The following is a 57,422-nucleotide window of genomic DNA, read 5'->3' as shown; positions in this document are numbered from 1 at the left end:
ATGCCGACCGGTGACGGCGGCGCGGTCGCCACCCTGCGCGACCGTACGGAACTGGAGCTGCTCGGCCGGGAGCTGGACAGCACCCACGGGCTGCTGGACGCGCTGCGCGCCCAGGACCACGAACACGCCAACCGGCTGCACACCCTGCTGGGCCTGCTGGAACTGGGCCTGCACGACGAGGCGGTGGAATTCGTCGTGGAGGTCGCCGACACCCACCGGTCGTCCGCGGAGCAGATCGCCGAGCAGGTGCGGGACCCGCTGCTGGCCGCCCTACTGGTCGGCAAGGCGGCCATCGCCGCCGAACGCGGGGTCGCCCTGCGGATCTCCGCCGCGACCGGGCTGCCCGACCGGGTGGTCGATCCCCGCGATCTGGTGACCGTGCTGGGCAACCTCATCGACAACGCCCTGGACGCGGCGTCCGCGCACCGCACCGCCGACTCCTTCGTTGAGGTCGAGCTGCGGACCGAGGAGGACACCACCGCTGTCCTGCGGGTCTCCGACACCGGCCCCGGGGTGCCGCCCGAGGCCCGCGACCTCATCTTCACCGAAGGCTGGTCCACGAAGGAGCGGCCCGCGCACCGCGGCCGGGGGCTGGGCCTGGCGCTGGTCAGGCGGCTCGCCGAGCGGTACGGCGGCATCGCCCGGGTCACCGCCCGTGCGGGCGGCGGCGCGGTCTTCACCGTGGTGCTGCCGGAGGCTCTCGTCGCGGAGGACGTCAGCGGCCGCCTGACCGGCCACCCCACCGAACGCGATCAGCTCGCCGCGCTCACGGAGCTCACCGGCGCAAGGGAGACACGATGATCGAGGTACTGGTCGTGGACGACGACTTCCGCGTCGCCGAGATCAACGCGGCCTACGTGGCGAAGGTCCCCGGCTTCCGGGTGGCCGGCCGCGCCCACACCGCCGCCCACGCGCTGGCGACCCTGGAGCGCACCCGGATCGACCTGATCCTGCTCGACCACTATCTGCCGGACGAGACGGGCCTGACGCTGATCCGCCGGCTGCGGCAGCTCGGCCACCACGCCGACGTGATCATGGTGACCGCCGCCCGCGATGTCGCGACCGTCCAGGCCGCGATGCGGTACGGCGCGCTGCAGTACCTGGTCAAGCCGTTCACGTTCGCCGGGCTGCGGGCCAAGCTCGACGGGTACGCGGCGCTGCGCCGCACCCTGGACGGGGTCGGCGGGGGCGGCGAGGCCGGTCAGGAGCAGGTCGACCGGATCTTCGGTGCGCTGCGGACGGCGGGAGCGGCCTCGGCCGAACTGCCCAAGGGCCACTCGGCGCCGACCGCGGAACTGATACGGCGGGTGCTGCGGGAGGCCGGGCATCCGCTGTCCGCCCATGAGGTCGCCGAGCTGGCCGGGTTGAGCCGCTCCACGGCGCAGCGCTATCTGAAGTACCTGGAGCAGGCCGGGCGGATCGGCCTGACCCTCAAGTACGGCGACACCGGCCGCCCCGAGCACCGCTACGCCTGGGCGGCGGCGGACTGACCCCGGTGCACGGGCCGTTCCGCAGCCGCGTCACACCGCTCCGGCGCCGGTGAGGGAACGAACCTCCGTCTCCGCGAACTTGGCCTCGTCCCCGGGTTCCGGGAAGAGCACGGTGCCCAGCCAGCCCGCCAGGAAGCCCAGCGGGATGGAGACCAGTCCCGGGTTCTCCAGCGGGAAGAGATGGAAGTCCACACCGGGGAAGAGGGCGTCGGGCCGTCCGGAGACGACGGGCGACAGCACGACGAGGAGCAGTGCGGGGATCAGCCCGCCGTAGATCGCGCAGACCGTTCCCCGGGTGGTGAAACGGGGCCAGAACAGGGAGAACAGCAGCGCGGGCAGGTTCGCCGAGGCAGCCACCGCGAAGGCGAGGCCCACGAGGAACGCGATGTTCTGCCCCTGCGCGAACAGGCTCAGCGCGATCGCCACCGCGCCGATCCCGACCGCGGCGAAGCGCGCCACCCGCACCTCGTCGTTCCCGGACGCGGGGCCCGCGTGCTTCCCGCTGCGGCGCAGCGTGGCGTACAGGTCATGCGCTACCGAGGCGGACGAGGCCAGGGTGATCCCGGCGACCACCGCCAGGATCGTCGCGAAGGCCACCGCGCCGACGACGGCGAACAGAACCGTTCCGCCTGTGGAACCGGCTCCCCCGCCCAGATCCTGGGCCAGCAGCGGTACGGCGGTGTTGCCGGCCGCGTTGGAGGTGCGTACGGCGTCCGAGCCCACGACCGCCGCGGCGCCGAAGCCGAGGACGATCGTCATCAGGTAGAAGGAGCCGATCAGCCCGATCGCCCAGACCACCGACCGGCGGGCGGAACGGGCGGTGGGCACCGTGTAGAAGCGCGACAGGATGTGCGGCAGCCCGGCCGTGCCGAGCACCAGGGCGATCCCGAGGCTGATGAAGTCCAGCTTCGAGGTCCAGCTCCCGCCGTACTTGAGGCCGGGCGCCAGGAAGGCGCTGCCGTGTCCGCTGCCGGCCGCCGCGGAACGCAGCAGGCCGTTCAGATCGCCGTGGAAGCGGATCAGCACCAGCACGACGAGCGTGATGGTGCCGCCCATCAGCAGCACGGTCTTGACGATCTGGATCCACGTCGTCGCGCGCATGCCGCCGAACGAGACGTAGACGACCATCAGGCCGCCGACCCCGATCACCGTCCAGGTCCGGGACGCGCCGCCCTGCCCGCCGAGCAGCAGCGCCACCAGGCTGCTCGCGCCGACCATCTGCGCGACCAGGTAGAGCACCGAGACGATGACCGAGGAGGTGCCGGCCGCGATCCGGACGGGCCGCTGCCGCATCCGGGCGGAGAGCACATCGGCGAGGGTGTAGCGGCCGCAGTTGCGGACAAGTTCCGCGACGAGCATGAGGACGACGAGCCAGGCGACCAGGAAGCCGACCGAGTACAGCAGGCCGTCGTAGCCGAAGAGCGCGATGAGACCGGAGATGCCGAGGAACGACGCCGCCGACATGTAGTCGCCCGCGATGGCGAAACCGTTCTCCATGGGGGAGAAGAGCCGGCCCCCGGCGAAGAACTCGACCGACGAGCTGCGTCGCCGGCCCGCCCAGGCGGTGATGGCCAGGGTGACGGACACGAAGATCGTGAACAGGACGAGAGCGAGCCCCTGGTGCTCGTTCGCCGGATCTGCCAGGTACCGGACCATCAGCGCATCCGCTCCTGGGTGTCCCAGCGCAGGTCGAGCGCCGCCCGGTCCCTGCGCAGCCGCGCATGCCGCGAGTAGGCCCAGGTCAGCAGGAACGTCGTGGCGAACTGCGCCAGTCCCGCGACCATCGCCACATTGAGCTCACCGGCCACCGGGCGGCTCATCAGACCCGGCGCCACCGTGGCCGCCACCACGTAGAGCAGATACCAGGCGAGGAAGGCCGCGACCGCCGGAAAGGCGAACCGGCGGTACTGGCCGCGCACTTCCTGGAACGCGGCGCTTTGCTGCACCTCCAGGTAGACCGCGGCCCGGTCCTGCTCCGCCCCCGCGACGGGCGCCGCAGACGGCGCCGGCACGGGTGACGGTGCCGGCGTCGTCGGGTCCGGAACCCAGAGACCGGCGGCCAGGGCGTCGTACCAGGGGTCGTCCACCCGCAGCGCGCCCGGGTCGCCCCCGTCGTGCTTGTCCACCGAACTCTCCTCGCTTCACAAGCCAATTGGCCGTGCGCCCAAGCATGGACAGAGTGGGAAGATCCGGTGCCATCAAGCTGAAACGTTCACCCCATCAGGTGATGCCGTGCCGGTAGGCATATCCGACGACCTGTGAAAGCAGCGGTGCTCCCCCACCCTGGGGGGTGGGGGAGCACCGGTCGGCCTGCGGGTGCGGCTACGCGTCGATGCGGGACCGGTCGAGCGTCGCCGCCGAGTTGGTGATGAACTCCTTGCGCGGTGCGACCTCGTTGCCCATGAGCAGGTCGAACGCCTGCTCCGCGGCCTCGAGGTCGCTGATGTTGATCCGGCGCAGGGTGCGGTGGCGCGGGTCCATCGTGGTCTCCGCGAGCTGGTTGGCGTCCATCTCACCCAGCCCCTTGTAGCGCTGGATGCCGTCCTTGTAGCGGACGTTCCGGCGCTGCAGGTCGAGCAGCGTCTGCCGCAGCTCGCTGTCCGAGTAGGTGTAGATGTACTTGTCCTGCCCCTTCTTGGGCTGGACGAGCTCGACGCGGTGCAGCGGCGGCACGGCGGAGAAGACCCTGCCCTGCTCGACCATCGGACGCATGTAGCGCTGGAACAGCGTGAGCAGCAGGCACCGGATGTGCGCGCCGTCGACGTCGGCGTCCGCGAGGAAGATCACCTTGCCGTAGCGCGCCTGGTCGATGTCGAAGGTCCGGCCCGACCCGGCTCCTATCACTTGGATGATCGCGCCGCACTCGGCGTTCTTCAGCATGTCCGAGACCGACGACTTCTGGACATTCAGAATCTTGCCGCGGATCGGCAGCAGCGCCTGGAACTCCGAGTTCCGGGCCACCTTGGCCGTGCCGAGTGCCGAGTCGCCCTCGACGATGAACAGCTCGGTGCGGTCCACGTCGTCGCTGCGGCAGTCCGCCAGCTTCGCCGGCAGCGAGGAGGTCTCCAGCGCCGTCTTCCGGCGCTGCGCGTCCTTGTGCTGGCGGGCCGCGATGCGGGTGCGCGCGGCGGCGACGGTCTTCTCCAGCACCGCCCGCGCCTGGAGCTTCGTGTCGCGCTTGGCGGAGGTCAGGAACTCCTTGAGCTCCTTGGCCACGACGTTGGCCACGATCCGGTTGGCGGCCGAGGTGCCGAGCACCTCCTTGGTCTGGCCCTCGAACTGCGGCTCGGCCAGCCGTACGGTGACGACCGCCGTCAGACCCTCCATGGCGTCGTCCTTGACGACGTCGTCCTCGGCGACGCGCAGCAGCTTCGCGGAGCGCAGCACCTCGTTGACGGTCTTGGTGATGGCCCGCTCGAAGCCCGTGACGTGCGTGCCGCCCTTGGGGGTGGCGATGATGTTCACGAACGACCGCGACACGGTGTCGTACCCCGTGCCCCAGCGCATCGCGATGTCGACGCCCAGCTCACGGGTGACCTCGGTCGCCGTCATGTGGCCGCGGTCGTCCAGGACCGGGACGGTCTCCTTGAAGCTGCCGCTGCCGGTCAGCCGCAGGACGTCGCAGATCGGCTTGTCCTGAGAGAGGTACTCGCAGAACTCGCTGATGCCGCCGTCGTAGTGGAAGACGTCCTCGACGGCCTTGCCGTCACCTTCCAGGTCGCGCTCGTCGCGGACGACGATGGTCAGCCCCGGCACCAGGAAGGCCGTCTGGCGGGCGCGCTGGTGGAGGTTCTCCAGCGAGATCTTGGCGTCCTTGAGGAAGATCTGGCGGTCCGCCCAGTACCGGACGCGGGTGCCGGTCCTGGCCCTGGGGACCTTCTTCGACTTGTTCAGGCCACTCGCCGCGTCGAAGGAGGAGTCGGGACCCGCTCCGGAGAAGGAGCCGGGGACACCGCGCCGGAAGCTGATGGCGTGCGTGTGACCGCTCCGGTCGACCTCGACGTCGAGGCGGGCGGACAGCGCGTTGACGACCGAGGCGCCGACGCCGTGCAGGCCACCGGAGGCCGCGTAGGAGCCACCGCCGAACTTGCCGCCGGCGTGCAGCTTGGTCATCACGACCTCGACGCCCGACAGCCCGGTCTTGGGCTCCACGTCGACCGGGATGCCACGGCCGTTGTCACGGACCTCGACCGAGGAGTCGCTGTGCAGGAAGACCTCGATGCGGTCGCAGTGACCGCCGAGGGCCTCGTCGACGGAGTTGTCGATGATCTCCCACACGCAGTGCATGAGGCCACGGCTGTCGGTCGACCCGATGTACATGCCGGGGCGCTTGCGGACCGCCTCCAGCCCCTCGAGGACAAGAAGATGCCGCGCGGTGTAGTTGGAACCGTCGCGATCTGCGCCCGTCAGCAGCGCGGAGGACGGCACGGATGTTTCGGCGGTCACGCGGGCAGCTCCTCGATAAAGTTCTTCGGCTGTGTCGGTGAGAGGGTACCGAGACCTGGTACGCCGGTTGTGCCGCGACCCGGTATCCGGGCCCCAGAGTAGCCCCGTATCGATCGTACGTTCGATACCTCATTTGAGTGATACACATGTCACGTTCCCATTGAGGCATGAACCATTTAGGCTCCGGGCACGTCCTCACCAACAACCGGCAACCCAGTCGGTGGACACAACCGGACAAGCGCCCCAAAAGCGACAACTAACGCATCAGAGGCCAATCAGCTACCAACAGGTAGCATCCAGTCACTTCGAAGTCAGATTTCGAGGAAAAGCCACGAGCGGGAACGTTTTCGGCCTGGTTGGATGTTGACCCTGGTACGACAGCTCGTCGAGCTAGAGAAGAGGCGACGTGACTACAGTTCTGACCCCCGCGAGCCCGCTGACGGCGGCGGACCGCTGCGACCGTTGCGGCGCCCAGGCATACCTGCGCGTCGTCCTCATCAGTGGCGGCGAACTGCTCTTCTGCGCGCACCACGGGCGCAAGTTCGAGCCCGAACTCAAGAAGATCGCTGCGGAAATACAGGACGAAACCGGCCGACTCACCGACACCCCGGCGCAAACGGTCGAGGACGAGCACTGACACATCGCACCTGCGACGAGCTCGGACCGACGGGCGGCCGGACCCCACCAGGGGCCGGGCCGCCCGTCGGCTCTTCCGGGCCCGTCAACGGTGCCGGGTGCCCATGGCGCTCGTGACCAGTGCGCGGACCGCGGAGATCCGGGTGTAGACCCCGGGATGCCCGGCCTCGGCGCATCCGGTGCCCCAGGAGACCAGGCCGACCAGCTTGCCGCCGACGACCAGCGGCCCGCCGCTGTCGCCCTGGCAGGCGTCCTTGCCGCCCTGTGGCTCCCCGGCGCACAGCATGGTCCTGCTGAGGTAGGTGCCGTCCGCGTTGCCCGGGTAGGAGCGCTGACAGACCGCGTCGTCGAGCAGCACCACCTCCGCGGACCGCAGGACCGGTGAGTACGCCCCGGCGCCTGTGGTGTCCCCCCAGCCGGACACGAGGGCCTTCGAGCCCGCCAGGTAGTCCTGCGGGTCGCCCGCCCCCGCCATCGCGATGGCCGAACCTGCGGGCAGCGGCTTCTCAAGTGTGATGACCGCCACATCGCCGGCGTGGGTCACCGGGTCGTATCCCGGGTTGATCCGGACCTGTCGCAGCCGTATTTCCTGGCCGTTCACGCCCCTGAGGTCGAGCCGGCCGGCGATGACGCGCAGATCCCGGGCGTTCCGCCAGTCCCCGCCGAGCACATCGCGGCCGAAGCAGTGCGCCGCGGTGATCACGGTCGAGGCGGAGACCACCGCCCCGCCGCAGAACTGGCCGGATCTCGTCGGTCCGAAACGGTCACGGCTGGCCAGCGCCACCACCCAGGGTTGCTGCCCGGCGACGACCTGGTCGCCGCCTATGACCACCGCCTCGGCCTTCGGCCCGGCGCCGGCGACCCCGAGCGGCACGATCAACGTGGCCAGCGCCACCGCCGATCCGCTGAGCAGCATCCGGAACGTGGAACGCATACGGCCTCCTGACCCTGTGGATCCCTCTGGAAACCCAGAGTGATCCATAGGACCGGAGGCCGCATCCGCTGGATTCGGAAGGATCAGTCCAGATAGTCCCGCAGCACCTGCGAGCGCGACGGGTGCCGAAGCTTCGACATCGTCTTCGACTCGATCTGGCGGATCCGCTCGCGCGTGACCCCGTAGACCTTGCCGATCTCGTCGAGCGTCTTCGGCTGTCCGTCCGTGAGGCCGAAGCGCATGGAGACCACGCCCGCCTCCCGCTCGGACAGGGTGTCGAGCACCGAGTGCAGCTGCTCCTGCAGGAGCGTGAAGCTGACCGCGTCGGCCGGCACGACCGCCTCGGAGTCCTCGATGAGGTCTCCGAACTCGCTGTCGCCGTCCTCACCCAGCGGGGTGTGGAGGGAGATCGGCTCACGGCCGTACTTCTGGACCTCGATGACCTTTTCGGGGGTCATGTCGAGTTCCTTGGCCAGCTCCTCCGGGGTGGGTTCGCGGCCCAGGTCCTGGAGCATCTGGCGCTGCACACGGGCGAGCTTGTTGATGACCTCGACCATGTGCACCGGGATACGGATGGTGCGGGCCTGGTCGGCCATCGCGCGGGTGATCGCCTGGCGGATCCACCACGTGGCGTACGTGGAGAACTTGAAACCCTTCGTGTAGTCGAACTTCTCGACCGCACGGATCAGGCCCAGGTTGCCCTCCTGGATCAGGTCCAGGAAGAGCATGCCGCGGCCGGTGTAACGCTTGGCCAGCGAGACCACGAGGCGGAGGTTGGCCTCCAGCAGGTGGTTCTTGGCCCAGCGGCCGTCCTCGGCGATGATCTCCAGCTCGCGCTTGAGCTTGGGAGCGAGCTTGTCAGCCGCCGCCAGCTTGTCCTCCGCGAACAGGCCGGCCTCGATGCGCTTGGCGAGCTCGACCTCCTGCTCCGCGTTGAGCAGCGGAACCTTGCCGATCTGCTTCAGGTAGTCCTTGACCGGGTCGGCGGTGGCCCCGGCCACCGCGACCTGCTGGGCGGGAGCATCGTCCTCGTCGTCGTCGGAGAGCACGAAGCTCTCGGACTCGGGCTTGTCCGACTCCTCGTCACCCTTGCCGGGCGTGGTCGTCTCGTCGGCTTCTTCACCGTCGGCGGCCTCGTCGTCGCCCGAGGTCTTCTTGGCGGCGGTCTTCTTGACCGCCGTCTTCTTGGCGGCGGTCTTCTTGACCGCCGTCTTCTTGGCCGCCGGCTTCGCGGCGGGTGCGTCGGATTCGTCGACCGAATCCACCGTCTCGGCCTCCACAGCCCCCGCGGGAGCGGTGGCGGCCTTGGCGGCGACGGTCTTCTTGGCGACGGTGGCCTTGGTGACGACCGTCTTGGTGGCGGTGCGCTTCGCCGGGCTCTTGGCTGCGACGCTCTTCCGAGTGCGCTTGGGCTCCTCAGCGGCACTGACCATCAGCGTCACACCTTCCTCATCGAGGACCTGGTTGAGGCTGCGCAGAACGTTCTTCCACTGGGTTGCCGGAATCTGGTCCGCTTCGAAGGCCCGACGCACGTCATCGCCGGCGATCTGCCCCTGAGCCTTACCCCGCTCGATGAGCGCCATCAGAGACTCGGACTCGGCGATCTCCGGCGGGAGCGTACGGGATGTGCTGGCCGACACGAAGAACCTCTCGGAACGATGGGAACGACTCGGTGGAACCGCTCAGGAACACAGCGTCAGAACTGTCGCTGCTATTCCTTGTGCGGCCATCACCTCTTAAGTCATCGCGCTGCCTCGCCAAGCGTTACGCCCGGCCCACGTGGCCCGAGTCACACCCCATACCAACGGTAACGGTCGGATAACAGGACACTCTTCGCGCATCGGCTGCCGCCGGCCCCGGACCGTGGGTCCGGGGCCGGCTGCGGTTCGGCCGTACGGTCAGTGCTCGCGCGGAGCCGGGACGACGTGATCGGTGGCGGCGACCTCGGTGTGCACGGCGAGGAGCTGGCGCATGGTGGCCTCGGCGCCGACCCCGTCGCCCGACGCGAGCGCGTCGACGATCCGCCGGTGCAGGGTCACGGCGGGCTCTCCGGGCCGCTCGCAGCCGGTGACCGGGCCGCCCGACACGTGCAGGGCGGAGGAGACGATGCCGGCCAGGTGCTCGAGCATCCGGTTCCCGGCCACCTGCAGGAGCAGGGAGTGGAACTCCGCGTCCGCCCGGGAGAACGTCAGGGAGTCGCCCTGGGCGGCGGCGTGCCCCATGATCTCCACCATGTCGGCGAGGCGCTGCTGGACGTCCTCGCGGCCGTGTCCGGCGGCGAGCCGTGCGGCGAGCGGCTCGATGGTCCAGCGCAGCTCGAACAGTTCGCGGCGCTGGTCGTCACGCTGCGGGCCGAAGGCCCGCCATTCGATGATGTCGGGGTCCAGCAGATTCCAGTCGGCGACCGGGCGGACCCGGGTGCCGACGTTCGGCCTGGCGCTGACGAGGCCCTTGGCCTCGAGGACGCGCAGGGACTCGCGCACCACGGTGCGGGAGACCTCGAAACGCTGGCCGATCTCCTCCGGGACGAGCGGCCGGTCGGCGCCCAGGTCGCCGGAGACGATCATCTGTCCGAGCTGCTGGACGAGTTGGCCGTGCAGCCCGCGGCCACGGCTGCCGCGGGCCCGGCGGCCGACGCGGCCCATGTCCGAGTCGGCGCCGTCCCAGGAGGGAAGGCCGGGGCGGTCGACACCTGAGGCGTCGGCATACGAGTAGCGGTCGAGCTCGGCCGGGCCGACGATGCTGGAGTCGGCGGAACGAGCCGTGGTCATCAGGGTGTGCGCAAGGGTACTCACGCATCCTTTGTCGGCGATGCCACGGCGGGCCTTGAGGGCTTTGCTGAAAAGCACACGAAAGGGTGAGCACTCATCACCTGATAATTGACGCTTTATCGGAACGAAACGCCCTGCATGACAGGCCAGAGAGACAGTTCCGTTTATCCGACCGCGAGTTGGGCGGCGTCAACGTCGGCGACCCCGCAACACCGTTGCGAGGTGGGCGCAGAGCAGCACGGTGAGCGACAACACGAAGGCACAGCCGACCGGTTGGACGGCCCTCCCGGTGACGCCGGCCGCGGTGCTGCCGACGCCTCCGGGCCAGCCGCCGACGACGCTGAGCAGCGCCCCTGCCGCGTCGATCAGATGGCTTCCCGCGCGGCTGCGGACCGCCAGTCCCACCGCGGGTGCCACGACGAGCGGGACCGCCAGCACCGCCGTCACACCCAGCGCGGTGGTGCGGAAGAGTCCGGCGGCCAGCAGCCCGGCCCAGGCGCAGCCCACGGCCAGCGCGGCCCAGCCGGCCGCCTGCGTGGGCCGGTCGGTGGGCAGCGGAACCGCGCCGGGACCGAGGATCGCGCGGAGCACGACGGTGTCGAGCACCGCGGCCGCGGCCGCGATCAGCAGTGCGGCCGCACCGCTCACCAGCATTTTGGCGACGAGCAGCCGCAGCCGCCGGGGCACCGGTACCTGGGCGGGCGCCAGTGCCGGAAAGCGGAACTCCTGCCCGTAGGCGAGCGCGCCCAGCAGACCGGCGCCCATCGCGGCGGGGGGCAGCGGAAGTTGACGCACCCAGCCGGACATCATCGACAGCGCCGAGGCCTCCCCGGTGCGCGAGAGGACCAGGGCGCCGGCCACCGAGGCGAGCAGGGACAGCGCGGCGATCCACCACGGGGTGCGGATTCCGCCGAGCCGGCGCAGTTCGTACCGGAGCGGCTGAGCGGGGGTGGCCGGCGCGACGGCCGCTCTGGGCCGAGCGGGGATCCGGGCGGGGGTGGCGGGCTCGGCGGGTTTCCCCGGGGGCGGCGCGGCCGGGTCCGCCGGGGAGGCCGCGGCGGGCTCGCGGCCGTCGGCGCGGCTCAGCGGGGCGACCGGGCCGAGGTCGGCGACCTCGTCGGCCAGCCGGTGGAGCAGGATTCCGTTCCGGTAGGCGATCTCCCCGATGTGCGCGGAGGTGGTGCCGTAGATCACCAGACGGCTGCCGGTCGCCGCGGCGATCTCGGCGCCGCCGTCGGTCAGTACCCCGGCGAGCCGCTGGGCGTGCGGGGAGTGGACGGCCACATGCGGGCGCAGCCGGGTGCGGGTGAACTCCTCGGCGGACTGGTCCGCCACCAGGCGGCCGCCGTCGATCGTGACGACCCGGTCGGACGTCCTGGCCATCGCCTTGGCATCGCGCCCGGTGACCAGGACGGCTCCGCCGTCGGCCGCGTAGGCCCGCAGCAGCGCATGCACCCAGGCGGCTTCACGGGGCGTCAGACCGAACGACGGTTCGTCCAGGAAGAGGGTCCGCGGTTCGGCGAGGAGCGCCGCGCCGAGGCCGAGCCGCCGGTCCATGCCGAGCGAGTAGGTGCTCAGCCGCTGGTCCGCGAGGCCGGTGAGGCCGACGACGTCGAGGACTTCGTCGGCCCGCTCCGCCGGCACGCCGAGGGCGGCGGTGAGCATACGGAGATGGTTCCGCGCGGTGCGGCCGGGGTGCCCCGGCACATCGCCGAGGAGGATGCCGACCTCGCGGCTCGGGTGCCGGACTCCGTGCAGGGGGGTGCCGTTGAAGAGGGTGACGCCGCGGCCCGCCTCGAGTTCGAGCATCAGGCGCAGCGTGGTCGATTTCCCCGCGCCCGGCGCGCCGAGCAGGCCGGTGACCTGCCCGGGGCGGACCTCGAAGGTGAGGTCGTCGACCGCGGGCGGACCGTTACGGCGGGGCATGCTGGTCAATCCGATGGCCTGGATCACCCTTGCACCATAACGCCCGAAATCAGACCTCTGGTCGCAACATGGGCGGATTGAGCAGAGCAGCCCCTCCGGCCTGGAACAGCTGGGCGGGGCGGCCGCCCTGACGGGTCGTCGTACCGCCGGTCGGTACGAGGAATCCGACGGTGCCCGTCACCTTGCGGTGGAAGTTGCGGGGATCGAGGGCCACACCCCACACCGCCTCGTACACCCGCCGCAGCTCACCGACGGTGAACTCGGGCGGACAGAAGGCGGTTGCCAGGGAGGAGTACTCGATCTTCGACCTGGCACGCTCGACCCCGTCGGCCAGGATCCGCGCATGGTCGAAGGCCAGCGGAGCGGCCTCGCCCGCCGTGTCGAAGCCGTCCTGCTCCAGCAGCGAGCCGACCGGGGCCCAGCGGGCGCTGCGCGCGTCGCCGCCCGCGCGGGGGGCGGGCAGATCGGGCGCCAGGACGAGATGGGCGACGCTGACGACCCGCATCCGGGGGTCGCGGTGCGGGTCGCCGTACGTGGCCAGCTGTTCGAGATGAGCGCCGCTCTGGGCGCGCAGGCCGGTCTCCTCGGCGAGTTCGCGTGCCGCGGCCTGGGACAGGTCCTCGTCCGCTCTGACGAACCCGCCGGGCAGCGCCCAGCGCCCTTGGTAGGGCGGCTCGCCCCGGCGGACAGCGAGCGCGCACAGGGCGTGGTGCCGCACCGTGAGCACGACCAGGTCGACGGTGACGGCGAAGGGTGGAAAGGCCGACGGGTCGTAGGGCGACATGGCGCGATCATAGTCGTCTGCCTGACGATAAACAGCAGGATGGCCCCCTGCGCCCGCCCTTGTTTCACCCTGCCTCCCCCGCCACGGCCCGCCCCACAGGCCACAGGGGTGCCGGAGGTGCGTGGGTGCCGGGGTGCTGCCCGTGGACGACACGCCGACGGGCGCACCGGGTCGCCTGCGGGCCGGGTCGCCTGCGGGCCGGGTCGCCTGCGGGCCGCGTCGCCTGCGGGCCGCGTCGCCGCTCACGCGCCGAGCTGGAGGGCGGGGGCGGCCTCCTCGACCATCGCCATGCCGAGCCTGCTGACCCGCACCGCGAACGGCTGCTCGTCCACCCGCAGCCCCGAGAAGCGCACCGCGCCCAGCGGGGCGGTACTCATCGGGCGCACCGCGACGACGCCTCCCGGAGCGTCGGGGCGTACCCCCGCGAGCGAGGTCAGCAGATGGACGGCGCCCGCGGCGGCGACGGCGGACGGGCGGCAGGCGGTGGGGTGCGGCAGCGGTGTCCGGTCGGCGGCGCGCTGTTCGCCCACGTACATCTCGGGCAGCTGCCGTCCGAAGGTCCCGGCCGCGTCCAGGACGCCGCGCAGGAGGGCACCGGCCTCCTTCTCGTATCCGGCGGCGGCCAGCCCCGATACGGCGAGGGCGCTCTCATGGACCCGCACCGCACCACCCCGGTGGCCGAACGGACTGTGGCCGGGCGCCCTGGCCGAGAGCGTCCGCAGACCCCATCCGGAGTCGAGGTCCGGGGCTCCGAGCAGCCGCGCCAATTGCCCGGTCCGTGCCTTGCCGAGCAGCCCCTCGGCGAGCGTGCCGCCCCCGAGCAGCCCGGTGTCGAGCAGATGGACCGCGGCCGAGCCGAGATGGATCACCTGCCTGCCGCCGGGGGTGAGCGCCGCGGCGGGCCGGCCGCCGCCGAGGTCGTCGACCCAGAAGTCCTCCTGGAACCGCCCGCGCAGCTCGGCCGCGTACTCGCGCCACGCGGCGGCTCCGGGGCGGCCGTGGGCGTCGAGGAGGTCGGCGCCGTGCAGCGCGGCCCGGTGGGCGTGGGCCTGCACCTCGCAGCGGAACGGGCCGCCGGGGGCGGGATCCGGCACATAGCCCGCCGCCTCCGCGACCGTGCGCAGCCAGCCGAGGCAGCGCTCGGCCGCGGGCAGCAGCAGCTCGGCCTCCCGCTGCGGCATCCCCCAGCGCCGGGCTTCCGCCAGGACGGTGACGAACAGCAGCGTGGCCTCGACCCCGGAGCAGGTGGGCGGCAGATGCGGTCCCGCGTGCCGCAGCGCACCCGGGATCCGGCCGCTGTCCTGATCCTGGAGCCGCGCGAGGGTGCGCAGGGTGCCGGCGGCCAGCCGGGTGCCGAGCGGCAGCAGCATCCTGGCCGCCCACAGCGCGTCGGCGGGCGCCAGCCCCATCCGCCAGGGGGCGCCCGCCGCCACATGGACGTCGGCGAGCCGCGCGGGGTCGCGCAGCAGCAGCGCCCGCAGACCGTCCAGGCTGCCCCGCAGCAGCTCCTCGCCCCTGGCGTCGTCGCCGGACAGCTCCGCGGCGGACCAGGGCACGGGCGCCCGGTCACCCCGTACGGGCGCGGAGACGGCGGACCCGTGTGCCGCGGATTCCCGGGACACCCGCAGCTCGATGGTCCGCCCGGCGCCGGGCGGCACCGCCAGCTCCCAGCGCAGCACACCGGCCGAAGCCAGCACCCCGGCGGGGGCCGGCCGCGCGGTGACCCTGACGCCGATACCGGCATGCGACCAGCGCAGCCCCGCGTCACAGACGCTGGCCGGCAGATCGGGCCCCGCCCGCCCCGCGGCGGCCGCTCCGAGTTCGGCGAGGTCGGTGCCCAGCGCCACTTCGAGCGGCAGCCGGAGCACGGCCGGCCCGGTGTTGAGCACCGTGATGCGCTCGGTGCCGTCGGCGTCCCGCAGCCGTTCCACCGTGACCGCCGGATCGGGACCGGTGTCACCCGGAGTCCTGACCACCGCCACGAACCGGGCCCGGTCCGCGCTGAGCAGCGTGCCCAGCACGGGGATCGGCTCGGCTCCCGCGAGCCGCACCTCGCAGCGCGCCAGCACCCGCCGGCCCTCCTGATAGAAACCGTCGAGCCCCTGCCCTCTCAGCTGTCCGTCCTCTGCGGAGACGACGAGCGAAGGGGCGGCGACACAGATCACCGAGGTGTGCACGGGCTGCGGGCCGGAAGCGGGCCTGGTCAGGGCGGTGGGAGCGGGAACGGTCGGGGCGGTCGGCGGCGGGTTCACATCCCGGTGAACGGCCGGGTGGGCACCCGGGTCACGGCCCGTCTACCGTTCCTGGACAGGGAGCGCATCCCCGGTATCCGCCCGCACCACCGGAAAGAGACGCCATGGCCGTGTACCGCCAGCCCGGCACCGTTGTGACCGACCACGCTTTCGACGTACCGCTCGACCACGCGGCCCCCACCGGGGAGCGGATCCAGGTGTACGCCCGTGAAGTCGTGGCCGCGGGCCGGGAGGGCGAACCGCTGCCGTGGCTGCTGTTCCTGCAGGGCGGTCCCGGCGGACGCTCCCCGCGCCCGCTCGGCCGGGACGGCTGGCTGACCCGGGCCCTGGACGACTACCGGGTCCTGCTGCTCGACCAGCGCGGCACCGGCCGGTCCACCCCCGCCAACCGGCAGACGCTGCCCGCGCGCGGCGACGGCACCGCGCAGGCGGAGTATCTCTCGCACTTCCGGGCCGACTCCATCGTGCGGGACTGCGAACTGATCCGCCGTGAACTGCTCGGCGCCGAGGGGCGGTGGAGCCTGCTGGGGCAGAGCTTCGGCGGCTTCTGCGCGCTGACCTATCTGTCGCTGGCCCCCGACGGTCTGCGGGAGGTGTTCGTCACCGGCGGCCTGCCGGGGCTGCGCAGCAGCGCCCGCGACGTCTACCGCTCGGCGTTCCCCCGGGTGGAGCGCAAGAACACCGAGCACTACGACCGCTATCCCGGGGACGTGGAGACCGCGCGCTCCGTCGCCCGTCATCTGCGCGACCACGACGTGACGCTGCCGGACGGCGGCCGGTTCACCGCGGAGGCGTTCCAGTCGCTGGGTCTGATGCTCGGCACGGGTACCGGCTCGCACACCCTGCACTATCTGTTGGAGGACGCCTTCCTGCCCGGCACCGACGGCCCGGTGCTCTCGGACGGCTTCCTGACCGAGGCGCAGGGTCATCTGTCGTTCGCGGCCAATCCGCTGTACGCCGTGCTCCACGAGTCGATCTACGGACAGCGCTCGGTGTCCGCCGCGGGCACCGGCTGGGCGGCGCAGGCCGCGCATCTGGAGTTCCCCCAGTTCGATGTGGACAAGGCGCTGGCGGGCGAGGGCCCGGTGCTGTTCACCGGCGAGATGATCTACCCCTGGATGTTCACCGGCGACCCAGCACTCGTCCCGCTCCGCGACGCGGCGAACCGGCTGGCGCTGCGCGAGGGCTGGCCGGACCTGTACGACCCGGCTCAACTGGCCCGGAACGAGGTACCGGTGGCGGCGGCGGTCTACCACGACGACATGTACGTCGAGACCGCCGATTCGCTGGCCACCGCGCGCGCGGTGCGCGGTCTGCGCACCTGGGTCACCGACGAGTACGAGCACGACGGTCTCCGGGTGAGCGGCGGCCGGGTCCTCGACCGGCTGATCCGACTGGTCCGCGGCGAGCTTTAGACGCGTCGATCACCCGCTGCCGCCGCTCCTGGCGCAGGCACTGGCGCAGCGGCTCGGGGTCGAGCCCCTCGTTCACCGAGTGATGGAGCAGCCGGGCGAAGGTGTAGCCGGGATCGAGGTCGAGCGCGCGGCCGAGCGCGACGCGCGCTTCCGGTTCGTCCCCGGACGCCCAGGCGACCCAGCCGGCCAGCGTCAGCGGGGCGGCGGCATGGTCCTCGTACGGTCCGACGCACCGCCGGGCGAGGGCCCGCCACAGGCGCAGGGCGGGGTCGGTGTGCGGCGGCTCCATCCACTCCGCCGCCCGGTCCCGCGCGGCGCGGTCCTGGAGGCCGAGGATGATCTCGGCGGCCTCGTCGTCGCCGAGCAGCGCGTCGTCGCGCTGGTCGCTGCGCTGCGTGTCCCCGTCCGCCGGGGTGGCGCGGAAGCGTTCGAGCGCCGCGCCGACCAGGGTCAGCGTCCGGTGCCGCACCGCCTCGCAGTCGCCCACGTCCAGGATCCGCGGGACGAGTTCGGCGCAGGCCATGTCGAGCGCCCGGGCCTGCCCGGAGGTCCGCTCGGTGGCCGGCGGGACGAGCCGTGCCTCCATCTCGCGCAGCGAGCCGCGCACGTTGATGCCGGCGTACGCGGCGGCCGCGGCCATCACGGAGTCGCCCGAGGTCGCGATGGTGAAGCCGTCGGCAGGACAGCAGTCGGTGCCGGGGCAGCAGTAGGACCACCAGCGGCCCGCCGAGACGCACAGTGCCTCGACGACCGGCACGTCCAGGGCGCCGCAGGCCGTGCGCAGCCGCTGTGCCAGCGGCCGCAGGCGCTCCATGACCTGGGCCGGCCGCTCGGTCGCGGACGGGTCCTGGCACAGGAACAGGACGATCGAGGCGGCCCGGTCGCCGCGCTGCTCACTGCCTCGCACCAGACAGTCCGCGAGCTGCGAGGCGACCTCGGGCCATTCCGCGGAATCCTCGGGAATGCCCAGGCGCAGCCGGCCGCCGAAGCGGCCGTGGTCGCCGTGCAGGGCGACCATGACGACGGAGTCGCTGGGGTGAAATCCCATCAGGTACGGCAGGGCGTCGGCCAGGTCGGCCGGGCTGCGCAGGGTGACCTTGGGATCGTTCTCGGACCGGGGCGATTCGATGTGCTGTGTCATGGCCCGACAGTCCCGCAGGCCGGTGATCTCCGCCAGACCCCCCAAAAACCTGTGGATAACTCGGCCCCAAAGTTATCCACAGGTTCGGTACGCGGTTCGCGAGTTGTCGGTGGCATCAGGTTGCATGCGGGCATGACTGACTCCCACGGGGGGCATGACGGACTCCCCCACCATGATCGTCTCGCCGCTCCTCGCGCTGATGCGAAACCAGGTCGAGGCCGCCGAGCGGGCCGGGATCCGTTCACAGGCCGCCCGTCGCGGTCCCGCTTCGAGCTCGTCGGGCACGCCGGGAGTGAGCTGCCATGGGGGCCGGTGACGTACCTCGCCCGAAGAACGCCCGACCGCCGCCACTCAGTCTCGCGGGCTCGAAGACGTCTCCTGCCCGCCTGTGTTGATGACCACGGCCACGATGAACGCGGCCGTCGCGAACACCAGCGCCCCGCCGAGGAAAGCTCTGCTGTAGCCGTAGGCCATGGCCTCCTGGGCCTGAACCACGAGGTTGGCATCGTGCGTGCGCAGACCCGCGAAATAGGCCTCGTCGGCGCGCGGCAGGTGGTTGTCCGCGAACGAGGTCGACAGCACGGTGAGGGTGGCCAGGCCGAGCGCTCCGCCGATCTGCTGGGCGGTGTTGAGCAGTCCCGACGCGCTGCCCACGTCGTTCTCGTCGACACCGCGCACCGCGCCGAGCGTCAGCGGCACGAAGGAGCAGCCGAGTCCGGCGGCGGTGACGAACATGGCGGGCATCAGTGTGCCCGGGTAGGAGGAGTGCGGTGTCAGCCTGCTCAGCCAGAGCATTCCGGCCGCGGCGACCACCAGTCCGGGTCCGGCCACCAGCCGCGGCGGCAGCTTGACCACGAGCTTCGAGCCGATCGCGGCCATCATGCCGATGCCGGCGCTGAACGGCAGGTAGGCGAGCCCGGTCCGCACCGCGCCGTACTCGAGGACGTGCTGCATGTAGAGGGTGAGGAAATAGAACGTGGCGAACATGCCGAGGCCCACGAGGAACAGAACCGCGTAAGTGCCCGCACGGCTGCGGTCCTTGAGGACGCGCAGGGGAAGCATGGGGTGCTCGATACGGGACTGCCGCAGCAGGAACAGGACGAGGAGCACCGCGGCGGTGCCGAAGCAGGCGAGTGTCATCGTGTCGGCCCAGCCCTCCTGTCCGCCGCGCATGACCGCGTACACCAGGCACAGCAGGCCGGCGGTTCCGGCTGCCGCTCCCCTGACGTCGAGCTCCCCGTCGGAGCGGTCGGCCTCGCCGAGCACGGTGGTTCCGGCCAGCACGCCGACGCCGATGGGTATGTTCACCAACAACACCCAGCGCCAGTCGAGGTATTCGGTGAGGACACCGCCCAGGATCAGGCCAACGGTCGACCCGACACCGGCCATGGCGGCATAGGTGCCCATGGCGCGGTTGCGCTCCTTGCCCTCGGGGAAGTTCGTGGCGATCAGCGCGAGCGCGGTGGGCGCCGCGACGGCGGCGCCCACGCCCTGAAGCACCCGCGCGCAGATGAGGACTTCCGAATTGGGGGCCAGGCCGCCGAGCACTGAGGCCAGTACGAAGACGACGATGCCGAACCTGAACACGCGCCGGCGGCCGAACAGATCGCCGGCCCTGCCGCCGAGGAGCATCAGTCCGCCGAACGTGACCGCGTAGGCGTTGACCACCCAGGCCAGGTTGTCCGCGGACATCTTCAGCCCGCCCTGGATGCTCGGCAGGGCGATGTTCACGATGGTGGCGTCGAGCACCACCATCAGCTCCGCCGCGGCGATGACGAGGAGGGCGAGTACCGGATGGCGGATGCCTTCTGGTGGGGCGATCGTTGCGGTGCCCGGGTCGGACCGCGCTCCGAGTGGCATGTGACCTCCAGGTGGTTTCTCTTGTGCTGTGTTCCTGCGCCCCGCACCGCGCGGGGAGCGGACGGCCTTCATGCTCCGCAGCGGCCCCACCGCTCCGGAACTCCGTCGGCTCCACCCGGAACGGGCATGCGTATTCGCGGTCCGCAGCGGTTCCGCCGCGCATCGGGAAGAAAGGAGCTGAGCCGGGCCACGCCAGGCCGGAATCGTATGGATGCTTGGGTCCGAGCCGGGCCGGTTCCGGTGGGGCCGACCGCACCGTTTGCGCCAAGCGGGTACGCCCACCGGAGGCGCTGCCACTACCGTGGATATCCTCGCCCTTGTGACGACTGTGCGGCACAGCTCTTACTACTCAACTGCGGGAGACAATGTGCGTGTTCGCGTAACGAAGGGCATCGCTGTCAGTACTACCGGCCTCCTCGCCGGTGCATTCGGATATGGAGCGGTCAACCTCGGGCCGACCTTCTGGGAGGTTCCGTTGGAAATGCGGCTTTCCTTCCATGCCCAACTGATGAAGATGAACTCGCCGGTGATGCTGACCGCGATGGGGGCGGCCGCCGCCAGCTCGCTGGCACTGGCCGTGCAGACACGTGGCCGGGATCGGCTGCTCAGCGCGGGCGCGACCCTGCTGGCCGGGGCCTCCTTCCTGATCACCCGCTTCGGGAACGTGCCGATCAACGGCCAGATCAAGGTGTGGGCGGTCACCTCGCCGCCGGCCGACGCCGTCGAGATCCTGCACCGCTGGGACCTGTTCAACCGGATGCGCACCTCCACCGCCCTGGTCGCCTTCATCCTGCTCGTCATCACGGCCGTGGCGCCTCTCCCGATCCGGCAGGAAAGTCCCCAGGAACCTTCCGGGCCGGGCGACGCGAAGCTCCGGGAGACGACGGCCTGAGACTCTTACAGGCCTTCCAGTTGACGGTCGAGAGCCTTTTCCATTTCCGTGAACGGCTGGTTCCTGACCATACTTTCGGGATGCCCCGGTGCGGGTTCTCCCACGTCCGGGTAGGGGAGGCAGTAGTACATCTCACCGTAGGCAATCAGTACATTCGCGCACAGGCGCAGCAGGCGACTCATGGACAAACGCATGGAAGTATTCTGTCCGGTCGAGAAAAAAGCCTGATAAAGCAGCTGTGTTGTCATGTCTCCGCGGCCTCGGCCACTCAAGCCGAGACCCGTGTGGGCATGTGGAACACCGTGTCGTCGGCGAGCACGGTCTGGTGGGCCATGCGCAGTTCCAGCCCGGGTTCGATGCCGAGTTCCTCGATGAGCTGCTCTCGGGTGCGACGGTAGGAGGCGAGTGCGTCGCCGCTGCGTCCACTGCGGTGCAGGACCACCATGAGCCGGGCGCAGAACCCTTCGCTGAGGGGGTTCTCGGCCACCAGCCGGCTGAGCTCACCGACCAGTTCGAGGTGACGGCCGAGCTGCAGATCCAGGTCGATGCGCCGCTTGAGTGCGGTCATCCATGCTTCGTCGTACTGCAGGGCGGTGCCCGAGAGCGCGGTGCTTTCCCGCAGGCCCCCCAGGGTCGGGCCGCGGCGGAGCGCCAGCGCCTCGCGGTACTGCTTCGATGCCAGTTCCTGATGGCCGGACTCGGCCGAATCCGCGGCCAGCGCGCACAGCCGGTCGAAGCACACGGTGTCGAGGATGCCGTCGTTGACCTGGAGTTGATAGCCGGGCGCCCGGGTGCGCAGTGTGCACCAGCGGCCGTCGAGGTCGTACCGGATCAGGAACTTGCGCAGTTGCGAGACGTACACCCGCAACGCGGCGAGCGCGGTGGCCGGCGGCTGGTCGCCCCACAACTCGCGGATGAGTGCCTCATTGGACACCGTCGCGTTGGGCCTGATCAGGAGCGTGGCCAGCAGCTGCCGCAACTTGCGCTGCGGCAGCGGTATTTCGACGGAGTCCACCATGACTTCCAGTGGACCGAGCAGTCGCAGGGCAACCCTGCGCGGGGTGATGTCCTGCACGTCGTAGGCCGGGTGCCTATCGATGGTGACGGTCACGCCAGGACCTCCAGCCGCGGGTGGGCGCTGCGGAAGAACGTCAGCGGCTGGTCCTCGCGGAGCAGGCCGAGGTCGACGACCTCACCGATGACGATCATGTGATCCCCTCCCGGGAACGTGGTGTGCAGCCGGCAGTCGAGGAAGGCCAGCGCGTCGACGAGGACCGGGGAGCCGGTCGCGCCGGGGCCGTGGGGCAGTTCGCCGAAGTCGGCGGTGTCGCGTCGGGCGAAGGCGCGGCACAGGGCGGCCTGGTCCGAGGCCAGGATGTTGACGGCGAAGGCTCCGGAGGCTTGAACGGCCGCGAGCGCCCTCGATTCCCTGTGAACGCAGAAGAGCACCAGGGCGGGGTCGAGAGAAACCGAGGTGAACGAATTCACCGTGATCCCGACCGGCCCCTCTTCACTGCCCTGACAGGTAATCACCGCAACGCCGGTCGGATAACGTCCGCACACTTCACGGAGCACACGCGCCTCCACGGCTGCGGCGTCCCTCTCCTCAGTTTCAGCAACGATCAAGCTGTCCACGTGAACCCCCTAGAAAAGACTGCGCTGGCCCCTCGATGAAGAAACTTCAGGCGTCAGGAACGGGGCAGTGCAGGTACCCGACCTTAACGAGGCGACGTTGGCACCGCCTACGGCCCAAAGGACGAGACGGGGCGTACTTTCGGCCGAAGCGCCTGCACCGGAGCAGGGCGCTCAGCCACTCAAGCCCTGGTCAAGGACGTACAGTCTCCGCTGGTCCAAGCTATTCGGCAGCGCCGACTGGGCAATCTGGGAGAGCCGGGAGCCCGCAGCCCCCCGGCTGCCGCCACCCGTGACGGCCCGCGCTACGCCCGACGCCGCACCTGTCGGCCACCTTTTCCGGGTGAATTTTCCCTGCCCTCATCAGCGCTTTACCCCACCGGGTGATTCTGATTTTGCCGCTCGCCGAGCGACCAAACCTGGAACGGGAGGAAAGTGAATGCGCAGCACTCTTATCGTGGCTCGCATGAAGCCGACCGCCGCAGCTGACGTGAAGCAGATCTTCGCCGAATCCGATGCCGGCGAGCTTCCTCACCTGATCGGCGTGAAGGAACGCAGGCTGTTCCGATTCCACGATCTCTACCTGCATTACATTGCGTCCGACGAGGACGTGCGCGGATCGATCGGCGAGTTGAAGGGCCATGAGCTCTTCACCGATGTCAGCGACAAGTTGAGCCCGTACATCGCCGCATACGAGCCCCAGACCTGGCGCGGCCCGCAGGACGCCATGGCCCGCGAGTTCTACACCTGGCGCGCGGAGGACTGAGGCGGCTCGCCGCTCACGCGCTCCGGCGACGGCGGCGTCGCCGTTTGGGGGGAACCGCACCACCGGTGCGGCACAACGAGAGGAGGCTGGCGTGGCCAGCGAAGGAATGACGAAGATCGCGGCGAAGGACATCGAGTCCAACCGGCGCCGGGGCGGGGATCTGCGCACACTGCTCAGCCCGGCGAACGCAGGCGCCACCGCGGGCTTCATGGGGGTGCTCACCCTCGAGCCCGGTGAGGTCGTCACCGAGCACTACCACCCGTATTCCGAGGAGTTCCTGTACCTCGTCAGCGGGGAGATCCTGGCGAAGGTCGACGGGGAGCCGGTCCCGCTCGCCGCGGGTGAGGCACTCCACCTGAAGATCAACGTCCGTCACCGGCTGGAGAACCACGGTGCGGAGCCCGCCTTCATGGTCTTCCAGCTGGGCCCGCTCGCGCCGCGTCCCGAGCTCGGGCATGTGGACACCGAATCCCTTCCGGACCAGGAGTCGGCGTGAGCGGCCGCAGGGCCGTCGTCACCGGGGTCGGAGTGGTGGCGCCCGGGGGCATCGGCACCAAGGCGTTCTGGAAGCTGCTGACCGACGGCCGTACGGCCACGCGTGCCATCTCGCATTTCGACGCGTCGGCCTACCGCTCCAGGATCGCGGCTGAGTGCGACTTCGACCCCGACGCGGCCGGCCTGAGCTCCGAAGAGGTCCTGCGCATGGACCGGTGCGCACAGTTCGCCGTGGTCGCCGCACGGGAGGCCCTCGCGGACAGTGGTGTCGAGACCGACGACGTGCCGCCGCATCGCATCGGCGTCTCGATCGGCAGTGCGGTGGGCTCCACCGTCACCCTGGAGCAGCAGTACGTCCGGGTCAGCGACGGCGGCAGCCGTTGGGTCGTGGATGCCACGGACCCGTATCCGCACCTGTACGGGGCCCTGGTGCCCGGGACGCTCGCCGCCGAGGTGGCCTGGACGGCCGGGGCTCAGGGCCCGGTCCGGGTGGTGTCGACGGGCTGCACCTCGGGGCTCGACTCCGTGGCGCAGGGCGCCCAGTTCATCGAGGACGGGTCGGCCGACATCGTGTTGGCCGGTGCGACCGACGCGCCCATCTCACCGATCACCGTGGCCTGTTTCGACGCGATCAAGGCCACCTCGCCCAACAACGGCGACGCCGCGCACGCCTCGCGTCCCTTCGACCGGCACCGCGACGGTTTCGTGCTCGGCGAAGGCGCGGCCGTGCTGATCCTGGAGGACGAGGAGACCGCGCGCCGACGTGGCGCCAGGATCTACTGCGTGATCGCGGGATACGCGCAGCGCAGCAACGCCTTCCACATGACGGGGCTGCGCCCGGACGGCAAGGAGCTGGCCGAGGCGGTGCGAGTGGCGCTGAACCGCGCCCGGTTGCCGTCGGAGGCCGTGGATTACGTCAACGCCCACGGGTCGGGTACCCGGCAGAACGACCGGCACGAGACCGCCGCGTTGAAGGCGTCGCTCGGCGAGCACGCCTACCGCGTGCCGGTGAGTTCGATCAAGTCCATGGTGGGCCACTCCCTGGGCGCGATCGGCGCCCTGGAACTCGCCGCCTGCGCCCTCGCCATCGAGGAGGACACCGTCCCGCCGACCGCCAACCTCGAACACCCCGATCCCGAACTGGGGTTGGACTACGTTCCGATGACGGCACGGGAACAGCGTACCGACACCGTACTCAGCGTCGGCAGCGGCTTCGGCGGCTTCCAGACGGCGATGGTCCTGACCGCCCCCGGACGGGTGGTGGGCAATGTCTGATACAGCGACGGCCACCCGCCGTGTGGTGGTCACCGGCATCTCCGCGGTGGCGCCGAGCGGCCTGGGCGCGAAGGCGTTCTGGAACGGGGTGCTCGAAGGACGCAGCGGGCTCGGCCCCGTGACGCACTTCGAGACCGACGGTTTCCCGGTGCGGATAGTCGGCGAGGTCTGCGGTGACGGCACCCTGCCCGGTATCGATCCCCGGCTGGCCGTGCAGACCGACCGCTGGAGCCAGTTCGCGCTGCTGGCCGCCGAGGAGGCACTGGCCGATGCCGGAGTGCGTCCGGAGGCGTTCTCCCCGTACGACCTCGGCGTCATCACGGCGTCCTCCTCGGGGGGCAACGCCTTCGGCCAGCGGGAGATCTCCGCCCTCTGGTCGAAGGGCCCCCGGCATGTCGGTCCGTACCAGTCGATCGCCTGGTTCTACGCCGCAACGACCGGTCAGCTCTCCATCCGGCACGGCATGAAGGGACCCTGCGGAGTCACCATCGCCGAGCAGGCCGGCGGTCTCGACGCGATCGGTCAGGCCCGCCGCGCCCTGCTCCACGGTGATGCCAAGGTCATCCTCACCGGCGGCACCGAGGCGCCGCTGAGCCCGTACGCCCTGACCTGCCAGACCGCCTCCGGCCGGTTGAGCACCAGTGGCGACCCCGAGCGCGCCTACCTGCCGTTCGACGAAGCCGCGGGTGGTCATGTACCCGGCGAGGGCGGCGCGATCCTCGTGCTGGAGGACGAGGACAGCGCTCGTGAGCGCGGCGCCGACGCCCCGTACGGCGAGATCGCCGGTTACGCGGCAACGTTCGACCCTGCGCCCGGCATCCCGGCCGGCGACGCCCCCACCGCGCTTCGCCGGGCCGTCCAGTTGGCCCTCGCCGACGCGCGCGTCGGGCCGGAGGAGATCGACGTGGTCTTCGCCGACGCGGCGGCCACACCCGAGCTGGACCGTGCGGAGGCGCGGTGCCTCACCGAGGTGTTCGGGCCGCGCGGGGTGCCGGTCACAGCGCCCAAGGCGCGTTACGGACGGCTGTACGCGGGCGGCGCGCCGCTCGACGTCGTCACCGCCCTGCTCGCCCTGCGCGAGCAGGTGATCCCGCCCACCGGGCCGGGTGTCATCGCGGATGCCGCCCACCGGATCGACCTCGTGTCGGAGCCCCGGGTGTCGCGGCTGCGCACCGCTCTGGTGCTCGCCCGCGGCTACGGCGGCTTCAACTCCGCTCTCGTCGTACGGACGGTCAACCCGTGACGCCCGTACCCGATCTTGACCACACGACATCGAAAGGACCGCTGTCCATGACCGTGCCGCCCCTCTCGTACGAGGACTTCCTCACCACCGTCGAGCGCTGCACCGGGGTTCCGGCGAAGACGCTGCGGACGGACGACCCGACCGTGACCATCGAGGACCTGGGGGTGGACTCGCTGGGTCTGATCAACGTACTCACCGAGTTCGAGAACCGCTACGACATCGAGCTGGACGCCGAAGGCCTCACCCGCCTTCCGGAGGTCCACGCACTGATCAACGAGACGCTGAAGCCGGCGGGGGCCCGTACCGAGAACCACATCGTCGTAGACGCCCCGTTCGACCTGGTGTGGGACATGACCAATGACGTGGCCGGCTGGCCGGACCTGTTCAGCGAGTACGCATCCGCCGAGATCCTGGACCGGCACGGCGACACCGTGCGCTTCCGTCTCGCCCTCCACCCGGAGGTCGACGGGAAGGTCTGGAGCTGGGTCTCCGAGCGCGTCATGGACCGCGCGAACCGGACCGTCGAGGCGCACCGCGTCGAGACCGGCCCCTTCGCCTTCATGAACATCCACTGGTCGTACCGGGAGACCGGCGCCGGTGTGGAGATGCGCTGGGTGCAGGAGTTCCACATGAAGCCGGAGGCGCCGATCGACGACGCCGCCATGACCGAGCGCATCAACAAGAACTCGAAGATCCAACTGGCGCACATCAAGGAGCGGGTGGAGGCCGCTGCCCTCGCCGGTGCCGGAGCAGCGGTGGCGCGATGAGCGACATCGGCTTCGGGCTCAAGGGCAAGCACGTCCTGGTCACCGGCGGCGCCCGGGGCATCGGACGGGCCACGGTGCTCGCGCTGGCCGCAGAGGGCGCCGCGGTGACCACCTGTTACGTCAACGAGAGCGAACAGGTCGAGTCGCTGCGGCGTGAACTGGACGAGCAGGGCGCGCGGGGCTCACTCGTGCGCACCGACATCACCGACCACGAGCAGGCCGGCCGGTTGAGCGCGGACGCGCACGCGACGTACGGGGCCATCGACGCCATCGTGAACAACGCCGGTGTCATCAGCCACCACCCCCTGCGGGACCTGGCCCCCGACGAGTGGCGCCGCGTCCTCGACACCAATCTGACCGGCATGTACAACGTGATCCGCGGATCGCTGCCGTACGTCGCCGAGACGGCCTCGATCGTCAACATCAGCTCTGCCGTGGCCCACCACGGCATGCCGGGCGCCGCCCACTACGTGGCGTCCAAGGCAGGCGTGATGGGGCTGACCAGAGCCCTGGCCAAGGAGCTGGGCTCGCAGGGGATCCGCGTCAACTGCATCGCCTCCGGGCTGATCGAGACGGACCAGATGCAGGCCGTCACGGCCGAGGGGAAGGCTCGTTACGAGCAGATGATCTCGCTGGGCCGGCTCGGCCGACCGGAGGAGATCGCCGACGTGGTGCTGTTCCTCGCCTCGCACGCCGCCCGCTACATCACCGGTGCCACGCTCGATGTCGACGGAGGCATCTGACGGGAAGGAGACCGTACTCCGTGCTGCGCACCGTGCTGGAAATGACGGTCCGGGAGGGTTGCGAGGACGAGTTCCGCGCGACCTGGCTGGAGACGGCAGAGGATGCCGCGCGGTTGCCGGGCTCCATAGCCCAGGCACTGCTGCGGGATCCGCGCCACCACCGTACGCATCTGATCATGGCCGACTGGATCGACCAGGCCGCCCTGGAGGCCTTCCAGAACGGCCCCGAGAGGGAGCGGCTCAGCGCCCGACTGGAGCCGTTCCGTGAAAACGCCCAAAAACGCGTGCTCGAACTCGTCCAGTACGTGTCAGCCACCCCATCGTTGAAAGGTGATCCGTCATGACCGTACGCGTCATGGTTTCCGCCCGCGTCGAGGACCAGCACCAGGAGGCCTTCGAGGAGGCCTACCGCCAGGTCACCTCCGTTGTCCGGGGCACCCCCGGACACCTCCGTGACGAGCTGCTGCGCGACGCCGAGGTGCCCGGCCGCTACATTCTGCTCGCCGAGTGGGAGAGCGAGGAGGCGTTCCGCACGTGGGAGGACGCCCCGTCCCACCGCGAGATGGCGGCGCCCATGTTCCCCTACTGGAGCGGCGGCGACATCGAGCGGCGGATCTTCGATCTGCGTGCCCGGGTCCACAGCGTGCCGTCCCACACCTGAGCGGACCGCGACCATGGCGACCATCCGCAAGGCCCTGGTGATCGGTGCCGGTATCGGCGGGCTCACCACCGCGGCAGGCCTGCTGCGACAGGGCATCGAGGCGCAGGTGTTCGAGGCGCGTCCCACTCCGGGACGGCTGCTGACGGGCGGCGGCTTCATGCTCTGGCACAACGCCGTCCTGTCGCTGCGCAGGATCGGTCTCGACGAGGCCGTCGTCGCCGATTCGGTGCGCATGCGCTTCCACGAGTTCCGTTCCGACTCCGGCCGGCGGCTGGCCCGCTGGCACCTGGACGGTCCGACGGCACAGGCCGGCGCGCCGGCCTGTGCCCTGCGCCGCTCCCATCTGCACACGGTGCTCACCGAGGCGGTGGGCAACCACCGCATTCGGCTGGGCAGCCGGCTCACCGGTTACACCCAGGACGCCGACGGCGTCAGCGCACGCTTCGAGGACGGGTCCACGGTCCGGGGCGATGTGCTGATCGGTGCGGACGGCCTGCGCTCCACGGTGCGCGCCGCGATGCGGGGCGGGTTCGAACCGCCGCCGCGGTACGCCGGCTACACGGCCTGGCAGGCCATCACCCGGCTGCCCGGCGAGTCGCTGGTGCCCACCGGCACGTTCTTCAACCTGTGGGGCAAGGGCGGCTTGCGCTTCCTGTACTGCCGGCTGAACGAGGACGAGGTCTACTGGGACGCCATCACCAGTGACCGCGCGACCGCCGGGATCGACACCATGCACAACTCGCGTGGTGCGGCGCTGGCGACCGCGTACCGCGACTGGCCGGAGCCCATCGGCAGGATCATCGCCTCGACCGACGAGGAGGCGATCCTGCCCGTGAGCATCCACGACCGGCCGCCGGGGGGTGGCTGGAGCAAGGGCCGGGTCGTGGTCATCGGCGACGCCGCCCATCCGATGACGCTCAATCTCAGCCAGGGCGCGGGCCAGGCCATCGAGAGCGGTGTGGTGCTCGCCGACATGCTGGGGCGTGCGGAGCCGGACGCCGTGCCGGAGACACTTCGCGCGTTCGAGCATGCCCGACGGGCGCGGGCCGCCGACATGGTGACGACCTCGTGGCGCATCGGCACACTGGGGCTCGCCCACAGCGCGCCGCTGTGCCGGGTGCGCGACGTCATGATGTACGCGTTCTTCGACAAGGTCGCCAAGGGCCAGAGCTACTCGCTGATGCTGGACGGCCGGCTGGAGCGGGCGCCCCTGCGGACGGCCGCGGTCCCCGGCCACGGGGCGGGGTGAGGTCACCCGATGCTGGTCGCCGCTCTGGCCACCGTCTTCGTCCTGTGCACCGGGGTCCTGGCGGGTGCGCTGATCGCGGTGGAACGCGCCATCGTGCCCATGCTGTCGGGCCTGCCACGGCAGACCTGGTCCGAGGTGCACCGGGCGCTGGACCCCGGCTTCGACCCGCTGATGCCGACCGTCAACAAGGTGGCGCTGGCCACCGGGATCGGGCTGTCGTTCCTGGCTCCGGGGGCCGGCGCGAAGGCTGCCTTCGCGACCGCCCTGGCCGGGGTGGTGGGCGTCGCCCTGGTGTCGGAACTCCGCAACGTACGGATGAACCGGCATATCGACGCGTGGGCCGAGGCCGGAGAGATTCCTGAGGGCTGGCACACCCTGCGCGCCCGGTGGGCACGTGCCAACCGGCTGCGTACGGCCTTCTCCGTCCTCGCGTTCTGTGCGGCGCTCGGCGGCTGCTGGCTGACGTGGGCCTGAACGCCCCGTCCACAGCCGTACCCATGCCCGTACCCATGCCCGTACCCGCATCCGTATGACGAGTACTCAGGTCTTCGAGTTGAGGAGCAGAACCGGTGAACCCTGCACGCGAGGAGAGCGAGAACAGCACGTCCGCCGCGGAGTTCGCGGGCCAGGTCGCCCTGGTCACCGGCGCAAGCCGGGGCATCGGCGCGACCACCGCCCGGATCCTGGCTGCCCGGGGCGCCCGGGTCGCGGTCAACTATCACAGGAGCGCCGACCGGGCGCAGGAGGTCGTGGAAGCGATCCGGCAGCGCGGCGGCGACGCGGTGGCGCTCCAGGGCGACATCACCGATCCCGACCAGGTGGCCGCGCTGGTCACCCGCGTGAAGGCCGAACTGGGCGCGATCGACGTCCTGGTGCTGAACGCCGCCGGTCTGGGCGCCCACGAGGCACGCATCGCTCCCGCGACCGAACTGGCGTGGGAGGACCTGGAGCACGTGGTCACGCAGCAGCTCAAGGCGCTGTTCCTGACCACGCACGCGGTGCTTCCCGACATGATCGCCCAGGGCGGAGGCTCCGTGGTGGCGGTGGGGGCGGCTCTTGCCCGCCGACCGGCGCCGCGCTTCCTGCCGCTGTCCGTGGCCAAGGCCGGCGTGGAGGCCGCCGTGCGCACCTTGGCGCTGGAGGTGGGCCCGCACGGTGTGCGGGTCAATGCGGTGGAGCCCAATCTCATCCTCACCGAACTCGCCCAGTACATCCCCGAGGAAGCACGCCGGGCCGCCGCCGAGCGCTCCGCACTGCGGCGCAACGGAACCCCTGAGGACATCGCCGAGATCATCGCGTTCCTCGCCTCGCAGCGCGCCTCGTACCTCACGGGCAGCTGCCTGGTCGCGGACGGCGGCACGGCGCTGGCCTGATCGCCTGGCCGCCCCGCAGGCCATGACGCTTTTCGCCTCCTTTATCACCCCCTTTTCAGCCGCTGATTGCCTGTCCAACGACTGCCGTCCGTCAGCGGACGGCCCGACCGAAAGGAATGACCTTGTCGAAGCCCGAACGAAAAGTTGTCAACCGGGACGATGTCGAGCCCGTCTGCTGGTTCGGTGAGGAAGGCCGGTTCCTGTTGCGCAAGGAGGACACCGGCGGGCTGTACAGCTTCTACCAGATCACCACCCAGCCGGGCAGTGGTCCGCCGCTGCACGTCCACGAGACCGCCGACGAGGCGTTCTTCGTCAACAAGGGCACCTACGAGTTCGAGGTCGGCGGGGTCACGGAGACCATCACCGCGGGCACCGTGATCTACGGGCCGCGCGGAGTGCCGCACCGTTTTCTCAACGTCGGTGACCAGCCTGGCGAGTTGCTGGTCATCGCGACTCCCGGCGGCGTGGAGAACTTCTTCATCGGCCTGTCCGAGATCGTCTCGGGCGGTGCCCCGGACTGGAGCAAGATGCAGGAGCTCGCCAACGAGAACCAGATGCGTGGATTCATGCCGCCGCCCGGTGCCCGCGGTGACGTGGGCGGCCCGCCGGCCGGACTCCGCGGTGGTGCCGGCGGTCCGGCCGCCGCGCACGGAGTCCGTGGCTGACACAGCCCAGCCCGGGTGCCGGTGGCCCACTTCCTCGGGCCGGCGGCCTCCCCTGCACCGTGTGGCTCGCAGGACTCCGGCCGGGGCGGCGCGGCCTTCCGCGCCACCCCGGCCGTCCCCCCGTTCCGCTCCGGCGCACTCAGGCGCCGCCCACTCACTCCAGCCCGACGAGGAGCAACCATGCCAGGAGACCTCTCCGGCAACCGCGCAGGCCTGCGGCCGGCCACGCCGCCCCGCCGCCATGACGTGATCATTTTGGGTTCCGGCATCGCCGGGGCGACCCTGGGCGCCATCCTGGCGAAGCAAGGCGTCTCCGTCCTGCTCCTCGACGGCGGAACGCACCCCCGCTTCGCCGTCGGCGAGTCGACGACGCTCTACACCCTGAAGGTGTTCCGGCTGCTCGCCCGGCGCTACGGTGTTCCCGAGCTGGAGTCGCTCACCTCCTACCAGGGCATCCACGACGACATCGCCCCGACCTCCGGAACCAAGCGCCACTTCGGCTTCATCCGGCACGAGGAGGGCAAGGAGCCCGACCCGGCCGAGTTCCTCCAGTTCAGCCCGCCGTCGAAGGTGCTGCAGACCGGCCACCTGTTCCGCCAGGACACCGACGCGTACCTCTTCCACGCCGCAGTCCGCTACGGCTGCGACGTCCGCCAGGCCTTCCACGTCGAGGACGTGGAGCTGAAGGAGCATCACGTCGCCGTGGTCGGGAAGGGTGGCGAGCGCTACGAGGGCCGGTATCTGGTGGACGCCAGCGGGTTCCGCTCCCCGATCGCCAAGGAGCTCGGGCTGCGCAAGCCCCCGGAGAAGGTCAAGCACCACTCCCGCTCCATGTTCACCCACATGCTGGGGGTTCGGCCGACCGACGAGTGCCTGCGGGTGGGGCCCGAGGACGCGCCGCCCATTCCGTGGGTGGAAGGGACCATGCACCACCTCTTCGACCGCGGGTGGTTCTGGTCGATCCCGTTCAACAATGCGCCAGGATCGAGGAATCCTCTGGTCAGTGTCGGTCTCACGCTCGACGAGCGCATGTACCCCAAGAACCACGACGTGACCCCGGAGGAGGAGTTCCGGAGTTTCGCGGCACGGTTCCCCGCGGTGGAGCGGCTCTTCGCGGACGCCAAGACCGTACGGCCGTGGGTGTCGGCCGACCGGATCCAGTACGCCTCCGACAAGACCGTGGGACACCGATGGTGCCTGATGTCGCACGCGGCCGGCTTCATCGACCCGCTGTATTCGCGCGGCCTCACCAACACCGGTGAGGTGGTCAACTCCCTTGCTTGGCGGCTGCTCGACGCGCTGGCGGAGGACGACTTCGACGAGGAGCGCTTCCGGTACGTCGACGAGCTGCAGCAGGGACTGATCCGCTACAACGACGAGCTCGTCAACTGCTCGTTCATCTCCTTCAAGGACCACTCCCTGTGGAACGCCGTCTACCGGATCTGGTGCGCGGCCGAGGTGCCGATCAATCTGCGCTTCGACCGGTTCACCGAGCGTTTTGCGGACTCCGGAGACGACGGGGTGCTCCGCGCGATGGAGGAGGCGGCCTACCCGGGGCTTCCGGTACCCGGGTCCCCCGGCTACAAGGCGCTGTTCGACGAGATGGTGAGGCTCTGCGAGGCGGTCGACCGCGGGGAGGAGACCGCCGCAGACGCGGGCAAGCAGCTGCTGGCCACCGTGACGAACACCCCCGTGGTGCTGGACCACCTCGGACTGCGCGACCCCGGCTGCCGGTTCGTCTACCCCATGCCTGACGACCTGAGGCGGATGGCTCACTGGCTGCGCCACGAGGGCCCGGACGAACTGCGCTATCTGATCACCGGCGTCGATGTGCACGGCGTGCCGTTGCCGGCGGCGACCGACGACGAGATGGGCGTGCCGCACTGACGCGGTCGCACCGCACGGCCGAAGCGGGCGGCTCCCACGAATCCGTGGGAGCCGCCCGCTCACGTGCTCTCGTACGGCCGGTGTCCGCACGGGCGGACCCGGGCTCAATCGGCCCGCGGGGCGACGCGGAAGACGGGGCAGCGCGCCGCCGCCTCCTCGAAGTGCTCCGGGGAGCCGGAGTCGACCAGCCCGTTGCGCACGAAGGCGCCGACTCCCCTGGGGTTGTGGCCGGGGAACTCGCGCAGAATCCGGCCCCGTTCCTCCTCGGGAAGCTCGACGAGTTCCACCCGCTGCTTCCGGCGCCCCCGGGTGAGCACCCCGTACCCCGCGGCACGAGCGTTCTTGACCCAGTCGGACCCCGGGTACGCCTGCAGAAGGTAGCGGGTGCCGTCGACCACCACCGGGGCGACCGGGGTGGTTCGGGGCAGACCGCTCCGGCGTCCGGGGACGGTGAGCAGGTACAGGGGGCCGAAGGGCAGCCCCAGGCGGTGAAAGAGGATGACGACGTTGTTGCGTACCCGGTGCCGGGGTGAGAGGGAGCGCTGTGCGGTCATGTCCGTCACCTCTCGTGGACGCGTCGGGTGATGGCCCTGACCGCGGACCGGGGCATGGCCCGCATCAGGGGGAGCCTGATCCGATACGCCAGGCCTGGCACGGTGGACGTCCGCCCCACCGCCACCGCGTCCAGGCCGGCCCGGGCCACCTGATCGGACGTCAGCCACTTGATGTTGGGCAGCGCACTGGTCGGCACGCCGGCCGCCTCATGGAATCCGGAGCGGGTCAGACCCGTGTGGACGGTGGTGACATGGACACCGTGGCGTGCGACCTCCATGGCCAGGGTCTCGCTCAGCGATGACAGGAAGGCCTTGGAGGCGGCGTAGGTCGCGGAGCGCGGCTTCGGCAGCACGGCGACGAGTGAGGAGACGTTCACGATGCCCCCGGCGCCTCGGGCGATCATGCCGGGGAGGCACGCGCGGGACAGCCTCAGGGGCACGATGGCGTTGAGTACCGCGGTGTGCAGCTCACGCTCCACCGGCAGCTCCGCGAAGTACCCGGAGCCGCTCGAACCGGCGTTGTTCACCAAGAGTTCCACGGGCCGGTCGACGTCGGCGAGCCGCTGCTCGGCAGCGGTGACCTGGCTCTCGTCAATGAGGTCGAGCTGCATCACCTCCACGTTCACCTCGTGGGCGGACTCGAGCTCGCTCGCGAGCTGTTTGAGCAGATCGCCCCGCCTCGCGACGAGGACGAGGTCCACTCCCTCCTGTGCGAGCAGGCGGGCGAACCCCTCGCCGATCCCACTCGACGCCCCGGTCACCATGGCAGTGCCGTACGGAAATCGCCGCATGATATTCCTCGAATCTCTTCGACAATTAACTGCATACGCCGGAACAGATTAGCCGCAACCCGGAGAACAGGCCAGCAGACAGGAAGTCTGAGAGGCATTACGGACCCGGTTTATTTTGGCTTAAGCGAGGGTTCATCGATCGATGATGAAATGCTGCCGCATGATTGGCTCGACTCCGATAGGCCGTCGCGCCCGCTCCATTCCCGCCCCCATTGAAATGGCTGGTGCCAGTGCCATGACTTCCTCCGCTCAAAGACGAGAATCCCCGCCCCTCGCACCCCTCACGCCCGGGGGCGGACCGGCCGGCCGGCTGGACTCCCTCACCGGCCTGCGCTGGATCGCGGCCTTCGCCGTCTTCCTCTCGCACGTCAGTACTCTGCTGCCGCTCCCCGGCACCAAGGCCGTGTTCTCCCTGGGTTCCTCCGGAGTGACGTTCTTCTTCGTGCTCTCCGGCTTCGTCCTCACGTGGACCTACATGGCCCGTGACCGGGTCGGCCCGTTCTACGGACGCCGGTTCGCCCGCATCTGGCCGCTGCTGGCCATCGGCGTCGCGATCCCGCTGCTCCTGCAGCTTCCCGACGCGCAGCCGGGCCAGTCCAACACCCTGACCCTGATGGCGCTCTCCGCCGTCCTGCTGTACCAGGCGTGGATTCCCAGCTACATCCTGGGCAGCACGAACCCGGTGACCTGGTCCCTCGCCTGCGAGGCGTTCTTCTACGCGATCTTCCCCTTCGTGGCGAAGTACGCGGTACGCCGGTCGCTGCGCTGGCTCGGCTGGGCGGCCGTCGTCCTCCTGATGGTGGGCTGGGGCATCAAGGTGTGGCTCTGGGAGGCCTATCCGCCCCAGGCGCGCCCCGCCTTCACCGGGATGGACGGGCTGATCTTCGGCACCTATTCCCCGATCGCCCGCGTCTGGGAGTTCCTCCTCGGCATGGTCGCGGCGGCCGCGGTCCGCAAGGGCTGGCGCTCACCGCTCGGGGTCCGGTCGGCCACCGCACTGCTCGCCGCCGGCTTCTTCGTCCTGTGGCTGCTGCGTGATGAGACCTGGCGCCTGGCCGTCGCCTACGACGCCCTCGGCCAGGTCTCCGCTCCCCTGTTCGCGCTCGTGATCGTCGCGGTGGCCCAGCGGGACCTCACAGGCGGTGCGTCGTGGCTGCGGGCGAGGCCGATGGTGGCACTCGGTAAATGGTCGTACGCCTTCTACCTTCTGCATTTCACCGTGCTCTTCGAGATCTCGTCGGCAGTATTCGATAAAAAGAGCATTATCGAATTCTACATACGGCCTGTCCAGCCCAGCTGGTCGAATGCGGGCTGGGCACTGCTCGCCCTCGCCATCACTCTCGCCGTTTGCGCCCTTCTGTACCAGTTCTATGAGCGTCCGGTGGAGCGGTGGCTGCGCAACCGAATAGGTCGGCGAGCCGCACACGTTCCGGCTCCGGCAATCCGGCCGGTTGCCGCGGAGAGCCATCGCACCAAAAGCAGTTCCACATCAAGAGAATGAGGTTGCCGAGCATGACGCTGCCAGGACCTGTCACGGACCCCTTCGACGTGATGTTCGTCGGCTGGTCCTTCTTCCGGAGTAAGCTCCTGACCGCGGCCTTGGACCTGGAGGTCTTCTCGGTGCTGGGCGACAGATCGCTCAGCGCCGAGGAGTTGTGCGACCGTACGGGCCTGCACCCCCGCGGCGGCCGGGACTTCCTGGACGCACTGGCCGCCATCGGCCTCCTGGTGCGGGCCGACGACGGCTATCGCAACAGCCCCGGCACGCTCCGCCATCTGCTGCCGGACCGGGAGGGGTACGTGGGAGGCTTCCTGCGGATGACCACCGAACTCATGGGCAGCGACCAGGGCTCGCTCACCAGGCTGCTACGCGACGGCACCGCCCGGAACCAGGGCGCCGACGGCGAGGTCCCGTTCACGAAGATCTTCAACGACCGCGCCCGGCTGCGGCAGTTCTTGTCCGCGATGGACAGCTTCAGCGGGGCCGTGGCCGAGGAGTTGGCACACGTCTTCGACTGGTCGCGGTATGCAACCTTCAGTGACGTGGGTGGAGCGCGCGGCAATCTGGCGGCGCATCTCGCCGCGGCGCATCCCGGGCTCACCGGCACGGTGCTGGACCGCCCCTCGATGGCGGAGCACTTCGACCAGCTCGTAGCCGAGCGCGGCGTGGAGGAGCGGCTGCGGTTCGTAGGTGCCGACTTCTTCACCGCCGACCTGCCGCGCGCGGATGTCGTGATCCTCGGCGGTGTGCTGCACGACTGGCCGATGGAGCAGCGTGCCACGCTGCTGCGCAAGGCATACGACGCCGTTCAGGACGGCGGGGTGGTCATCGTGTACGACACCATGCTCGATGACGAGCGGCAGCAGGCGGACCCTCTGATGCTCAGTCTCATCATGATGCTGCAGTCCGCACAGGCCGCCGGCTTCTCGCCGGCCGAGTGCGGCTCGTGGATGACGGAAGCGGGCTTCATCGTCGAACGGGTCGTCAGGCTGCCCGCGCTGACGACAGCGGTGATCGGCCGCAAGAACTGACGTGGAGATCGACAGGTCCCTCCCGGACCGCGGCCCGGCAGGGGTGTCGCAAAGTCCCGTGATCCCCGGGGTGCGCCGGCCCGGTGAGGCCCAGGAGGTTCCGAGGGCGGGCGACGGCGGGGACTCCGGTCAGGTGGGTTTCCCCGCCGCCGTGCCGGGATCCGCGGTCAGCCAAAGGCAGCTGGTGACGGGCTGACGGGCTGACGGGCTGACGGCACATCGAAACTCCGATGGTTCAGGGCGACTCAGGACGGTCACCCCGTTCAACCGGAGTTTCGCTGCGTCCGTGACGACTCGGACCGGACTCGTCAATCTGGGACAATAGCCAGCTGGATCCGACCGACATCGGCCACGCTATTCTGGCCGAGGACCGCACCGTCCATGAACTCCGGGGGAATAAATGCCAGGTTCGCCATGCATCAGCGTCCTGCTCGTCGATTCGCACCCCATCTCACTGACGGGGCTGCACACCATTCTCGACGGCCGCCCGGATATGCGGGTGACCGGGGTCGCCCAGGACGACGACACCGCGGCCGCCCAGTACGGGGAGCAGCGACCGGATGTCGTCATCATCAACTCTCACAAGGACGCCGCGCAGGCCCTGAACAGCATGAATGCGCTCTCCCGGTCCCGTTCGCCGCTCCCACCGCCCAATGTCCTCGTCCTGGTCGATGACGTGGACGCGGTGGCCGACCACGTGCTGCAAGCCGGCGCGAAGGGCCTGCTGTCCAGTGGGAGCAGCACTCAGGAGCTCACCGCGGCAGTCCGCATCATGGCCACCGGCCGGTCCCTGCTCATCCCCAGGGCCCAGCAGGAGTCGGGGGACTCTCCACTCGAGCAGCTCACGGAAAGGGAAATAGAGGTGTTCGGCCTCATGACACGCGGATACAGCAATGCTGAGATTTCCACGGAATTGACGCTGAGCCAGAGCACCGTGAAGTCCCATATCCAGAAAGTAATGGAAAAGCTGAGCCTTCGCAACCGGGTACACGCGGTCATTTTCGCCTACGAGAACAACATTATTACTGCCGGCCCGTTACATCATGGGCCGAACGCGGAACTTGTCCGTCCGGCGCGAGAAGTTGCGAAATGACCCGCCGCGTATCGAACACGTTCCGATCCTCGACGACCAGCCCGTTCTCCACCCGCCACAGCTGGATGCCTTCGGAGCAGATCGCGCGCCCCGTGGGTTCCACGCCGCCGAACCTCCCCACATGCGTACCGCGGGTGGTGTACCAACTCGCCACCCAAGGCCCCTCCGCCACCTGCAGTCCGACGTCGACCGTGAGCCCGGAGAACGCGGCGCGCCGCGACTGTACGCTTCGCTTGGGCCCATCGGGGCCGACCCGTTCGCCGCCCAGCAGGAACTCGGGGGCGAAGATCCCGTCGGCGACGTCCAGGTTGCCCCGGCTCCAGCCCTCCTCGAACCAGCGGCACGCGAGAGCCTTGTTGGCTTCCTGGTCGCTCCGTTCCTCATGAGAGGTCACGCCGTTCACCGGCCTCCCTCCACAGAAACGGAGGCCGGTGCGGTACCCGCCGCGCGTAGCGCCGCAAGGCTTTCCCGACCGATGGTGCTCAGTTCCGGAAGCGGCGATGCCGCGGCCCATTGCAGGAAATCCTCTATCTGGCTCCGATCCGGGTGGATGAACCGCTGTTTCGCGTCCTTCCAGCCGAATCCGGCGTGCACCGCCTCGGATTCCTGGATGAGTTGGAGAATGATGTCCGCCGCCGTGTCGCCGTCGATCAGCTTCGCCTCGTACTGCGCACAGGCCTCGGCCGTTCCGGCGAGCAGTGCCTTGAAATGGTCGTTGTCCGGCCACCAGAGGCCGGTGTGGGGTGCCTTCTCCAGGGCGTCGAAGACACTCACGTCGCGGTCGGTGCGGAACTTGCGCAGCGCGTTGTTGATCCGAAGGGTGCCGGGCGTGTTGCCGCTCCCCCAGACACGGAACACCGCGTCCCAGAGGCGGAAGTGCGAGAAGGCGATGAACGAGCAGTTGACGAGGGTGTCGTTGTAGTCGAGCAGGCCCTGTTCGAGCTCCTCGACGTAGCGGAAACGCTCCTCGTCGAAGTCGTCGTCCGCGAGTGCCGCGAGGAGGCGCGGGGCGAGGGCGTGGATGATCTCGAAGGTGTTGGACATGCCGCGCGAGTACAAGGGGTCCAGGAAGCCCGCGGCGTGCGACATCAGACACCACCGTTGGCCCACGGTCTTGTGGGACGAGTACTGCAGCCGCCCGGTGGACACCCACTCGCGGACCTTGGCGGCTCCGTCGAATTGCCGCTCCACCGCGGGGAACCGGTGCAGCAGCTGAGCGAACTCCTCCTCCGCGCTGATCCCTTCCGGCTTCGGGTACAGCCGCGGGTCGAGGGTGACGCCCACGCTGCACAACGGGTTGCGGGAGAGTTCGTGGTTGTCGAAGGGGATGATCCAGAACCAGCCCCTCTCGAAGATGTGGTGCATGGTGCCGTTGTGCCACCGCACGGGCGGCCGGCTCTGCTCGGGGACGTCCAGCACCTCGTCGAAGGGGCGCACCCCGATCATGTGCGTGAACAGGGACCGCGAGTGGTGCTGGAACCGGGCGGGCTCCTCGCGCAGGCCGAGCTGGTCCGCCAGCGGGGAGCGGAAGCCGCTCGCGTCCACCAGGTAGCGGGCCCTGACCACCTGCCCGTCGGCGCCGGTCACCGTGACGCTCTCGTCGTTGAAGTCGATCTTCTCCGCCCGCCACTGCTGACGTGTCTCACAGCCGTATCCGACCGCGACGCGCAACAGGTAGGCGTCGCTGTCCTGCCGGAAGAGGTGGCTCGCGGAGGTCAGCGCGTCGGGAATGACGAACTGGTGCGCTTCGGTCGGGTCGGGCTCCTGGCCCGGCCGGTGCAGCATGAACCCGAAGTGCTGCTTGCGGCCGAAGGTGTTGCTCACCTTCTCGTTGATCGTGGTCGAGTCGGTCAGGGCCTCGAACTCCGGCACGTCGTAACGCTCGGCGAGCACCTGGAGCCACGCGACGAGCTGGGGGATCATCGACTCCCCCACCGCGAACCGGGGATGGCTCCCCGCGTCGACGATCAGCACCTTGGCTCCGCTGCGGGCCAGTACCGCGCCGAGGGTGGATCCGGCGATTCCCGACCCCAGGATCACCACGTCGTGACTAGGCCTCTGTGTGGACATTGTCGGTTCCCTTCGCAGTCGTCCGGTCTCGGACGCCATCTGGAGCCCGGCGTCCGCACAACCACCCTTGCGCATACCGATGAAGGCGTGAGAAAGCACGTGCAGGCCACCGCGCTCAGGCGCGGTGGCCCACACGGTCAGGCGCGGCCCTGCGGGCCCGCCTTCGGCGAGGAGGCAGCGTCGGCCAACGCCGCCACCTGGCCCTCATGACCTTCCGCCACATCGTCGGCGGGGTCTGACCTCGGGCCGGAAGCCTGTCCGGGGGTAGTAACAAGCAACCGGCCCAAGGAGTGCGGGAACCACCAGTTGGACCGCCCGAGGAGGGTGACCAGAGCCGGGGTGAGGAGGCCCCGGACAACGGTGGCGTCGATGATGATGCCCGCCGCCAACGCGGTGGCGAACACCTTCACATCGGTGATGGGGATGCTGGCCAGTGCGATGAAGGCCAGGAAGAGGATGAGCGCCGCGGAGGTGACGAGCCGGCCGGTGCGGCTGATGCCCGTCACGACGGAGGGGATCACGGTGTCATGCTCCCCCTTGGCGGTCAGCTCGAGATGGGTCTCACGGATGCGGTGGAGGATGAACACCTCGTAGTCCATGGACAGCCCGAAGAGGAAGGCGAAGACCGCCATGGGAATCCAGATGGTCACCGCCCCGATCGCCGGGGTGTCGAACAGCGCCTCGCTCCCGTAGCCCTTCTGCCAGATGAGCACGACCACGCCGTAGGCGGCACAGGTGGACAGCGCGTTGAGGATCAGGGCCTTGATGGGCAGGACGACCGAGCGGAGGGTCCGGGCCAGCACGATGAAGGTGAGCAGGGCCACGAAGATGAGGATGAGCCCGAGGGATCCGTAGACCGCGTCGATGAAGTCGACGTCCTGAGCGGGTCCGCCTCCCACGAGCGCGCCGGGAGTCCCCTGTGCGGCATCCATGATGCTCGTCACCGTGTCCCTGCCGTCAGCGCTCGACGGGTCGGCCTTGGTCCACACCTCGACGATGCGCTGTCCGCCACTCCCCCAGTCCGCCGGGGCGACGGATCCCGCAACGCCTTCCAGGCCGGCGAGTTTGCTGTTCATCGCGTCACTGCCGCCCGCCTCCACGAGGACCTCGACGGGGCGTGCGATGCCCTCGCCGAAGCCCGCGTCGACGATCCGCTGGAATGCCGCGGCGGGCTCACCACCCTGCGCGAGCGTCACGGTGGCCGGCTGCCCCAGACGCAGGGCGAACACGGGCGCGGCCAGGCCCAGCAGCAAGGCGCCACTGATCACCGCGGTGAGCACGGGGCGACGTGTGGTGACTCCGGCGATCCGCCCCCACACCTTGCTGTCCGGGCGGTGGACGCGGCGCGGCCGGTCGAGCTTGTCGCCCCAGGAGTACAGCAGGACGGGCAGCAGGGTGAGGGCGACGGCGACGCTGACGAGCGGAATCAGCAGGCCCGCGTATCCGACGCTGCGCAGGAAGGGAACGGGCAGGACCACGAGGGCGGCGAGTGAGATCGCCACGGTGGCGCCGCTCAGTGCGACCGCGTGGCCCGCGCTGGCCACGGAACGGATGACCGCCAAGCGGCGCGCCGCGGGCTCGGGGCCGTCGGCTCCGGGCTTCTGCCGCTCCTCCCGCCAGCGGGTGACGACGAGCAGTGCGTAGTCGATGGCGATGCCCAGACCGATGAGGGCCACCAGGTACTGGACGATGAACGAGACGTCGGTGACCCCGGTGATGGCGCGTACCAGCAGGAACGTGGTGGGGATGGCGACCCCGGCCATCAGCAGGGGGACGATGGCGAGGCCGCTGGTGAACACCAGGCCGAGTACGACCAGGGCTCCCAGGGCGCCGATCAGCGTCTCGAAGATCGGGCTGCGCTGGGCTCCGCTGTCGCGGCCGGACAGGACGGGCTGGCCGGTCAGCTCGACCCGGGCGCCCGCGACCTTCGTCCGTTCGACCGTCTGCTTGATCCCTGGGAGCGACTGCTCGTAAGGGACGTTGGTGTGGTTCGCCGGCGGGTAGACGAGCGCCACGGTGGTGCGCTTGTCCCGGGAGATCAGGGAGTCGTCGCCGGTGTTCGCGTAGGAGACGCTGCGGCCGCCGTGCGGAGTGACCTTGGCGACCAGGTCGCCCCACTCCTTGCGCACGCCGTCGCTGTCGGCGGTCGTGCCCTCCGGCACGGTCACCACGAGCAGCAGGGGGGCGTTCTTGCCGCCGGTCTGTGAGAAGCGCTGGGCGAGAGTGTCGTTCGCCACCTGTGCAGGCTTGTCCGGGAGCCGGGACTCGAACGAGAGTCCCTTGATCGTGCTGCTGGACAAGGCGCCCCCGACCAGGGTGAGTACCACCCACGCCAGGACCACTTGCAGCCGATGGGCCAGCACCCATCGTGTCATGCGCTCCATGGGACCCCTCCTGTAGGGACGCTATTGTGTAGCCACACTACGTATCAAGGGAGAAGGTAGCCCGACATCACGGCGATCGCAACACAAAGCCTTGACCGGGCACGGAAGTTGAGTACGGGATGGCCTGTCCGGGGAACGCAGAGAGCTCCCGGCGGGAGGGCACCCGTAGAAGGGTGTCGCCCCTGCCAGGAGCTCCGGTCGCGATCCGTCCGGGACGGCTGCGACGCCGTCGGTGCGCTGGGGTGTTACAGGGGGCCGGCCCCCCGCATGGCGGAGACGAAACGCTTCAGCGCCAGTCCGAAGTAGCCGCCGGCCAGGAGGGTCAGGGCCGTCGGAATGGAGACCATCGGCCAGTCCAGGGATTCGGGATGGGTCAGACCCCGGTTGAGCAGCAGCAGGATCAGCGCACCCAGCACGGAGAGCAGCCCGATGAGAGCCGCGAGCGTCCCGGTCGTGACCATCTGGTCCCGCCGGGCGGCCGCCGCCTCGAAACCGATGCCCTTACGGAGGCCGGAGAGGGCTCCCGCCAGGGAGAGCACACAGCCGAACGCGACAATCGACAGCCCCGTCACCAGCAGCGGCGGATGGCGGTACGCCCAGGGTCCGGCCGGCCCCCCGAGCATGGCGGACGCCCAGGTCGCCGCGAGCAGCGGCAGCGTACACACGGCGTGCAGGGACAGCCGGTTGGCGCTGAAGCGCAGCGTGGCGTCGTTGTAGGCCCGGGCGACCTCGGTGGGCGAACCCCACTCCTGGACGGCGCGGTGCGCGGCCTCCTCGACGTCGGGGCAGACCTCCAGATTGCCTTCGGTCGCACACTCCAGGCCGTCCAGCACCTCATCGATGATGGCCGATCGCCTGGAGTACGGTCCGACGAGGTGCTCCGCCACGTGGTCCGTGTAGCGCTGCAATACCGCCGTCTCCGTCACGCCCCTCCCCCCAGCACCACCGAGATGACCGAGGAGACCTCCCGCCAGGCCGTACGTTTGTCGGCCAAGGCGCGACGTCCGGCCGGGGTGAGGAAGTAGTTGCGGCGGCGGCGGCCGTTGAACGTCGACCACTCGCTGCCGACCAGCCCCGCGGCCTCCAGCCGGTGCAGAGCCGGATAGACCGTCCCCGTGGGCAGGTTGATCGTGTCACCGCTACGCCGCTTCAGTTCCTCGATGACGGCATAGCCGTGCTGTTCTCCGGGCTCCAGCACGGACAACAGCATGCCTTCCAGGTTCCCTCGCAAGGTCTCCGCCTTCATGTCTAGCCACACTACACATCGGCACCGGAACCGGACATGCCATCTTTCAGCACCTCAGTGTGCGGACAGCGCCGTCCCCGCCGCTGCCGGCCGGTTCCGTCTCCGCGGGGTCGAGCGCGATCTCCGCTGGTAGATCCCTGCGGGCCCGCACGCCGAGCTTCCGGAAGATACGGGTGAGGTGCTGTTCCACCGTGCTGACCGTGACGCAGAGCGTCGCCGAGATCTCCTTGTTTGTGTGACCGCCCACCGCGAGCACGGCCACCCGCCGCTCCGCGTCGCTGAGCAGGTCGAGAGCGGCGACCCGGTCCATCAGGCCGCCGCCGGTGGGCCGACCGCCGCGTGGTCCCAGCGCATCGAGCTCCGCCGCGAGTGCGGTCGCCAACGGCTGCGCCCCGCACCGCCCGGCGAGTCCGGCAGCCATCTCGAACACCTCCCTGGCCCGGCCCGGCCTGGCCTCCCGGAGGTGGGCGCGACCGAGCTCGGCCAGAGCGCCGGCCGCCTGCAGCGGATCGCCGGCCGCGCGCAGGACGCCGACGGCCTCGGTGAGCAGAGCCACACGGTCGGCGGAATCCCCGGTGACGGCGAGGACCCGCAGAGTGAGCCCCCGGGTGCGGGTGCGCCCGGGTCCGACGAGGGCAAGCTGTTCACGAGCCAGGGCCTGGGCGGTGGCCACGTCCGCGAGTGCCAGGTGCGCGCGGGCCGACTCCGTCCGCCACGGCACGAGGGCGGGCTGGTCACATCCCCAGCCGCGCATCAGCCCTGCGCAGGCCGCGAAGTCGTCGAGAGCCTCGTGGGGGCGTCCGGTCTCGAGGTGGTGGCGGCCCCTGGCGTGCAGGTATTCCGGCCCGAAGCGGGTCGAGAACATCCTGTCCGGCACCGGCACGGTGAGATATTCCGCCGCCGCCTCGTGGTCGCCCGTCTCGGTGGCGGCCTGGACGAGAACGGCGAGCGGCCCGCCCAGACATACGCCCCAGCCCTCCGCCGGCACCTGGACCAGTGCCGCCTCGGCAAGCGTTCGTGCGGTGCCGGGGTCCCCCTGGCGCAGCCGGATGCTTGCCAGCAGCGACGTGAACTCTGCCTCCCACAGCGGAACCCGGCGGCTGCGCGCCTCGGCCAGCCAGTGCTCGCACCAGCTGTCCGCCGCCTCCAGCCGCTCGGCGAACAGCAGCGCCGTGACGGCGCACACGATCCATTCGTGGGTGTTCCCGCCGAGCCGCATGGCGCGTAGAGCAGCTTCCGCATCGGTGGCTCCCACCGCGCCGGGGCCGTGGGCGAGCACATCGGACAGGGCCGCGGCGGCCTGGATCCTGGCATCGCCGCCAGAGGGTGCGCGGGCGATCCCGGCGGGGGCGGTCACGGGCTGATAGGTCGCCGACAGCAGCCGACGGAAGGCGCGCGCCTCCGTGACGATCACCGGATCGGAGTCGGGCCTCCTGCCCGGATTCCCCGCGTGCACAACGGCCTCGGCGGCCTCCTCGAACCGGCCGTGCCACAGCAGATGCCTGGCCAGCGTCAGAGCGTGCCGATCGGGAAGCCGGCCGCCGCGCAGCGCCGAGGTCAGCTCGCCGAAGTGACGGGCGCCGAGCGACGGATCGAGGATCCATGCGATGGCGGCGAGTTGGGCCCTGAGAGCCACCCGTTCGCCGTCGTCCCGGCTCACGGCGAGAGCGACGTCCAGGCAGGCATGCGCATCCTCCGGGCGGTCGGCCGCCAGGTGGCGTTCCGAAGCCTCCTGGAGAACGGAGGCCGTCCACGACGGGTGGCCGCGTTCGGCCGCGAGCAGGTGCGGTGCGATCCGCAGGGCGTTCGCCCCGTCCCGGTGAAGCAGTTCGGCCGCGCGGAGGTGCAGCTCCCGGCGGGCGGGCGCGGTCAGGCTCCGCAGGACCGCCGAGCGCGCTACGGGATGCGGCAGGCGTGCGCCGTCGATGAGCCCGGCCGCTTCCAGTGCGCTGCGGCACTCGTCGACGGTCGCGGGCTCCTCCTCGATCAGCCGGGCCAGCAGGCCGGTGTCCGCTTCCGTGCCATCGAGTACGGCGAGTGCCTGGGCGATCCGCAGCGCGGGGGGCCTGCCGCGGTGCAGGCAGCTCAGCACGGTGTCCGCGTAGGCCTCGGCGACGACGGGCTCGCACGGGAGAGCGCCCGGAGGCGTGCCGGAACGCCTCTGGTCCTCCACGAGTGCGCGCAGGAGCAGGGGGTTGCCACCGCTGATGCGGTGACAGCTCTCGGCCAGGGCCAGGGCGGTCTGTGCGCCCAGTCGCTCGGCGAGCACGTCGGCCACCGCGGCCGGCGAGAGGCCGTCCAGTACGACCCGGCGGTAGTTCGGCTGGCGCAGCAGCTCCGCGTGCAGATGCGGGTGGGCCGACCGGGACAGGGTGCACTCGGCGGCCACCAGGGCGATGCGCGACGAGCGCAGGGCGCGTACCAGCTGCAGGATCCAGTGCAGGGAGAGGGAGTCCGCGAACTGGATGTCGTCGACGCACAGCAGGACCGGTACCCGCCCGGAGATCCGTACCACCTCGGTGGACAGTTCGTGCAGGGCCGCGATGGTCACCGGGTCGGGCGGCCACTGCTCGAAGGCGCCACCGCGGGCGGCGGCTCCGATGCCGACGACCCGCGTCAGCTCGTGAGCGAGATCGCCGCCGAGGCCGGCGGGGGCGTCGGTGTACCGCAGCAGTTGGCCGAGCACACCGCCCTGCGTGCGCCGCTCCAGCCATGAGCCGGTGGCCCGCAGCACGAGGAACCCGGCCTCGGCCGCGACATGCCGCAGGGCGTCGAGAAGTTCGGTCCGCCCGCAGCCGATGCCCGCACTGACCACCGCGATGCTTCCCTCGCCCCGGGCGGCCTCCCGGAGCACCTCGGCGAGTTCGGCGAGCTCGCGATCCCGCTCAGCCAACCGCACGGCTGCCTCGTCCCGCGCTGCCGACACCCTCCTCGGCGTCCTCGCTGTCGGAGACGTCCTCGGCGAGCGCAACGGGCCGGCGCTGCCGGGACGCCTTGCTCTCGATCAGGGACAGCAGCGGTCCGGTCATGGCCGTCGTCACCAGGGCCATGACGACCATCAGCGAGTACAAGGAACCGTCGAGTAGGCCCAGTTGGAGGCCGACGCCGAGGATGACCAGTTCGGTCAGGCCCCGGGTGTTCATCAGCGCCGCCAGGGTGGCCGATTCCCTCGCGGTGAGGTCCTGCGACCGGGCGCCCAGGTAGGTGCCGCCGAACTTTCCGCCGATCGCGACAAGCAGGATGACACCGAGCTCGGTGAGTCCTTCGAGGCCCACGCCGCGCAGGTCGACCTTGAGGCCCGCCACGACGAAGTACACGGGAAGCAGCAGCGAAGTGATCTCCCCGGTACGTTCGCAGATCTCCTCGCGCAGCGCGTGCACGCCTTCTCGGGGCATCAACGCGCCGAACAGGAAGGCACCGAAGATGTAGTGCATCCCCATCGCTTCGGTGGCCGCCGCTGACAGGAGAGCCCCGACCATCACGACTGCCTGCCCCGTCTGGGTGAGGGGCTTCTCGATGCCGCCGGGCGCGAATACCCGCCGCAACAGCGGTCGTACGGCCAGCAGAACTCCCGTGAACGGGATGAGCAGAGCCACCAGCCAGTAGTCGTCGGCACCGCCGACCACCGCTTGCACCCCGCCGAGTGCCGACCAGGCCACGACATCGACGACCGCGGCCGTGGCCAGTGCGAGGCCGCCGATCGCCGTACGGGTCAGCCCCCGGCTGCTGAGGATGCGGGCGAGGACGGGAAAGGCGGTCACCGACACGGACAGGCCCACGAACACCACGAACGCGGTGCGCTGTTCGGTGGGGTGATGGCGCAGCAGGTAGAAGGCGAGGGCGATGCCGAGGACGAACGGCACCAGGGTCGATCCCACCGCCGCTCCGGCGGCGACCCGCATCCTGCCCTGCAGGAGGCGGTGCTCCAGTTCCAGGCCGACGATGAACATGAAGAGCGCGACCCCGATGTTCGCCAGGCCGGTCAGCAAGGACCGTACGTCGGCGGGGAAGAGGTGGTCGGCGACCAGGCCGCCGAACAGCGTGGGGCCGAGGAGGATCCCGGCGAGGATCTCGCCCACAACGGGCGGCTGGCCGATGCGGGCGGCCAGTGCGCCCAGCCCTCTCGCCAGCAGCAGAATCAGCGCGATATCCAGCAGGAGCAACTGCACTTGGTGACTGGTCATCTTGGGTACAGACCTCGATCGGCTGTCGTCGGATGGAAGGGCGATGGCTGGGCGGCCCCGCTCACGAGAGCGTGGGGGCGGTGAGCGAGAACACCACCTGGGCGCCCGCGGTCCGTGGTGCCCGGCCTGCGAGCAGGGTCTGGACGGCCGCCGGACGCGGTCAGGCCCGGCCGGACGACGGCCCGGGCCCCCGCTCGACACTCGCGGCCGCCGACGGGATCGAGGAAACGGCCACAGCCGCCGGGGGTCCCATCCAACAGACGGGTCTCGGTGCCGAGTTCGGCGACCGGGGCGCGATGTGTCCCGGAGGACGGATGCCGGTCTCCCGGCGGCCTCCCCAGCCTGCGGCTCGGCGTGAGTCCCTGTCATCGCCCAGATTGCCCAGCTGGCCGGAGCCCACCGGTATCAGGGGGCGGCTGGGACGGCCACGGCGGTGACGGCGAGCCCGTCGCGGGCCGCCCAGCGGCCGTGGAACTCCGTCAGCGGACCGTGTCCCGCGAGCGCCGGCGGCGGTACCAGCAACCGGGCCGTGAACGTACCGCGCGCCGGATCGAAGTCGAGGGCCGCGTCGGTGAAGGCCAGCGACCGGCCGGTCAGGGGGTACCACGCCTTGTAGACCGACTCCTTGGCGCTGAACAGCAGCCGGTCCCAGTGGACCTGTGGGTGGGCCTCGGCCAGGTCGGCGAGCGCGGCACGTTCGCCGGCCACGGTGACGGCTTCCAGCACCCCGCCCGGGAGCGGCTCGTGCGGTTCTGCGTCGATGCCGAGCGCCAGGATGTCACGGCGCCATGCGACCGCCGCGGCACGGTAGCCGACGCAGTGCGTCATGCTTCCGACGGTTCCCTCGGGCCAGCGCGACGCGCCGCCCTCCGCCCTCGTGATGGGGCCGGGAGGGATGCCGAGCCGGCCGAACGCTCGCCGAGCGCAGTGTCTGACGGTGGCGAATTCCCGGCGCCGCTTGGGCACCGCCCGACTGACGAGTGCCTCCTCCTCCGGGTAGAGGCCGCCGTCCGGCACGTCCCGCACCGTGGCCACGGCAGCCACCGCGGACGGGAGCAGTCCCTCGATCACGGGCGCCGCAGACTACCCGGATCGGGGTTTTCCGCTTTCCGGAAACATTCTTCCAATGCCGGTCCGCCGACGGCCGGCGGCACTTGCGGATATACGCCATGCGGCACAGCGGGGACTGATCCTGGATTCTTCTGACAGAGGTCGGTGGTTGAAGCACGGACGTCACAGAATTCCATGAACGGCGATTTCACGCCAACCGCCGCCTCGCAGTCGCCCATCCGGACGATGTCCGTCCTCTTGGTAATGCCAAAGTATCGCATGCCACCCCTATCCAACCTGCTCCACATTACACAAGCGCCTTGCTCCCGGCACTCCGCGAGGCCGACCAAATCACTGTTGCCTTCTGGTTGACAGGTGTGCGACGCTCAGACCAGTCATGACAGATTGCAACGGGGGTTGCCAAGTGTCCATGAAGAAGACAGCCGCGTGCAGGGTCGATTTCCGTGCGGTGAACCGCAGAGCCGGTCGGGATCATTCGCCGACGCGTTGCACGCCATCCCTTGGCTGGAGTTCTTTCTCGCCGAGCGGCGCACGTCCAGTACTCCCCTGGAGAACAAGCAGCTTTCCGAGTCTGCCGGGGATTTCGTCGGTTCACCGACGGGAGAGCTCTCGGCATGCCCAGTTCCCAGGCGGGCGTCCGAGTAAGGGATGAGCCGCAGGGCCGGCGAACCGACGTCCGTCCAACTCCTAGCCGTGTCGGTCACCCGACGGAATCCGCCTGGTGATCCGGCCTGCGCCGAGGGCCGCGTCCGAACCAGCTGACCACATGGGCTCAACGTCCTTCCTCAACACCCCTTCACGAGCACGGCCCGGCGCTCGCACCGCGCGCATTTTCGCGATGCCCATTCACGTCTCTCAGGAGCGTTCGCCGCGCTATGCCCGGAAGTGCGATGTGGCCGAAGCGCAGCGCCTCTCGCGCGTTTCTCAGTATCGAAGATCAACGCAGGGAGCCCGGAGAAATGGAACATTTCACTCGGAGCGCGATTACCACTATCCGCCAAAACTACCACGAGCCCCTTTATCTTGACGACCTGGCTCGTTCCGTGATGATGAGCAAATTCTACTTCCTCCGGGCATTCCGGCGTACCACGGGCGTGACGCCCGGCCGCTTCCTGAGCGCCGTACGCCTGCATGAGGCCAAACGCCTTCTGGTCAATACGTCCTTCACCGTGGCCGACATATCCGCACATGTTTGCTACAGCAGTCCCGGCACATTCTCCCGGCGCTTCACGGCCTCGGTCGGCCTCTCACCCACCCAGTACCGAAGAATCGGTCAGGACGACTCCGGCGAGTACCCCCGGATAACTCCCTTCCCCGTCGCACCCGGGCCTCTTGGATCCATATCGGGGACGGTTCACGTGACGGGGACCGCGCTGTCACCGCTGTACATCGGGGCCTTCGACAGTCCCATCCTGCAGGGCCAGCCCTCGGCCTGGTCCAAGATCGACGGAGCCGGGCCCTTCTCGTTGAACAACGTGCCACCAGGCACCTGGTACCTGCACGCGGTGGCGCACGGTGCCCGGGCCACGAGCGACCCGTGCAGCGTTTCGCCGCTGCTGGTCGGCACGACCGACCCCGTGCAGATCGGCGCCGACGCCCCCAGCCGCCTCGACATCGCGGTCGGGCAGGAGGACTGGACCCGGCCGCCGGTACTGCTCGCCTTGCCCGGCTTCGGCTCACAGCTCAGGGGTGTTCCGAAGTCCTGCGATCTGGTGGGTGCGCCGGCCAGGTGAGGTCCGGCCGGTGGACGGCGGCGGGAGCCCGGCCGCACCGCGGAGTCCTTCAGCCCCGCCAGCTGTGCGGGGGCTGGAAGCCCCGACTGCGTTCCAGGCGTCGCCAGCCGGCCTTGCGGGGCTCCTCCCCCGGGCCGCCGCCGGCAGCGCCCGACCGGGCCGCGGCGCGGGCCAGGAGGACCACGGTGATGGCCGCCAGTTCCTCGGACCGGGCGTGGCCCCTCTCGACCCGCAGGATGTCCTCGGCAGTGGTGCTCGACATGGGATTGCCCTCCCTCGTAGGACGACTCGGCAGCGTTACTGCGGAGGGTTGCCGTGCTTGCGGGACGGCAGGTCGGCGTGCTTGGTCCGGAGCATCGCGAGGGCGCTCACGAGGACCTCGCGGGTCTCGGCGGGGTCGATGATGTCGTCCACCAGACCGCGCTCGGCGGCGTAGTACGGGTGCATCAGCTCGGCCTTGTACTCCTTGACCATCTGCGCACGCATCGCCTCGGGGTCCTCGGCATCCGCGATCCGCTTACGGAAGATCACATTCGCCGCACCCTCGGCACCCATCACCGCGATCTCGTTCGTGGGCCACGCATAGGCGAGGTCCGCACCGATGGACTGGGAATCCATCACGATGTACGCACCGCCGTAGGCCTTCCGCAGGATCAGCGATATCCGCGGCACCGTCGCGTTGCAGTACGCATACAGCAGCTTGGCACCGTGACGGATGATCCCGCCGTGCTCCTGGTCGACACCCGGCAGGAACCCGGGAACATCCAGCAGCGTGATGATCGGAATGCTGAAGGCATCGCAGAGCTGGACGAACCGCGCCGCCTTCTCCGAGGCATGAATGTCCAGCACACCGGCAAGGTGCCCGGGCTGGTTGGCGACGATACCCACGACCTGACCGTCCATCCGCGCGAGCGCACAGATGATGTTGCGCGCCCACCGCTCATGGATCTCCAGGACATCGCCCCAGTCGACGAGTTCCTCGATGACCTTGAGCATGTCGTACGGGTTGCTCCCGTCGGCCGGAACCAGGTCCAGCAGGACCTCCGAGCGACGGTTCGACGGATCGTCACACACGTTGACCGGCGGGTTCTCGCGATTGTTGGACGGGAGCATCGCGATGAGGTAGCGGACCTCGGCGATGCACGTCTCCTCGTCGTCATACGCGAAGTGCGCCACCCCCGAGGTCTCCGCGTGCACATCCGCGCCGCCCAGACCGTTCTGGGAGATCTCCTCACCCGTCACCGCGCGGACCACGTCCGGGCCCGTGATGAACATCTGCGAGGTCTCCCGCACCATGAACACGAAGTCGGTCAACGCCGGCGAATACGCCGCGCCACCCGCGCACGGGCCCAGCATCACACTGATCTGCGGGATGACGCCCGAGGCCTTCGTATTGCGCTGGAAGATACCGCCGTAGCCGGCAAGGGCCGAGACGCCCTCCTGAATCCGGGCACCCGCACCGTCGTTGAGGGAGATCAGCGGGGCGCCGGCCGTCATCGCCATATCCATGATTTTGTGGATCTTCATCGCGTGAGCCTCGCCCAGCGCCCCGCCGAAGATCCGGAAATCATGCGCGTAGACGAAGACCGTGCGGCCCTCGACCGTGCCCCAACCGGTGATCACACCATCGGTGTACGGCTTCTTCGTCTCCAGGCCAAAACCCGTGGCCCGGTGACGACGGAGCTGCTCGACCTCCCGGAAGGAACCCTCATCGAGCAGCAGCGCAATACGCTCACGCGCGGTCAGCTTGCCCTTGGTGTGCTGCGCAGCGGTAGCCCGGTCGCTCGGCCCGCGCCGCGCCTCGGCACGGATGGAGTGCAGTTCGGCCACACGCCCGCGGGCATCGGATGCGGAAAGAACCGCGCGTTCCGAGCTTTCGTCCGCTGTCCCCATATCCATCGGCCTTCCCGTAAGTCGCAACGCGCACAACGCGCAAATTGCATTCCTCACGGTACGCGCCACTCACGCCGGGAAAAACCCCTGTTCCATGCCCCTCGAATTTATCCGGACCTAATAATCACCCCCTATTCAGGACCGGTTGACATCAGGGGAGATCCAGCCCAACCCCGCCGGACGACGCGGTGATTCCCCCTATGCGAAATCCAGGGCTAGACAAGGTCGAAGCGGTCGGCCTGGGGGCCCTCGATGCGTCCCTTGGGAAGTTTGCGGCCGAAGGTCAGGAGCAGCAGGTCCTGTGCGGTGCCGGTGACCGGCGACCCGGTGCCGAAAGTCCAGTCGAGGTCGATGGCGCGCAATTGGACGCCGTCGAGCCGGGCGCCGAAGAACTTGAAGGACTTGGGGTCCACGGCGTCCAGCAGGATGCGCAGCCGGTCCTCGGGGACCTGGCGGTCGACGCCGGTGGGGACCGTGATGTCGAGGCCGTGGACTACGTCGTGGCCGAGCGCCGCGACGATGCCGCCGACCGGTGGCTTCCACGGGTGGGTGGCGTTGTCCCGGAGGAAGCCGGTGAGCTGGCCGGTCGAGAAGGATGCCGCGTCCTGGCGTGCGCAACGGTCGGTCATGCGGTTGAGACTGCCGCGCGCCTTGACAAGTTCCTTGGCCACCCGGGGAATGGAATAGCGGAACCCCAGCGACATATGGGCGACCACTTCTCGAACCCGCCAGCCGGAACACAGCGTCGACTCGTCCCACTTCTGTTCCGGTAATTTGTCAAACACGGCCGCGAGTTCCCGACGTTCTTCGGCGATCGCGGCGCGGACCTCGGATTCCGGACACCCGTGTGCAATTTTACCCATGGAATGACCCTACCCCCGGATCCGCCGAAAGAACAAGAAGCACCCTCTATCACTGCCAGGATCAGTCTCTATGGCCGCCCCTTGCCGTCGAGTTTTCCGCACCGCGTTCCGGGGGCACTCCTTTCACCGCCCGGCTGTCAGGCCGGTTGTCGTGTCACCCGGGCGAAGACCCGCCAGATCCACAGCTGGCCGAGGAGGACCGCGATCAGCGCGGGGAGCACGGTCGCGGTCAGCAGGGTGAGTGAGGCGGTGTCCGCGATCGCTCGGGACAGGGTCAGCGCGCCCTCCCCCGAGCGAGTGGCCAGCACCGTGGTGCCGTTCGAGAAGCCCACCATGACGGGCAGCACGACGAGCGGTGCGGTGCCGAGCAGTAGCGCCACCCCGGTCCGGCCGGTCGCCTGGACGCGGTCGGAGACGTACACACCGACGACGGCGAGGACCGCTACGGTGACCACGGCCACGGGCGCGTCCGTGGCGGCCGCGCCGACGGCGCCGGTGACCAGGAGCAGCAGGATCAGGATCGGGGTCAGTACCCGGGTCAGCCTGCCGAGCCGGACGCGCAGCGTGCCGCCCTCCGGCAGGCTGCGGGCGGCGAAGAGCGATCCCTGGCGCAGGCTGCCCGCGACGGTCAGTCCCGCGCAGAGCAGGGTGAAGGGGTGCATCAGATCGCCCGCGGTGGCCACGGCGTGCCCGTTGCCGTTGGTGGACAGTCCCCGGATCAGAGTGGCCAGGACGGCGCCCCAGCCGGCCGCGAGAACCAGGCTGGCAGCCGGCACCACGATGTCCCAGCTCCGCCGCCAGCCGGTGCCCGGGTGGGCGGTACGGAACCACAGCGCGGCGTCGCGCAGGAACCAGGCGCAGAGCACGGCGAGCAGGGGCTGCCGCAGTGCGTACAGCAACTCCCCCTCCAGCAGCGGCAGTGCGCCGAACAGGAGTCCGCCGAAGGCGACCAGCCACACTTCGTTCGCGAGGAAGAGCGGTACGACGGTACGGCGCATGCGCGCGCGATCGGTCTCCGTGCCGGCGAGTGGCAGCAGCATCCCCACCCCGAAATCCAGGCTCTCCAGAGCCAGATAGCCGGCGAGGAGCAGCCCGACCAAGGCGTACCAAAAGACATCCACGGTGATTCCCCGTCAGCTCTGCTTACGTACGTTGATGGGATGAGTCAGTAGCTGTGGCGCACATCGGCCGAGGGCGATGCCAGTGCGTCCTCCAACAGCACCTGGTGCTCGGTGGCGTCCGGGAACAGGCCCGCGTCGCCGAGGAGCCCGGCGTCCGGTCCGAGCCGTGCGTAGCGAAAGATCAGGACCCAGTCGATGAGGGCGAGGGTGCCGAGCACGAGCGTGAAGACGACCAACGACGCGAGCATTCCTCCGGGGGAGGTGTCGGCGACGGCATCGCGAACGGTGAGCTCGCCGGTGACCATCCACGGCTGGCGGCCGACCTCCCGGCTGAGCCAGCCGCAGATCACGGCCAGGAAAGCGGCGGGCAGCAGGATCACGGGCAGGAACAGCCGGAACCGCCGGCGGGACAGCGACTCGTCCGGGGCCTTGCCGCGGACGGCCATGGCCGGGATCCAGTTCAGGAAGAGCATCAGGATGCCGATGAGGAGCATCAGTACCGACGCCGCGCCCACCCAGGCGGGCGGCATCCAGTTGCCGGGTCCGTACGCGGCCTCCGCGACAGCGCGTACCCGGTCGAGTTCCTCGCCGCTCCCCCCCATCAGCACGGCGTACTTCTCGGGCTGGTAGTCCTTGAGCTTCATCAGGTGCACCATGCCCGCGACCGCGGAGACGACCGCGCCGCAGCCCGCGATCAGCGAGCCCTGGACCAGCGTGGGACGGAAGAAGCCGATGTCGCGATCGCGGCGCAGATGGTAGGCGCTGACGGCGGCCATGAACAGTCCGGCGAGCAGGGCCACGGCGCCCGCGATGTGCAACAGCGCGTACCAGGTCGCCCCGTTGGTGAGGACGGCACCCCAGTCGGTGACGACAGCCGTGCCGTCCCTCATCTCGTAGCCGACCGGCTTCTGCATGAAGCCGTTGACCACCATGATCCAGAAGGTGGAGGCGTACGCGGTGAGGGCGACACCCCAGATCAGCGCGAGGTGGACACGGGCGGACACCCGGCCGAACCCGAATGCCCACAGGCCCAGGAAAGTCGACTCCAGGAAGAACGCGACCATGCTCTCCACGGCCAGCGGGGCGCCGACGACGTTGCCCATGACATGTGAGAGGCCTGTCCAGTTGAGCCCGAACTGGAACTCCTGGGTAAGGCCGCTGACGATGCCGAGCGCGTAATTGATGACGTAGAGACCGCCCCAGAAGCGCACTCGGCGCATTCTCGTGGAGCGAAGGGCGGGGTCGTCGGTGCGTATCGCCCGGGTCTGCATCGCGACGACGACCGTGACCAGTCCGAGAGTCAGGGCGACGAACAGGAAGTGCAGCGTCGCCGTGACGGCGAACTGGAGTCGGGCAAGGTCAACTACGTCCACGTGGCGCTTTCCGGTGAGAGGGGAGGGGATGCGCGGGGAGCTGGGGCCGGGCCCTGGCCGGGCGGCGACCTAGCCCAGCATCGTGCATGCCTGCGTCACGAGGGCCCTGGCCGCCGGGTCGATGCGGCCGCTGGACCGCCAGACGAGCGCGAGACCGCCGCGCAGATGCGGGCTGAGGATCTCGACGGGGTGCAGCTGCTCCGGCTGGGCGAACACGAACCGCTCGGGAAGGATCGCCACCCCGAGTCCGCGCGCCGCGAGTTGGGCCAGAACCTGGGGGTCGCCGGCCTCGAAGGCGATACGGGGCTTGATCCCCGCGACGGCCCATGCCACGTCGGCGGTGGCGCGCATGGCGCTGCCGCTGGACAGGCACATCAGCGCGTGGCGCTCCACCTCCTCGACGGTGATGCTGTCGCGCTGCGCGAGAGGATGGTTGTGGCCAACGGCACCGATCAGGGACTCATCGGCGATGACCACGCTCTCCAGGCCGGCCGGCGGTTCGGCGGATGTCCCGATGATCGCGACATCGATCCGGCCCGCACGCACGGCCTCGGTCAGCTGGTCCGTACTCCCCTCGCTGAGGGAGATCTCCACAGCCGGGTGCTTCTCGCTGAAGTCCGCGATGAGTTCGTGGAGTCGCAAGGAGAGAGAGGAGGCGACCGAGCCCATCGAGACCTGTCCGCGCACGAGGCCGGAGAGGTCCTCGACCGCGCCCCGCATACCGTCGATCGCGGCCAGCACGGCACGCGCGTGCGGCAGCGCCGCGGCTCCCACATTCGTCAGTTGCACCGTCCGGCCGCCCCGGTCGAGCAGGTCCTGTCCCAGCTCGCGTTCGAGCCGCCTGATCTGTGCGCTCACACATGGCTGGGTCACAAACACGCGCGCGGCTGCCTTCGTGAAACTGGCCTCTTCCGCCACCGCCACGAGGTACTCCAACTGACGCAACTCCATGAATTCATCGTACCGGCCGACCGCTCCATGAACGCTTCGCATTAAGGACATCCAAGGAATGAGAATCTGCACAATCCGTCAAATCCACGTGTGTCAATGTCAGATCCCGGCTAAGCCGTGACACTCGGCACGGTGAGTCGGACAAGGGTTCCCGTCTCGTACTGTTCCCGGCACGGACGGCGGCGCACCTTGCCGCTCGTGGTCTTGGGCAGGGTCCCGCGGCGGATCAGCACCACGTCCGCCACATCGACCCGGTGGTC

Annotated in this window: 53 protein-coding genes and 1 pseudogene (2 of these 54 only partly in view); 23 read left to right on the top strand and 31 right to left on the bottom strand. The window is 69.9% G+C overall.

The features are described from left to right. On the top strand, window positions 1–801 hold the 3' portion of the coding sequence (locus G3I60_RS13510) for a sensor histidine kinase (RefSeq protein ID WP_164293660.1). The gene continues 882 nt to the left of window position 1, outside the view; the window shows 801 of its 1,683 coding nt (coding positions 883–1,683); the start codon falls outside the window, past its left edge; it ends in the stop codon at window positions 799–801. Then, window positions 798–1,490: a response regulator gene (locus G3I60_RS13505; RefSeq protein ID WP_164293659.1), complete on the top strand. Its 693-nt coding sequence runs from the start codon at window positions 798–800 to the stop codon at window positions 1,488–1,490. Before G3I60_RS13510 ends, G3I60_RS13505 begins: the two co-directional genes overlap by 4 nt. Window positions 1,491–1,520: 30 nt before the next feature. On the opposite strand, the gene G3I60_RS13500 is transcribed toward G3I60_RS13505, so the two are convergent. From G3I60_RS13500 to G3I60_RS13490, 3 genes are all read right to left on the bottom strand, one after another. Continuing rightward, window positions 1,521–3,146 carry a cation acetate symporter gene (locus tag G3I60_RS13500; protein ID WP_164607165.1) on the bottom strand — a complete coding sequence of 542 codons (1,626 nt, stop codon included), beginning with the start codon at window positions 3,144–3,146 and terminating at the stop codon, window positions 1,521–1,523. Beyond that, window positions 3,146–3,616, bottom strand: coding sequence for a DUF485 domain-containing protein (locus G3I60_RS13495; protein WP_138357480.1), 471 nt, complete (start codon window positions 3,614–3,616; stop codon window positions 3,146–3,148). Before G3I60_RS13495 ends, G3I60_RS13500 begins: the two co-directional genes overlap by 1 nt. 196 nt (window positions 3,617–3,812) lie before the next feature. Next, entirely contained in the window at window positions 3,813–5,936 is a 2,124-nt protein-coding gene (locus G3I60_RS13490; protein ID WP_164293658.1) for a type IIA DNA topoisomerase subunit B, read from the bottom strand. A gap of 406 nt (window positions 5,937–6,342) precedes the next feature. On the opposite strand from G3I60_RS13490, the gene G3I60_RS13485 reads away from it, so the two are divergent. Next, on the top strand, window positions 6,343–6,573 hold the full coding sequence (locus G3I60_RS13485; protein ID WP_138357478.1) for a hypothetical protein: 231 nt from the start codon (window positions 6,343–6,345) through the stop codon (window positions 6,571–6,573). Between the two features lie 84 nt (window positions 6,574–6,657). Here the strand turns inward: G3I60_RS13485 and G3I60_RS13480 are convergent, their stop codons facing one another. The 6 genes from G3I60_RS13480 to G3I60_RS13455 all read right to left on the bottom strand — a co-directional run bounded on the left by G3I60_RS13480 (window position 6,658) and on the right by G3I60_RS13455 (window position 15,194). Then, window positions 6,658–7,506: a serine protease gene (locus G3I60_RS13480; RefSeq protein ID WP_164293657.1), complete on the bottom strand. Its 849-nt coding sequence runs from the start codon at window positions 7,504–7,506 to the stop codon at window positions 6,658–6,660. Window positions 7,507–7,589: 83 nt separating this feature from the next. Next, window positions 7,590–9,146, bottom strand: coding sequence for an RNA polymerase sigma factor (locus G3I60_RS13475; RefSeq protein ID WP_164293656.1), 1,557 nt, complete (start codon window positions 9,144–9,146; stop codon window positions 7,590–7,592). Between the two features lie 258 nt (window positions 9,147–9,404). Continuing rightward, window positions 9,405–10,355 (bottom strand): FadR/GntR family transcriptional regulator, encoded by a 951-nt coding sequence (locus G3I60_RS13470; RefSeq protein ID WP_343241941.1) that lies wholly within the window; start codon window positions 10,353–10,355, stop codon window positions 9,405–9,407. Between the two features lie 111 nt (window positions 10,356–10,466). After that, window positions 10,467–12,230, bottom strand: coding sequence for an ATP-binding cassette domain-containing protein (locus G3I60_RS13465; RefSeq protein WP_164607160.1), 1,764 nt, complete (start codon window positions 12,228–12,230; stop codon window positions 10,467–10,469). 22 nt (window positions 12,231–12,252) lie between these two features. Continuing rightward, window positions 12,253–12,987, bottom strand: coding sequence for an NUDIX domain-containing protein (locus tag G3I60_RS13460; RefSeq protein ID WP_138357287.1), 735 nt, complete (start codon window positions 12,985–12,987; stop codon window positions 12,253–12,255). Between the two features lie 242 nt (window positions 12,988–13,229). Continuing rightward, window positions 13,230–15,194, bottom strand: coding sequence for a glycogen debranching N-terminal domain-containing protein (locus G3I60_RS13455; RefSeq protein ID WP_203672869.1), 1,965 nt, complete (start codon window positions 15,192–15,194; stop codon window positions 13,230–13,232). Between the two features lie 149 nt (window positions 15,195–15,343). Here G3I60_RS13455 and G3I60_RS13450 point away from each other — a divergent pair, with 149 nt between their 5' ends. Beyond that, window positions 15,344–16,654 carry an alpha/beta fold hydrolase gene (locus G3I60_RS13450; protein WP_164293653.1) on the top strand — a complete coding sequence of 437 codons (1,311 nt, stop codon included), beginning with the start codon at window positions 15,344–15,346 and terminating at the stop codon, window positions 16,652–16,654. Here G3I60_RS13450 and G3I60_RS13445 read toward each other — a convergent pair. Further along, entirely contained in the window at window positions 16,566–17,795 is a 1,230-nt protein-coding gene (locus G3I60_RS13445; protein WP_164293652.1) for a DUF4192 domain-containing protein, read from the bottom strand. The genes G3I60_RS13450 and G3I60_RS13445 overlap by 89 nt on opposite strands. Before the next feature lie 351 nt (window positions 17,796–18,146). Next, entirely contained in the window at window positions 18,147–19,655 is a 1,509-nt protein-coding gene (locus G3I60_RS13440; RefSeq protein WP_164293651.1) for an MFS transporter, read from the bottom strand. A gap of 301 nt (window positions 19,656–19,956) precedes the next feature. Here G3I60_RS13440 and G3I60_RS46385 point away from each other — a divergent pair, with 301 nt between their 5' ends. After that, window positions 19,957–20,547: a DUF1772 domain-containing protein gene (locus G3I60_RS46385; RefSeq protein ID WP_343240963.1), complete on the top strand. Its 591-nt coding sequence runs from the start codon at window positions 19,957–19,959 to the stop codon at window positions 20,545–20,547. Window positions 20,548–20,552: 5 nt separating this feature from the next. On the opposite strand, the gene G3I60_RS13430 is transcribed toward G3I60_RS46385, so the two are convergent. From G3I60_RS13430 to G3I60_RS13420, 3 genes are read right to left on the bottom strand one after another with little or no spacing between them, the layout of a single operon-like run. Further along, window positions 20,553–20,795, bottom strand: coding sequence for a DUF6059 family protein (locus G3I60_RS13430; RefSeq protein WP_164293650.1), 243 nt, complete (start codon window positions 20,793–20,795; stop codon window positions 20,553–20,555). A gap of 20 nt (window positions 20,796–20,815) precedes the next feature. Continuing rightward, window positions 20,816–21,658, bottom strand: coding sequence for an AfsR/SARP family transcriptional regulator (locus G3I60_RS13425; protein WP_164293649.1), 843 nt, complete (start codon window positions 21,656–21,658; stop codon window positions 20,816–20,818). After that, window positions 21,655–22,110, bottom strand: coding sequence for a flavin reductase family protein (locus G3I60_RS13420; protein WP_343240972.1), 456 nt, complete (start codon window positions 22,108–22,110; stop codon window positions 21,655–21,657). The genes G3I60_RS13425 and G3I60_RS13420 overlap by 4 nt, the downstream gene beginning before the upstream one ends. A gap of 508 nt (window positions 22,111–22,618) precedes the next feature. On the opposite strand from G3I60_RS13420, the gene G3I60_RS13415 reads away from it, so the two are divergent. The 14 genes and pseudogenes from G3I60_RS13415 (at window position 22,619) to G3I60_RS13355 (ending at window position 33,303) form a co-directional block, all read left to right on the top strand. After that, the gene (locus tag G3I60_RS13415) at window positions 22,619–22,945 is read left to right on the top strand and encodes a TcmI family type II polyketide cyclase (RefSeq protein WP_164293648.1); all 327 of its coding nucleotides are present in this window, start codon (window positions 22,619–22,621) and stop codon (window positions 22,943–22,945) included. Between the two features lie 91 nt (window positions 22,946–23,036). Then, entirely contained in the window at window positions 23,037–23,441 is a 405-nt protein-coding gene (locus tag G3I60_RS13410) for a cupin domain-containing protein (protein ID WP_343240962.1), read from the top strand. Beyond that, a complete protein-coding gene (locus G3I60_RS13405) occupies window positions 23,438–24,715 on the top strand; it encodes a beta-ketoacyl-[acyl-carrier-protein] synthase family protein (protein WP_164293647.1) in 1,278 nt (425 codons plus the stop codon). The genes G3I60_RS13410 and G3I60_RS13405 overlap by 4 nt, the downstream gene beginning before the upstream one ends. Further along, complete coding sequence (locus G3I60_RS13400; protein WP_164293646.1) at window positions 24,708–25,958, top strand: ketosynthase chain-length factor; 1,251 nt, start codon at window positions 24,708–24,710, stop codon at window positions 25,956–25,958. The genes G3I60_RS13405 and G3I60_RS13400 overlap by 8 nt, the downstream gene beginning before the upstream one ends. 47 nt (window positions 25,959–26,005) lie before the next feature. After that, window positions 26,006–26,218: pseudogene (locus G3I60_RS45385) on the top strand (acyl carrier protein); the annotation flags it as partial. A gap of 21 nt (window positions 26,219–26,239) precedes the next feature. Next, window positions 26,240–26,725: an SRPBCC family protein gene (locus G3I60_RS45380; protein WP_275405901.1), complete on the top strand. Its 486-nt coding sequence runs from the start codon at window positions 26,240–26,242 to the stop codon at window positions 26,723–26,725. Next, window positions 26,722–27,468: an SDR family NAD(P)-dependent oxidoreductase gene (locus tag G3I60_RS13390; protein ID WP_203672850.1), complete on the top strand. Its 747-nt coding sequence runs from the start codon at window positions 26,722–26,724 to the stop codon at window positions 27,466–27,468. The genes G3I60_RS45380 and G3I60_RS13390 overlap by 4 nt, the downstream gene beginning before the upstream one ends. Before the next feature lie 20 nt (window positions 27,469–27,488). Next, the gene (locus G3I60_RS13385) at window positions 27,489–27,812 is read left to right on the top strand and encodes an antibiotic biosynthesis monooxygenase family protein (protein ID WP_164293644.1); all 324 of its coding nucleotides are present in this window, start codon (window positions 27,489–27,491) and stop codon (window positions 27,810–27,812) included. Beyond that, window positions 27,809–28,129 (top strand): antibiotic biosynthesis monooxygenase, encoded by a 321-nt coding sequence (locus tag G3I60_RS13380; protein WP_164293643.1) that lies wholly within the window; start codon window positions 27,809–27,811, stop codon window positions 28,127–28,129. The genes G3I60_RS13385 and G3I60_RS13380 overlap by 4 nt, the downstream gene beginning before the upstream one ends. Before the next feature lie 13 nt (window positions 28,130–28,142). After that, window positions 28,143–29,378, top strand: coding sequence for an FAD-dependent monooxygenase (locus G3I60_RS13375; protein WP_164293642.1), 1,236 nt, complete (start codon window positions 28,143–28,145; stop codon window positions 29,376–29,378). 9 nt (window positions 29,379–29,387) lie between these two features. Then, entirely contained in the window at window positions 29,388–29,852 is a 465-nt protein-coding gene (locus G3I60_RS13370; RefSeq protein ID WP_164293641.1) for an anthrone oxygenase family protein, read from the top strand. 95 nt (window positions 29,853–29,947) lie between these two features. After that, window positions 29,948–30,751 carry an SDR family oxidoreductase gene (locus G3I60_RS13365; RefSeq protein ID WP_164293640.1) on the top strand — a complete coding sequence of 268 codons (804 nt, stop codon included), beginning with the start codon at window positions 29,948–29,950 and terminating at the stop codon, window positions 30,749–30,751. Window positions 30,752–30,873: 122 nt separating this feature from the next. Then, on the top strand, window positions 30,874–31,416 hold the full coding sequence (locus G3I60_RS13360; RefSeq protein WP_164293639.1) for a cupin domain-containing protein: 543 nt from the start codon (window positions 30,874–30,876) through the stop codon (window positions 31,414–31,416). Window positions 31,417–31,596: 180 nt separating this feature from the next. Further along, complete coding sequence (locus tag G3I60_RS13355; RefSeq protein ID WP_164293638.1) at window positions 31,597–33,303, top strand: NAD(P)/FAD-dependent oxidoreductase; 1,707 nt, start codon at window positions 31,597–31,599, stop codon at window positions 33,301–33,303. Window positions 33,304–33,407: 104 nt separating this feature from the next. Here G3I60_RS13355 and G3I60_RS13350 read toward each other — a convergent pair whose 3' ends face one another. Both G3I60_RS13350 and G3I60_RS13345 read right to left on the bottom strand, forming a co-directional pair. Then, window positions 33,408–33,857 (bottom strand): nitroreductase family deazaflavin-dependent oxidoreductase, encoded by a 450-nt coding sequence (locus G3I60_RS13350; protein ID WP_164293637.1) that lies wholly within the window; start codon window positions 33,855–33,857, stop codon window positions 33,408–33,410. Window positions 33,858–33,862: 5 nt separating this feature from the next. Next, on the bottom strand, window positions 33,863–34,648 hold the full coding sequence (locus G3I60_RS13345; protein ID WP_164293636.1) for an SDR family oxidoreductase: 786 nt from the start codon (window positions 34,646–34,648) through the stop codon (window positions 33,863–33,865). 235 nt (window positions 34,649–34,883) lie between these two features. On the opposite strand from G3I60_RS13345, the gene G3I60_RS13340 reads away from it, so the two are divergent. The 3 genes from G3I60_RS13340 to G3I60_RS13330 all read left to right on the top strand — a co-directional run bounded on the left by G3I60_RS13340 (window position 34,884) and on the right by G3I60_RS13330 (window position 38,273). Next, window positions 34,884–36,149: an acyltransferase gene (locus G3I60_RS13340; protein ID WP_164293635.1), complete on the top strand. Its 1,266-nt coding sequence runs from the start codon at window positions 34,884–34,886 to the stop codon at window positions 36,147–36,149. Between the two features lie 11 nt (window positions 36,150–36,160). Continuing rightward, a complete protein-coding gene (locus tag G3I60_RS13335; protein ID WP_164293634.1) occupies window positions 36,161–37,180 on the top strand; it encodes a methyltransferase in 1,020 nt (339 codons plus the stop codon). A 400-nt stretch (window positions 37,181–37,580) separates the two neighbouring features. After that, window positions 37,581–38,273, top strand: a complete 693-nt coding sequence (locus tag G3I60_RS13330; RefSeq protein ID WP_164293633.1) for a response regulator transcription factor — start codon at window positions 37,581–37,583, stop codon at window positions 38,271–38,273. On the opposite strand, the gene G3I60_RS13325 is transcribed toward G3I60_RS13330, so the two are convergent. From G3I60_RS13325 to G3I60_RS13290, 8 genes are all read right to left on the bottom strand, one after another. After that, on the bottom strand, window positions 38,203–38,676 hold the full coding sequence (locus G3I60_RS13325; protein WP_164293632.1) for an ester cyclase: 474 nt from the start codon (window positions 38,674–38,676) through the stop codon (window positions 38,203–38,205). The genes G3I60_RS13330 and G3I60_RS13325 overlap by 71 nt on opposite strands. Beyond that, window positions 38,673–40,316 carry a tryptophan 7-halogenase gene (locus tag G3I60_RS13320; RefSeq protein WP_343240959.1) on the bottom strand — a complete coding sequence of 548 codons (1,644 nt, stop codon included), beginning with the start codon at window positions 40,314–40,316 and terminating at the stop codon, window positions 38,673–38,675. Before G3I60_RS13320 ends, G3I60_RS13325 begins: the two co-directional genes overlap by 4 nt. Window positions 40,317–40,480: 164 nt before the next feature. After that, a complete protein-coding gene (locus tag G3I60_RS13315; RefSeq protein ID WP_164293630.1) occupies window positions 40,481–42,727 on the bottom strand; it encodes an MMPL family transporter in 2,247 nt (748 codons plus the stop codon). A gap of 245 nt (window positions 42,728–42,972) precedes the next feature. Beyond that, the gene (locus G3I60_RS13310; protein WP_164293629.1) at window positions 42,973–43,653 is read right to left on the bottom strand and encodes a hypothetical protein; all 681 of its coding nucleotides are present in this window, start codon (window positions 43,651–43,653) and stop codon (window positions 42,973–42,975) included. After that, entirely contained in the window at window positions 43,650–43,973 is a 324-nt protein-coding gene (locus G3I60_RS13305) for a PadR family transcriptional regulator (RefSeq protein WP_164293628.1), read from the bottom strand. Before G3I60_RS13305 ends, G3I60_RS13310 begins: the two co-directional genes overlap by 4 nt. A gap of 46 nt (window positions 43,974–44,019) precedes the next feature. Beyond that, the gene (locus G3I60_RS13300; protein ID WP_164293627.1) at window positions 44,020–46,866 is read right to left on the bottom strand and encodes a LuxR family transcriptional regulator; all 2,847 of its coding nucleotides are present in this window, start codon (window positions 46,864–46,866) and stop codon (window positions 44,020–44,022) included. After that, complete coding sequence (locus G3I60_RS13295) at window positions 46,859–48,157, bottom strand: cation:proton antiporter (RefSeq protein WP_164293626.1); 1,299 nt, start codon at window positions 48,155–48,157, stop codon at window positions 46,859–46,861. The genes G3I60_RS13300 and G3I60_RS13295 overlap by 8 nt, the downstream gene beginning before the upstream one ends. Before the next feature lie 405 nt (window positions 48,158–48,562). Further along, a complete protein-coding gene (locus tag G3I60_RS13290) occupies window positions 48,563–49,228 on the bottom strand; it encodes a 4'-phosphopantetheinyl transferase superfamily protein (protein WP_164293625.1) in 666 nt (221 codons plus the stop codon). Between the two features lie 959 nt (window positions 49,229–50,187). Here G3I60_RS13290 and G3I60_RS13285 point away from each other — a divergent pair. After that, window positions 50,188–50,961, top strand: coding sequence for a helix-turn-helix domain-containing protein (locus G3I60_RS13285; protein ID WP_164607158.1), 774 nt, complete (start codon window positions 50,188–50,190; stop codon window positions 50,959–50,961). 49 nt (window positions 50,962–51,010) lie between these two features. Here the strand turns inward: G3I60_RS13285 and G3I60_RS13280 are convergent, their stop codons facing one another. From G3I60_RS13280 to G3I60_RS13250, 7 genes are all read right to left on the bottom strand, one after another. Further along, on the bottom strand, window positions 51,011–51,223 hold the full coding sequence (locus G3I60_RS13280; RefSeq protein ID WP_164293623.1) for an acyl-CoA carboxylase subunit epsilon: 213 nt from the start codon (window positions 51,221–51,223) through the stop codon (window positions 51,011–51,013). A 35-nt stretch (window positions 51,224–51,258) separates the two neighbouring features. Next, the gene (locus G3I60_RS13275; protein ID WP_164293697.1) at window positions 51,259–52,854 is read right to left on the bottom strand and encodes an acyl-CoA carboxylase subunit beta; all 1,596 of its coding nucleotides are present in this window, start codon (window positions 52,852–52,854) and stop codon (window positions 51,259–51,261) included. Window positions 52,855–53,069: 215 nt separating this feature from the next. After that, on the bottom strand, window positions 53,070–53,717 hold the full coding sequence (locus tag G3I60_RS13270) for a maleylpyruvate isomerase family mycothiol-dependent enzyme (RefSeq protein WP_164293622.1): 648 nt from the start codon (window positions 53,715–53,717) through the stop codon (window positions 53,070–53,072). Window positions 53,718–53,854: 137 nt separating this feature from the next. Next, entirely contained in the window at window positions 53,855–54,838 is a 984-nt protein-coding gene (locus G3I60_RS13265; RefSeq protein ID WP_164293621.1) for a cytochrome d ubiquinol oxidase subunit II, read from the bottom strand. A 44-nt stretch (window positions 54,839–54,882) separates the two neighbouring features. Continuing rightward, on the bottom strand, window positions 54,883–56,211 hold the full coding sequence (locus tag G3I60_RS46785) for a cytochrome ubiquinol oxidase subunit I (RefSeq protein ID WP_164293620.1): 1,329 nt from the start codon (window positions 56,209–56,211) through the stop codon (window positions 54,883–54,885). 69 nt (window positions 56,212–56,280) lie between these two features. Continuing rightward, on the bottom strand, window positions 56,281–57,162 hold the full coding sequence (locus G3I60_RS13255; RefSeq protein WP_164293619.1) for a LysR family transcriptional regulator: 882 nt from the start codon (window positions 57,160–57,162) through the stop codon (window positions 56,281–56,283). A 110-nt stretch (window positions 57,163–57,272) separates the two neighbouring features. Further along, window positions 57,273–57,422: the final stretch of a fatty acyl-AMP ligase gene (locus tag G3I60_RS13250; protein WP_239069787.1), read on the bottom strand. The gene runs 1,602 nt beyond the window's last position; 150 of the gene's 1,752 nt are visible here — the last part of the coding sequence; the start codon falls outside the window, past its right edge; it ends in the stop codon at window positions 57,273–57,275.

This window comes from Streptomyces sp. SID13666 (assembly GCF_010548325.1).
Lineage (GTDB): Bacteria > Actinomycetota > Actinomycetes > Streptomycetales > Streptomycetaceae > Actinacidiphila > Actinacidiphila fildesensis.
Note: the sequence above shows the minus strand (reverse complement) of the source record. Positions and strands in the feature narration are given on the sequence as shown.

Bases quoted from the DNA above. Each gene is read 5' to 3' on its own strand.
- G3I60_RS13370 (WP_164293641.1), top strand. From the start codon at position 29,388: ATGCTGGTCGCCGCTCTGGCCACCGTCTTCGTCCTGTGCACCGGGGTC.
- G3I60_RS13390 (WP_203672850.1), top strand. From the start codon at position 26,722: ATGAGCGACATCGGCTTCGGGCTCAAGGGCAAGCACGTCCTGGTCACC.
- G3I60_RS13345 (WP_164293636.1), bottom strand. From the start codon at position 34,648: ATGCGGCGATTTCCGTACGGCACTGCCATGGTGACCGGGGCGTCGAGT.
- G3I60_RS13355 (WP_164293638.1), top strand. From the start codon at position 31,597: ATGCCAGGAGACCTCTCCGGCAACCGCGCAGGCCTGCGGCCGGCCACG.
- G3I60_RS13315 (WP_164293630.1), bottom strand. From the start codon at position 42,727: ATGGAGCGCATGACACGATGGGTGCTGGCCCATCGGCTGCAAGTGGTC.
- G3I60_RS13375 (WP_164293642.1), top strand. From the start codon at position 28,143: ATGGCGACCATCCGCAAGGCCCTGGTGATCGGTGCCGGTATCGGCGGG.
- G3I60_RS13440 (WP_164293651.1), bottom strand. From the start codon at position 19,655: ATGCCACTCGGAGCGCGGTCCGACCCGGGCACCGCAACGATCGCCCCA.
- G3I60_RS13280 (WP_164293623.1), bottom strand. From the start codon at position 51,223: ATGTCGAGCACCACTGCCGAGGACATCCTGCGGGTCGAGAGGGGCCAC.
- G3I60_RS13450 (WP_164293653.1), top strand. From the start codon at position 15,344: ATGGCCGTGTACCGCCAGCCCGGCACCGTTGTGACCGACCACGCTTTC.
- G3I60_RS13270 (WP_164293622.1), bottom strand. From the start codon at position 53,717: ATGGGTAAAATTGCACACGGGTGTCCGGAATCCGAGGTCCGCGCCGCG.
- G3I60_RS13275 (WP_164293697.1), bottom strand. From the start codon at position 52,854: ATGGGGACAGCGGACGAAAGCTCGGAACGCGCGGTTCTTTCCGCATCC.
- G3I60_RS13305 (WP_164293628.1), bottom strand. From the start codon at position 43,973: ATGAAGGCGGAGACCTTGCGAGGGAACCTGGAAGGCATGCTGTTGTCC.
- G3I60_RS13335 (WP_164293634.1), top strand. From the start codon at position 36,161: ATGACGCTGCCAGGACCTGTCACGGACCCCTTCGACGTGATGTTCGTC.
- G3I60_RS13500 (WP_164607165.1), bottom strand. From the start codon at position 3,146: ATGGTCCGGTACCTGGCAGATCCGGCGAACGAGCACCAGGGGCTCGCT.
- G3I60_RS13480 (WP_164293657.1), bottom strand. From the start codon at position 7,506: ATGCGTTCCACGTTCCGGATGCTGCTCAGCGGATCGGCGGTGGCGCTG.
- G3I60_RS13380 (WP_164293643.1), top strand. From the start codon at position 27,809: ATGACCGTACGCGTCATGGTTTCCGCCCGCGTCGAGGACCAGCACCAG.
- G3I60_RS13285 (WP_164607158.1), top strand. From the start codon at position 50,188: ATGGAACATTTCACTCGGAGCGCGATTACCACTATCCGCCAAAACTAC.
- G3I60_RS13445 (WP_164293652.1), bottom strand. From the start codon at position 17,795: ATGACACAGCACATCGAATCGCCCCGGTCCGAGAACGATCCCAAGGTC.
- G3I60_RS13295 (WP_164293626.1), bottom strand. From the start codon at position 48,157: ATGACCAGTCACCAAGTGCAGTTGCTCCTGCTGGATATCGCGCTGATT.
- G3I60_RS13460 (WP_138357287.1), bottom strand. From the start codon at position 12,987: ATGTCGCCCTACGACCCGTCGGCCTTTCCACCCTTCGCCGTCACCGTC.
- G3I60_RS13505 (WP_164293659.1), top strand. From the start codon at position 798: ATGATCGAGGTACTGGTCGTGGACGACGACTTCCGCGTCGCCGAGATC.
- G3I60_RS13340 (WP_164293635.1), top strand. From the start codon at position 34,884: ATGACTTCCTCCGCTCAAAGACGAGAATCCCCGCCCCTCGCACCCCTC.
- G3I60_RS13415 (WP_164293648.1), top strand. From the start codon at position 22,619: ATGCGCAGCACTCTTATCGTGGCTCGCATGAAGCCGACCGCCGCAGCT.
- G3I60_RS13400 (WP_164293646.1), top strand. From the start codon at position 24,708: ATGTCTGATACAGCGACGGCCACCCGCCGTGTGGTGGTCACCGGCATC.
- G3I60_RS13255 (WP_164293619.1), bottom strand. From the start codon at position 57,162: ATGGAGTTGCGTCAGTTGGAGTACCTCGTGGCGGTGGCGGAAGAGGCC.
- G3I60_RS13350 (WP_164293637.1), bottom strand. From the start codon at position 33,857: ATGACCGCACAGCGCTCCCTCTCACCCCGGCACCGGGTACGCAACAAC.
- G3I60_RS13430 (WP_164293650.1), bottom strand. From the start codon at position 20,795: ATGACAACACAGCTGCTTTATCAGGCTTTTTTCTCGACCGGACAGAAT.
- G3I60_RS13330 (WP_164293633.1), top strand. From the start codon at position 37,581: ATGCCAGGTTCGCCATGCATCAGCGTCCTGCTCGTCGATTCGCACCCC.